The sequence below is a fragment of the uncultured Gordonia sp. genome (assembly GCF_937858515.1).
Classification (GTDB): Bacteria; Actinomycetota; Actinomycetes; order Mycobacteriales; family Mycobacteriaceae; genus Gordonia.
The window spans coordinates 1-56,727 of the sequence record NZ_CALLZT010000216.1 but is presented as its reverse complement, the minus strand read 5'-3'; the positions used below and the strand labels follow the sequence as shown (position 1 = coordinate 56,727).

Genomic DNA, 56,727 nt, shown 5'->3' with positions numbered 1-56,727 from the left:
CGGAGCCGGTAGGTTGTCCTGCCGCCCCAGAGCTGATTGCCCCGCGCCTTCGACTCGAAGGCCAGGAAGTTGGCGCCGACCTCGATATCGACTGTGCCACAGTCATTCTCGCGGCCGCCGAGCAATTCGATGTTGCTGATCAGGCGCCGCAGGTCCGACGGAGGTGCCTGTGCGTAGCGGCGACCCGTCCTGACCTGCTTGAGGCGGGTGCGGATGCGGTTGCGGTTGTCATAGATCACCGAGACCGTGCGCATCGGGTCGATGTCGGCTCCGCCGGCCGGTACCCAGTACAGCGCGTCGTCGGTCCAGAGCTCTTCCCAGTTGTCGTAGTCGTTCTCGTCCGCGAACCGGGCCTCCTTGTACAGGAACTGGCAGACCTCGTCGTAGGTCCACCCCGATGGCACCGGGCCGAGTTGATCGGCCGCGTTCGGGGTCGATGTCGATGCCGTCATCTCAGGCCTCCATCAAAGTGCGGTAATGCTTCCAGAAGCCGCGCATACCGGTCTCGTCGGTGGCGCCGCCGATACGGAAACCGTTGTCGTCGATGTCTTCCCGGATCAGGCCGCGTCGTACGTCGAGCCACTCGGGGTCGAGCATGCTCACCCCGACCTGGTTGCGCTCGTACATTTCGGTGTCGTCGGCCAGCAACATGCCGGCCGGTCCGACAGAACCGATCGACTGCTGGATGAACCGGCGATTGAGTTCTTCGGCGCCGTCGAGCTGGACCGCGGTCGCGTACGACACGCATTCACCGACCGCCACCGGCTGGATGTTGAACACCTGGATCTCGGCGATGAAGAGATTAGGGAAGATCATCACGTGCGGTGCACCTTCGATCATGCGCCGCCGGGCATCGTCGCCGTAGGCCGCCTGCATCGCCGCGGCGTACTTGGGGACCCGTTCGGGGGTGGTGGCGAACCAGCGCATCGGTTCGTCGAACTTGCGGAATTCGGGCCGCAGATCGTTCTCGCTGTGGCCGCCACCGAGCTCCCGGGTCACCGCCGTGGAGGAATCGCCGTACAGCGGGCCGATGGTGCTCCCGGTGACAGTGAAGATCGAACCGTGCACGAACTGCGGGTGGTAGCCGTCGGTCTCGTTCTCGGCCAGGAATTTCCAGTTCGACCGGGTGCGGTGGCCGAGCCACCCGACGTCGAGGGTGATGCTCTCGGTGGGCGAGAGCCCGGCGAGCCGGTCGATCTCGCCGGCCGCCGCGCCGAGGTGCTCCTCCAGCGAGGGTCCGTCATGAGCCATCGACCCGAAGACGAATCCCCGGTACGAGGCGACCCGCGGAACGCGGCCCATGCTCAGGTCCAGTTCCTTGGACCCGCCGTACCCCTTGGCGAAGGGATACCCGATCAGCTTGCCGTCGTTGCGGAACGTCCAGCCGTGATAGGGGCACCGGAACGCGCGTGAGTTGCCCTTGTCCGCATCGCACACCTGCAGCCCGCGGTGCGCGCACCGGTTGATCAGCAGGTGCACCTCGCCGCTCTTGTCCCGGGTCATCACCACGTCCTGGGTGGCCAGCTTCTTGCGGACGTAGTCGAACGGCTGCGGCACCTCGCTCTCGTGCCCGACGAATACCCAGGTTGTGAACCAGATCTTGCGCAGTTCCTCAGCGAAGATCTGCGGGTCGGTGTACAGCGAACCATGGACCTGGTCCGGCCTGATCAGATTGCTCACGATGCTCTTCGCTTCGCGCTGCGGATGCTCAAGTCCGGCGCCGGGGCCGACGACAGAGGTCATGACCACTCCCTTCTAATGATCGATCCGTACCGATGCTTACCGTACCGATGCTTAATCTGTATTAAACACTATTTCTAACGCATATTCGAGACTATCGCGGGGTGAGCTCGCGCAGGTGAGCCGAGCTGATCTGATCGCGCACCGCGAACTTGCGGACCTTGCCGGTCGGCGTGGCGGGGAAGGCGTCGGCCACGAACCATCGGGCGGGGCACCGGTGCCAGTGGTCAGCTCGGCTGTTGCCCGAACCGGGGTTGACGGCGTTCGGCGAATGCGGCGACACCTTCGGCGAAATCATCACTGGCGAACAGCTGAATCTGTTGAGCCAGCTCGCGATCCAGGATTTCCGGAACCGTACCGACAGGCTCGGCGAGCATCGCCTTGATCGCCCCGTAGGCGCGCAGAGGTCCGCCGGCGAGGATTGCCGCGTCATCGAGCGCCTTGGCCAGGACTTCTCCGTCGGGCACCACCTCGTCGGCCATACCCAGCTGCAGTGCTTCGGCGGCCGCGACGACCCGGGGAAGCAGCAGGAGCTGTTTGGCGCGGGCCGGACCGACGCGGGCGGGCAGGCTGGCGAAGATGCCCATGTCACCGGCCAGCCCCACCCCGGTGAAGGCCATCGACATCCGCACCGTGTCGCCGATGATGACCCGGTCACAGGCCAGGGCCAGCGACACCCCGGCACCGTAGGCGGCGCCCTCCACCGCCGCGATCACCGGTTTCGGTGTCCCCCAGATGGCGCGAATCACCCGCTGGGCGGCCTCGGTGCGTGGGCGGGCTTCCTCTGGTGTCACCCGCTTCATCGTCGAGATGTCTCCACCCGAGCAGAACATCTTGCCCGCACCGGTGATGACGATCGACCGGATCGCATCGTCGGCCGCGGCCGCTTCGAGGATCTCGGCGAGCTCGACACGCAGTCGCAGGTCGATGGCGTTTCGCCGTTCGGGCCGGTTGAGCGTCACCAGTTCGACCGCGCCGCGGCGTTCGGTGTGCACCGTCGCGGCGGTCATGATCCTACGAACTTCGGTGCGCGCTTTTCGATGACTGCGGCCAGCCCTTCGAGCGAATCGGCCGTGCCCGACAGCGCGGACACGACGCGCGCCTCCTCACCCAGCCGCGCTTCCACCGACGACCCGATACCGTCCCAGACGAGCCGTTTGGTCGCGGCGACCGCGAGCGGTGCCATGGCAGCCAGTTGCCGCGCCAGTTCGGACACCCGATCGGTCAGCGCGTCGTCGTCGACGACCTCGGTGACCAGGCCGATGTCCTTGGCGTCCTGGGCCGTCAGCGTCGGATTGGTCAGCAGGATCTCCAGCGCCTTACGCAATCCGACCAGCTGGGTCAGCGTGACGGTGGTGCCGCCATCCGGTGCCATACCGACGCGCACCGCACCCGAGAAGAGCTTGGTCGAGCGAGCGGCCACCACGATGTCGGAGGCGCACACCAGCCCCAGGCCGCCGCCGCCGGCGGCGAAGCCATGGATGCCGGTGACCACCGGCGCCTTGAGCCGCAGCAGCGAGGCCGTGGCGATCTGCAGCCACGCGGTGGCCTCCCGCAGATAGTCCGGGAGCTGCTCGCCTTTCGAGGCGAAGGTCTTCACGTCGCCGCCGGCGCAGAAGATCTTGCCCTCGCCGGTCAGCACGACGACCCGCACCGACGGATCTCCGTGACAGGTGAGTACGGCGTCGTTGAGCGCGCGCAGCAACTCGACGTCGAGACCGTTGGCCGCGGCCGGGCGATTCAGACGTATCCAGCCGATACCGTCGGCGATATCGAGCAAAACGGGAGGTGCGCCGTCCGCACCTGCTTCCGAGGCCTCACTCATGGGCTGCTCCTGATTCTTCAAGTGATTGTGGGGTTGGATCACCGGTTGCCGGCAGTCGCGCGCGACCCGAACGCACTCACGCCATCGGCCCCGGCGTCGCCGCCGATATGGGCCACCACGGCGTCGAGTTCGGCGGCCAGTCCGGTGTCGAGATCTGTGGTCATCGCGTGTTGGACAAGTCGTTTGATGCCGATGACGGCATCCCGCTTGCGGCCGGCCAGTGTCCGGATGAAGGCGGTGGTCTCGTCCTCGAAGGTCTCGGCCGGCCAGGATGCGTAGGCGAGGCCCTGTTCGACTGCTTCGGCGCCGGAGAGCCGGACCCCCGACAGCAGCAGTCCCAGCGCACGCTGGCGGCCGACGATCCGGGGCAGCCGCTGGGTGCTTCCGCCACCGGGGAGCTGCCCGAAGCGGATGTGATTGTCGGCGATCCTCGCGTCGTCACGAACGAGAACGATGTCGGCGGCCTGCATGAATTCGAACCCGCCCGCCATCGCGACGCCCTCGACCACCGCGACCACCGGCACCGGACTGTCGGCGACCGCCGCGCAAGCACGTGAGAAGTTGACGAACAGCTCCCGCAGCCCGTCCGCACCGACGGCACGCAAGCGTTCAACTTCCGCGAAATCACCTCCGGCACAGAAGTTTCCACCCGATCCGCGAACCACGACGACGTTGACGTCCGAACGTGCCGACGAGTCGGCGATGGCGGCCCGCAATTGTTCGCCGAGTTCTACGGTGATCGCGTTCATCTGTTCCGGGCGATTGAGCGTGACGGTGGCGATCGCGTCGGCGACCACCACCTCGACAACCCGGTTCCGGTCTCCGGTGACGTCGGTACTCACATTCCCCGCCCGCCGCTGACCTCGGTCACGGTTCCGGTGACATAACTGGCCAGATCCGATGCCAGGAAGGTGACCACGCCGGCGACCTCACGCGGCTCGCCGGCGCGGCGCATCGGGATGGTGGCCTCGGTCGCGGCGAATGCCTCCGCGCTCATGGCCGCGGTCATCGGGGTCTTGATGAGGCCCGGCGCGACGGCGTTCACCCGCACGCCGTGGTGGGCCAGTTCCTTGGCGGCCGCCTTGGTCAGGCCCACGATCCCGGCTTTGGCCGCGCTGTAGTTGGTCTGCCCCGGATTGCCGATCTTTCCCGACATCGACGACAGATTGATGATGCTGCCGCCCTTGCCGCGCATGATCGCCGCGGCCTCCCGGACACCGAGCCAGCTGCCCCGCAGGTGCACGTCGATGACGAGTTGGAAGTCGGCAAGTGTCATATTGCGCAGCGACGCGTCCCGGGTGACCCCGGCGTTGTTGACCCAGATATCGAGTCCGCCCCACGCCTGCACGACGGCGCTCGCGGCGGCGCGCATATCGTCTTCGGAGGTCACGTCGGCGCCGATGCCGATCGCGTCCGGTCCGAGCTGTGCGGCCGCTTCGGCGGCGCGCCGCGCGTCGAGGTCGATGAGGGCGACCTTGGCTCCGTGCGCGGCCAGCTCGGTGGCGATGGCCAACCCGATACCCTGGGCCGCACCGGTCACCACCGCCCTCTTGTCCGCCAGTAGTTCACCCATCAAATCACCTTCCGCACAATATATTCAGCGCAGCCACACGCGGTGGCCGATCGTTCGTGGCGGCGATCGCCGCTCCCGAGCCGACCGCCGCCGGGCCGTGCGCCTATCACCACCGGTACTGGACGCATTACAAAATTGAAGCTAGATTAAGTCACTGATCAAGTCAATGAAGGCGAATTGGTGGAATATGGATCTGGGATTGGACAACGCGAGGGTTGTCATCACCGGCGGCGCTTCCAACATCGGTCGCGGCATCGTCCACGGCTACGCCGCCGAGCACTCGCGCATCCTGCTCTGCGACATCGATGAGCAGCAGGCCCGCCGCGTCGAACGCGAGGCGCTCGAGAAGGGCGCGGCCCAGGTTCTGGTCGTCGTCGCCGATCTGACCGAACCCGGTGCGGGCGAGCACGTCATCGCCGAGGCCGTCCGGGCCTGGGGCGGCGTGGACGTCCTGGTCAACAACGCGGGCTGGAGTATCGGCGAGTTCGTCGCACGCGATCACGATCGGGACCGCTGGCACAAGCTGGTCGACATCAACCTGTTCGCGACGATCGAGGCCACCCAGGCGGCGATCGCCGCGATGCGCGCCGACGATACGGCCGGCGGCTCGATCGTGACCGTGGCCAGCGAGGCCGCTTTCGGCCAGATCCGCCAAGGCGTCTACGGTGCGACCAAAGCCGCCCAGGTCGCACTGGCGCGCACCGTCGCCCGCGAACACGGCCGGCACGGCATCCGCTCCAATGTCGTCTGCCCCGGTCTGGTGATCCCCGACGGACCGGAGGCCGTCGGGGAGAAGAGCCTGTGGGCGGGCGGCACCGACGCCGTCTTCAACGACAACCAGATCGGCTACCTTCTCAAAGACACTCCGTTGCAACGGCTGACACTCGCCGACGACATCGCCAACGCGACCCTGTGGCTCAGTTCGGATATCGCTGCCCGGCAGGTGACTGGACAGCTGATCTCGGTCAGCGGAGGCTATACGATGCCATGACCGCCGATTCGCATCGCGCCGGCAACATGGGTAGCGGCCTCGACACCAGGGACCGGCTCCTTCGCTGCACGGCGACGATTCTCGCCTCGAAGGGGTACGGGCAGACCCGTCTGCGAGACATCGCAGCCCTGGCCGGCGTCCGCAGTCCGGCCATCTACTACCACTTCGCCTCACGCGACGAGCTCGTGGCCGCGACGCTCTGCGTGGGCCAGCAGCGGCTCCGGCAGCGGGTGCAGGCGGCCATCCACGCAACCGGCGGACCGTGGCACAAGCAACTGGCCGCCGCGGTGACCGCACACCTGGACGTCCAATTGGAGATGGCCGATTTCGCCCGGGCGGTGAGCCGCAACGCCGGCCACGGACCCGCCGTCGCACAGGAACGGATCCAGGCAGAGAACGACGCGTACCACGACGTGTGGCGCGCGCTTCTGCAACGTGGTCGCGAGTCGGGCGACATCCGTGACGATCTCGATCTGTCCGTCGCCCGGATGCTCGTGATCGGCGCACTGAACTGGGCCGTCGAATGGTGGACACCCGACAGACCGTTCGACGAACTCGCGGCCACCTCGATCGCTGTCATCACCGCTGCCCTGAGCGCCTGACCCACGCCGGGCCCCACAGCGAAACCCATACCACTAGTTTTGAGTCTATGTTAAATTCAACTGGACATCATCCATAAGGAGGATCAATGCCTGAGGCATATATCGTCGACGCGGCACGTACGGCCGTCGGCAGGCGCGGAGGTGGCTTCGCCGATTCGCATCCGGCCGACATGGCCGCGCACGTCATCAAGACCGTCACCGGCAGGCACGACTTCGACCCTGCCGACATCGACGACGTCATCCTCGGCTGCCTGGACAACATCGGTTCACAGGCCGGAGACATCGCCCGCACGTCCGCTCTGGCGGCGGGACTGCCCGAAAGCGTGCCGGGCGTGACCATCGACCGGCAGTGCGGATCGGCACAGCAGGCGGTGTCGTTCGCCGCGCAGGCCGTGATGAGCGGCACCTCCGACATCATCGTGGCCGGTGGCGTGCAGAAGATGAGTCAGTATCCGATCCTGTCGGCGTTCGGCGCCGGTGAGCCGTTCGGTTCGGCCGACCCCTGGACCGGCTGCAAAGGCTGGTTCGAACGCTACGGCGACCAGGAGATCTCGCAGTTCCGCGGTGCCGAGATGATCGCCGACCAGTGGGGCCTCTCGCGCGAGGACAACGAGCGCTTCGCCCTCGAAAGCCACCGGCGCGCACTGCATGCGATCGACAACGGATACTTCGAAAAGGAGATCACCGAGTTCGAGGGCATCACCACCGACGAAGGGCCGCGCCGCGACACCTCAGCCGAAAGGCTCGCCGGCCTGAAGACGCTGATCCCCGACGGTGTGCTGACCGCTGGTGTGGCCAGCCAGATCTCCGACGGCGCGGCCGCGCTGCTGGTCGTCTCCGAGGCCGCCGTCGAGCGCTACGGATTCACTCCCCGTGCGCGCGTGCACCACATCTCCGCCCGCGGTGCCGATCCCGTCATGATGCTGTCGGCACCGATTCCCGCGACCCAGCACGCGCTCAAGCGCGCCGGACTGTCGATCGAGGATATCGACACCGTCGAGATCAACGAGGCATTCGCACCGGTTGCACTCGCCTGGATCGCCGAGATCGGCGCGGACCCGGCGAAGGTCAATCCGAACGGCGGCGCTATCGCCCTGGGCCATCCCATCGGCTGCACCGGCGCCCGGCTGATGACCTCGATGCTGCACGAACTCGAGCGCACCGGCGGCCGGTACGGACTGCAGACCATGTGCGAGGGCGGCGGTCAGGCGAACGTCACCATCATCGAAAGGCTGTGACCCCATGGAGCGTTCACTGTACGAGGCCGACCATGAGGCCTACCGGGAGACAGTTCGCGAGTTCCTGGCGCGGGAGGTCGAACCCCACAAGGACAAGTGGGACGACGAGAAGTGGATCGACCGCGAGGTATTCGCCCGGGCCGCCAAGACCGGTATCTACGCGCTACAGGTTCCCGAGCAGTACGGCGGTTCGGGCGAATCCGACTACCGGTACCGAATGGTGGTGTGCGAGGAGATCGCACGGATCAACGCGTTGTCGTTCGGGCTGACGATCAGTCTGCAGGACGACCTGGTCCTGCACTATCTCCTCGATCTCCCGAACGACGATCAGAAGCAGCGCTGGCTGCCGGGATTCGCCGCGGGCGAGACCATCGGCGCACTGGCGATGACCGAACCGGGCACCGGCAGCGACCTGCGTGGTATCCGCACCAGTGCGCGCCGCGACGGCGACCACTGGATTCTGAACGGGCAGAAGACATTCATCTCCAGCGGCATCATGGCCGATCTGGTGGTGGTCGCGGCCTGTACCGACCCCGATGCCGGTTCGCGTGGCCTGAGCCTGTTCGTGGTGGAACGTGACACCCCCGGGTTCGTGCGCGGCCGTCAGCTCGACAAGATCGGACTACCCGCGCAGGACACCGCGGAACTGTTCTTCGATGACGCCCGGATTCCCGCGGCGAATCTGCTCGGCGAGGAAGGCCGCGGACTGCAGTATCTGATGGGTCATCTGCCACGCGAACGGCTCGGGGTGTCCGCCAAGGCGATGGCGACCACGCGCGCCATCTACGAACTGACCGTGGAGTACTGCAAGGACCGCAAGGCCTACGGCAAACCGATCATCGATCTGCAGCACACCCGGTTCGAACTGGCCGAGATGTCCACCGAAATCGACATCGCGACAGCATATGTCGACGCAAGTGTGCTCGCCTACAACGCGGGCAATCTCTCCCCCGTCGACGCCGCCAAGGGCAAGTGGTACATCAGCGAGCTACAGAAACGGGTCATCGACCGTTGTCTGCAACTGCACGGTGGTTACGGATATATGCGTGAATACGCCGTCGGCAAGGCGTATATCGACACCCGTATCCAGACCATTTACGGCGGAACCACCGAGGTGATGAAGGAGATCATCGGGCGCGATATCGCCCGTTGACGAATACCGGACAATGTGGCGACGCCGGTCGCAAAAGGGGCCGGGACGGCATTGCCGTCCCGGCCCCTTTTGGCGCTTGCTTCAGCCGACCGGATTGACGCCGGCCACCGCGCCGGTCATGTCGGTGATCTCGGCCCAGCGTTCGGCCACCACCTCCGGGGCGGGCGGTTCGGCGAATGTGACTCCGGCATTGGCGAATTGCTGCACCCGCTGCACCTGACCACCGCCGACGACGAACACCGAACCGGTGTCGGTCAGCTCCTCGGTCAGCAATTGCGTCACGACGGGGGCGACGAACGCAGGCGGCAACTTGGCCAGCAATTCCTCGGGTGCCACATCCTCGGTCATGCGGGTGGCCGCGATCGGCGCGACCGCATTGGCCCTGATGTCGTGTTTCGCGCCCTCGATGGCCAGGGTGTTGATGAGCCCGACCAGGCCGAGTTTGGCAGCGCCGTAGTTGGCCTGCCCGAAGTTGCCGTACAGGCCGGTCGTCGACGTCGCCACGACGATCCGCCCGAACTGCTGCTCACGAAAGTGCGGCCACAGTGCCCGGGTGATGTGATAGCCGCCGTACAGGTGCACCTGGAGCACCGCGTCCCACTGCTCGTCGGTCATCTTCGCGAAGGTGGTGTCGCGCAGGATGCCGGCGTTGCTCACCACACCGTGGACCGCTCCGAAGGCGTCCAGCGCGGTGCTCACGATCGATGCCGCGCCCTCTGCGGTGGCGACGGAGTCGTAGTTGGCCACGGCCTGCCCGCCCGCCTCGATGATCTCGGCAACCACACCGTCGGCGGCGGCCGAACCCGATCCCGAACCGTCCCTGGCCCCACCGAGGTCGTTGACCACCACGCGCGCGCCCCGCGATGCCAGCAACTTCGCGTATTCGCGTCCCAGACCGCCACCGGCCCCGGTCACGATGACCACCCGCTGATCCACACCAGCCACGATTGCACTCCTCACTCCGGCCACGTCGTCATGGCCCGTCGATGAAACTGTATAGATTCGAATGTAGATTAAGTTAAACTCTGACACAACGACCAGCCCGGCCGGCCGGCGATCGTCGCAACCGACGGCCGCGTTCCACAGTCAGGAGACCGCGCCCGTGCCAACGAGTTCCGAACAGATCGCCGCCGCCTACGCCGCCACCGGCGACCAGGCGCGCCCCGACGCGCTCGCCGCCCAGCACAGCCGGGGCAAACTGACCGCGCGGGAACGGATCGCCCTGCTGTGCGGCGACGACTTCGCCGAGTTCGGCGCGCTGGCCACACCCGACCTCATCGCCGGACATCAGGTTGCCCCGAACTCACATCTCTACGGCGACGGCGTCGTGACCGGGACCGGATTCATCGACGGCAGACCGGTGACGATCGCAGCCTTCGACTTCACCGTTCTGGGCGGCAGCAACGGCGATGTCGGCATGCGCAAGATCGGTCGCTGCATCCAGGCATCGCTCGACGACCGGATACCGCTGGTGCTGCTCTGCGACGGCGGCGGCCACCGCATCCAGGAGGGACTCGATTCCCGGCTCGCGGCAATCGGATCGACGATGCTCACCCGCCTGGTCGATCTGTCCGGGCTGGTGCCGACCGTCACGGTGATGATGGGCCCGGGGTTCGGCCTGGCGACCAATCTCGCCGCCCTCTGCGACTTCGTGGTGATGGTCCGTGGTACCTCGACGATGGGGATGTCGGCGGCACCGTTCGTCAAGGCCGGCACCGGCGAAGACCTCACCAACGAGCAGATCGGCGGAGCCGATGTCCAGGCCTGCAACGGCATCGCCGACCTCGCCGCCGACGACGAACACGAGGCACTCGACGCGGTACGCGCCTACCTCAGCTACCTGCCGTCATCGGCCGACGAGGATATCCCCATCGGCAGCGGCCTCGAGTCGGGGTTCGACGCCGACGCACTGATCCCGGACTCCCCGCGGCGCGCCTACGACGTGCGCGACGTCATCGAAGCGATCTCGGATGCGGACTCCCTGTTCGAGGTCCGGGGTGCCGCGGCACCCAATATCGTCACCTGTTTCGCCCGGCTCGGCGGCAGGGCGGTCGGCGTGGTGGCCAATCAGCCGGCTCACCTGGGTGGCTCCCTCGACAGCGGCGCCTGCGAGAAGGCTGCGCATTTCATCGCCGTGTGCGACGCGTTCGGCCTGCCGCTGGTGATCATGATCGACCTGCCCGGTTTCCTGATCGGCACGGCCGCCGAGTCCGCCCAACTCGGTCGCCGCAGCGGACGCCTCATGTACGAACTCGCCCTGGCCACCGTGCCGCGCTATGTGATCGTGATGCGCAAGGCCTACGGCGCGGCTTATGTCGCGATGGGCGGCGGCCGCAGCATCGACGCCGATCTCGTCGTCGCCTGGCCGACCGCCGAGATCTGCGCGATGCCCATCGACAGCGCCGTCGACATCGCCTATCGGCGCCAGATCCAGGCGGCCGAGGATCCCGCCACCCACCGCGAGGCCGTGATCGACAGACTGCGCGCGGACGTGAACCCACTACGTGCGGCATCGGGCTTCGGCATCGACGACATCATCACCCCCGGCCAGACCAGAGCGGCTCTGATCCAGGCCCTCCGGCGCGCCCGGCGGCGGCGTGCCGATCGGGTTCCCGGAAAGCGTCGCTCGATCTCGCCGATCTGATCCTCACGCCCGTCTGATCCTCACGGCCGGTCGCCGCCACGGCGACCGGCACCATGCGCGCACGACAAAGCCGCCGCACCAAGGGGATTCGTCACGTCGGGGACGATCCTCCCAGGTGCGGCGGCCTTTGAGCCTGCCGTAGCGGGCAAGACTACTTCGCGCCGGCCTTGACTGCGGCAAGCTGGTCGACCTTGGCGGTCAGTTCGCTGAGGGCCTGCTTCAGGGTGGCGACCTCGTCAGCACTGGGCGAATCGGCGTCATCGTCGCCCAGCGCCGAAGTCGCGGCGTCGCGAGCCTTCTCCTCGAACTCCTGAGCCCGGTCGATCAGGTCGTCGACGAGCGCCTTGCTGTCGTCGATGACGTCGCTCAGGAAGGTGGTGAAGGTGTTCTTGCGTCGAGCTCCCATGGGAGGTCTCCTATCTTTGAGGCTTCCCTCTTGCGAGGTGTTCCGGTCGGGTTCCGAGCTAATCTATGCTCTGCGTAATACGCTACACGGTGCGTAAACTTTCGTCAACACTTTTCTAGTTTCTGATAAATATGCTGGTCACCTGGCCGAACACGCCGTACCGAGACCTCGGTCAGTGCGTCAAGTGCTCCACCAGGACGACCTGAAGCTCACCGACCATGAACCCGAGAAGCGCCCCCACGGCGATCAAGGTCTTCTCATCGGCGCGGAAGGCCGGCCGCAGTACTCCTTCGAACTCCTCCGGAGTCATCGCGGCCATCTTCTCCGACATCGTGCCTTCGATGTCCAGCGTGTCGGTCAGGTATCGCTCCGCCGATCCGAGCATCAGATCGGGCAAGACTCTCACGGCCTCCTCGGCGAATGCGGTGCACATCGGTTCCACCTGAGTCAGATCGAGGCCGACGCTGGCAATTCCCTTGGTCGGTCCGCTCAGCACATCCAGAAATCCGCCGAGCACCTTGCCCGGCGACACACCGGCGATCTGCAATTTGCCGAAGTCCAACTCGCGGAACAGCGGCAGGTCACGCAGGTCCACGTCGACGTAGCGATTCAGATCGCCGATCTCCTCCCGCAATTCGGCCTCGAGCACCTCGGCCACCACCTTCACCACGCCGGAGGTGTCCTCGCCGCCGCAGATGCCACGCAGGAGCCTGTCGGGTGTGAGAACCCTTGTCGCGATGAGTGAGCCGTACTCCCTGGCCACCGGAACACGATGCTGCTGGAACAAGCCCTGCCACTTGATGAATCCGAGGTACTTCTTCGGTTCCCGGGGGTAGAAGATCAGGCGAAGTGCGGCCCAGTCGGTGAACCAGCCGGTGAATAGGCCGAACAACGGCATGACCCAGGGATTGTGGGTGAGCGCCCACACCGCGACCTGTACCAATCCGATGAAGAATCCGAAGACCAACCCGCTGCGCCGGATGAATGCGAACTCTCGCCGCCCGACGTCCCGGAACATCGATTCCAGGGTGGTCGGATCGTCCAGAAACTCCTTGGTCGCCATCGTCTGCAGATCGAAGATGTCATCGATTCGGTCGACGACCCCGTCGACCAGCGCTACGACGGCATCAGGTGCCGACCGCTGCACCCGTTCGATCAGGAAGTCCTGCGCGACCGACGGGAGTAGGCCCCAGAGCGTCGGCTGGTACTCCGCCAGGACCTTACGCGTAATCCGTGCGACCTCGGCACGCAGCGGGCGATCGATCAGCGCGGCAAGCTCCGCGGCGTCGATTCGCTCGGCGATCTCCTTGGCGTTAACCAGGCGCGGCGTGAGGGTTTCACACAGAATCGTCACCATCTGCGGCGCACGCTTGGGGATGATGCCCTGCCAGCCCAGCGGCCCGATGCCCTTGAACGTATACGGCCGGAACATCATCTTGATCGCCACGATCTTGGTGACCCAGCCGATCAGCGCCGCCACGAACGGCATCGCCACATAGATCGGCCAGTTCCGGTGGAAATCTTCGGTGATCTGCGCCCAAGTCTGCACTGCTCTTCAATCTCCTACATCACGACGTCGAGCTCATGTCCTGCCGATGCGGGAGCCGTTGACGCACTTTCCATGCCAGGATGGCGAACCTGCAAAATGTATTCTACATTAAACTCAAACTGTGATGCAACTCTCAGGCCTTCGGTTGCTACCGTCACTCTGTGCGCAATTTTCCGACAAGCGAAGGCGATACCGCTCGCCCCGATCCGCGAACGCTTCCCGGCACACTGCTGGCAAAATTCACCACGGACCCGGCCGCGAACACGATCGGCGTCCGGCTCACCGAAGCGGCCGAACCCGGCGAGGTCGCCTTCGTCCAGTCGGTGCAGGGATGGCAGCGCGATCGCCGCGGCCGTGCGGGACTCGCATCGCTCGGTATCCTCCTCGACGTGGCCGCCGGCTCGGGCATCTACCTGCTTCGCCCCGAGAATGAATACGTCGTTTCGCACATATCGGTGTCGATGGTCCCGTGGGCGGTCATCGGGGACGAGGTGACCGCATCATCGTCGCCGCTCGCGGTGGACGACCACACCGGCACCGGTCTGGCCACCGCACGCATGGAGTCCGGCGGGGCACTCATCGCGAGCGCACGCTGCCGCTCGGCGCAGACGGTGCGCCCCAATCTCCCCGAGGACATGCTCACCGGTTTCCGGACCGACCCCGCGGCATTCGATGCCGGGCAGCCGCTGACCACCCACCTCGGACTCGCCAGGGTCGATGACGGCTCTGCGCCCGACCGGTTCCGAATCCGCTGGCAGGTGCCCGAATGGGCACTCAACTCACTCGGCACCGCACAGGGCGGGAGCATTCTCAGCGCCGCCGCCGCGGTCACGGACATCATCGGGGACACCCTGCTCGGGGACGGCTCCGACGACTACGCGCTGACCGACCTCGGCATCGAGCTGATGAGATCACCGGGTGCGTCGGCCGACGGGTACGAGTTCTCCGCCGAGATCATCCGGCGCGGCAGGCGATTGGTGGTGATGACCACCGATCTGCGCGACGGTTCGGGAAAACTGTTCACCCGCAGCACCGCCACGCTCGCCATAAAGTCACATTCCTGAATACCTGCGGCACAGCGTCGTTCACGACGACCCTGTATCTGCCGTTCACGGCGACCCTGTATCTGCCGTTCACGACCACCCGGTGTGTGTTCCGAGGACCGGAGCTGGTCCGGTGCGATAGTGCTCGCCGTCGAATGCGGCGGGCAATCCGGCGGCGAGATACTCGCCGATGCCGGGCTGATCGAGCGGAGCGAACAGCGGATTGCCCGTCAGATCGGTACCGGCGACCTCGGTGAAGTCGCGGTAGCGCTGCGAAAGCACCGACGACTGTGCGAGCGCCTGGTCGACCTCGGCGGTCGTGTGGCGGGCGAACCACGCCGCGAACAGAGGGTTGAGAACCCCGCGATGATTGAATCGGTCTGTGTCGGTAGAGAAGTCAGCGCCCAGCGACTTCTCGACCGCATCGACGGCTTCGGTGGTTTCGGTGAGCCGCACCAGATCCCGGAAATGCCGTGGGGTGAGGGCGACGATCATGAAACGTCCACCGTCGCAGGTCTGGAAATCGGAGCCGTAGGTTCCGTAAACGTCGTTGCCGGTGGCCGGCCGCGAGTCACCGTTCACCTGGGGTTCGGTCAGATACCCCAGGGTGCCCGCGATGGCCAGTGCGGTGTCCTCCAGCGGCAGGGTGATACGCGCACCAGCCCCCGTCTGGTCGCGGCGACGCACCGCCGCCGTGATCGCCAGCGCCGCATAGATTCCGCAGACGACATCCCATGCGGGCAGAACATGATTCACCACACCGGCCGGTTCGCCGTTCTCATCGAGCGGGCCGGTGATCGAGGGAAAGCCGAGGCCCGCGTTGACGGTGTAGTCGACGCCGGGTGTGCCGTCGGTGCGGCCGAGCAGTTCCAGGGTGATCACATCGGGCCGTAACGCGGCCAGGGTGTCGTGACTCATCCATTGCCGCCCACCGGCATTGGTGACCAGGATGCCGCCACCGGGACCTGACTCGGTGACCAGGTCCTGCACCAGTTTCTGGCCTTCGGGCGAACGCAGATCGGCGGTGACCGACTTCTTGCCCCTGTTCAGTCCGGTCCAGTAGATGGAATGACCGTCGGCAGTCAGCGGCCAGCGATTGACGTCGGCCGCACCACCTGCCGGATCCACACGGATCACCTCGGCCCCGAGCTGAGCCAAAGTCAGGCCGCACAGCGGCGAGGCGACGAAACTCGACACCTCCACCACCCGGACACCGTCGAGCGGTCGGGCACTCATGCCATCACCGCCCGGAAGCGCCAGTCCAGCACATCCCTTGTGCTGCCGTCAGATTCGTCGGCGAACACGCGTGAACGCAGCGTGAGGACGCCCCCGGATGCGGCTTCCGTGGCCGCTTCCACCTGAAGTTCACTGGACAAGGTGTCCCCTTCGTGGACGGGGCCGGTGTGGTCGCAGGAATCCCACGAGACCACGGTGACCAGATTGGGCAGTGCGCGCGTGGCCTGGGCAAGGGCCAGGCCGATGGTGTGACCACCGTAGACCAGTCGTTGTCCGGCCACCCGCTCGTCGTGGTGGGTGGCCGCGATATTGAGCGAGAGCCGGGCCAGCTCGGGTGCGCTGGACACGACATCACCGCTCGACACATAGGTGTTTCCGACGAGGTCGCCGCTGAAGTGCTGTCCCGGGACCAGCTCCCGATAGCGCGCCAGATCCCACTGCGGAAGGACCGGTTCGGGTGCTTCGGACGGGCCGATCGCCGACAGATCATCGGCGTGCACCACCCGGCCCGGATCGGCGTCCGGCGAGAGCGCGATCATGGCGCAGCGGTAGAAGTCGAGCACCGCATCGCCGCGCTGGTCGACCGTCACCATGTGCAATGCCGCCAATCCTGTTGCGGCACGGCCGGGTTTGGCCTTGTTTTCCTTGAGGCCCACCACCTCGGTGGTGGTGGTGAGGGTGTCGCCGATGACCGGGTACCGCAGGAACCGCAACCCCCGGTAGAACAGATTCGCCTTCACATGGTGGGTGACCAGCGTCGACTGCCCGATCGCGAGATCGGACACGAGACCCGGATGCGCGGGAGTTCCGCCGCCGGTAACCTGACGTGCCAGCTCCGAGTCGAGCGGCAGCCGGAACCGGTCGCCGAGGATCGCCTGATGGCTCGCGGCCAGTCCGTCGGTCAGCGTGATCGACGGTGCGCCGTCGAACACCTGCCCGTGCGAGAGGTCGTCGAAGTACGGTCCGCCGACGTGTATTCGCTTGTCGCTCATCGTCTTCCGTTCAGTCGAGGCCACCCGCCCGATGGAGGTGGTCTGATTGCCGGACACAGTCGCACCCGAGCAAATGTACGGCCAATAGTTCCGTACATGTCTAGCAGATCGAGCCGGGTCCGGGAAGACTCGCCTTGACAGGTGGCCGAAGTTGCCAACAAAATGGCCGTACAAATGTTGGCAGTGTGATGCGAGGTGTCAGATGACCGTAACCGAAGACCTGAATGCCGAAGAGACGATGCTGGTCGAGACGGTGCGCGCGTTCATCGACCGCGACGTCAAGCCGACGGTGCAGGAGATCGAACACGCCAACACCTACCCCGAGGCGTGGATCGAGCAGATGAAACAGCTCGGGATCTACGGTCTCGCCGTACCCGAGGAGTACGGCGGTGCACCGGTATCGATGCCGTGCTATGCGCAAGTGACCCAGGAACTTTCGCGCGGCTGGATGAGTCTTGCCGGGGCGATGGGCGGGCACACAGTGGTCGCCAAGCTCATCACCACATTCGGCACCGAGGAGCAGAAGCAGAAGTACCTGCCGCGCATGGCGACCGGTGAGCTGCGCGCGACGATGGCACTCACCGAGCCTGGTGGCGGCTCGGATCTGCAGAACATGGCGACGGTCGCCCGCACGGACGGCGACGATCTGGTGATCAACGGCTCCAAGACGTGGATCTCCAACGCCCGCCGCTCCGGTCTGATCGCGTTGCTCTGCAAGACCGATCCGAAGGCGCAGCCGCGGCATCGCGGTATCTCAATCGTGCTGGCCGAGCACGGTCCGGGCCTGACCGTGTCCCGCGATCTTCCCAAGCTGGGGTACAAGGGGGTCGAGTCGTGCGAGTTGTCGTTCGACGACTACCGCGTTCCCGCGTCGGCGATCCTGGGCGAGGTGCCGGGAAAGGGCTTCGCGCAGATGATGAAGGGCCTGGAGACGGGCCGTATCCAGGTCGCTTCCCGCGCGCTCGGTGTCGCGACCGCGGCCCTCGAAGACGCACTGCGCTACTCACAGGAACGCGAATCTTTCGGGCAACCGATCTGGAAGCACCAGTCCGTGGGCAACTATCTGGCCGACATGGCCACCAAACTGACCGCCGCCCGGCAGCTCACCTGGCATGCGGCGCGCCGCTTCGACAGCGGCGACCGTTGCGATATGGAAGCCGGTATGGCCAAACTGTTCGCCTCGGAGGTGGCGATGGAGATCGCGCTCAATGCGGTCCGGATTCACGGCGGCTACGGATATTCCACGGAGTTCGACGTCGAGCGCTATTTCCGGGACGCGCCGCTGATGATCGTCGGCGAGGGCACCAACGAGATTCAGCGGACGGTGATCGCCGGGCAGTTGGTCGCCCGCGGCGGCATCTGACGCCACCATCGTGACGGCGACCGGTCACCGGTGGCAGGATTGGCGTCGATGAACGCGCCCGAACAGTCCGAACCGGCCTACCGCACCCTGGCGGCCGAACTGCGCGCACGAATCGCCGCCGGCCTGTACCCGGACGGCGTGCGCCTACCCACCGAGGCCGAACTCGCCACCGAATTCGGGTTGAGCCGGCAAACGGTGCGCCGGGCATTCTTGGAACTCGTCGGTGAGGGTGCCGTTTACCGGATTCCCGGCCGCGGTACCTTCGCCAGCGAGAACGCCGGCCGGTACCTGCGACAACTCGGGTCTATCGAGGACCTGATGAATCTGTCGGCCGACACCGAGATGCGGGTGGTCGAAGCGCCGACACGGCAGGTGGACCTCGCCGCCGCCGGCCGCCTGCGCCTGGACACCGACGTCGTCTACCGGATTGTCTTCACCCGATCCCACGACGCGGTCCCCTTCGTCCTGACGACGGTGTGGTGGCCCGCGCCGGTGGCCGAACTGATCGCCGACAGACCGGAGGTGGCGGCGGGCGCGGTCAGCGAACACACCATGATCGGCCTGCTCGAACCCCACCTCACCGAACCGATCACCGAATGCGTGCAGTCGATCACCGCGAGCACAGCCGACGCACGCGTCTCGGAAGTACTCGGCTGCCCAGTGGGGCATCCGGTCCTGCGGGTGGACCGGCTGTACAACAACTCCCGCGGCGCGAGCGTCGAACTGGCGATCAGCTACTTCCTGCCCGAGCACTACACCTACCGAGTCACTCTGCGCCGCTCCTCGGGCCGCCCCGCCCCCTAAGCCGCGAGCTGTCCGCCGCGCACGCCCGGTTCGCAGATGAAGGCGACGCCTTTTCGGCCGATGCGGGTCAGGACCAGCGACAGCGGTCGGGTTCCCTTGGGTTTGAGTCGCTTTCGCAGGGCATCGGGGTCGACGTCGAGGCCGCGGACGAGGATTTCCAGTGTGCCGCAGTCAAGTGCATGCAGGGCTTTGCGTAAAGCCTTGTCCGACACTGTGGTCTGCTCGATGATCTTGAATCCTCGTCCGGCCTCGGGTACGGAATCGCCGGTGAGGTAGGCGATCTGCGGGTCGAGCTGCCATAGGCTGTGGCGGTGTGCGTAGTTCCGTACGAGGCCGGCACGGACGATTGCGCCGTCGGGGTCGACGATCCACTCCCCCGGTTCCGCGGCCGGGACGTCGTCGTCGGTGTCGTCGGTGATCTCGTAGCTCGACACCTTGCGTTCGTGGGTCCGCAGGACGGTGGCCCGGCGCAGTGGGCGGGCGTGCGGTCCCGACCACAGGCAGGTTTCGCGGACGCCGCCGTCAAGCGAGGTGACCTGTACCTCGCCGTCGAAACCGAACTTGTCGCGTAGGTTTTGATGATCAAGTCCCGGAGCACATTTGACGATCAGCGGACGCCCCGCGTACACGGTGATCAGTTCGAACAGCGGTGGGGTGAGCTGGTCGGGCCGGAACACCCGGCCGGACCCGGTGCGCCGGGCCGGGTCGGCGAGTATCACATCGGCCGTCGACGTCGGGGTGAGCGCATCGGCACGCAACAGTACCGTCGGCGCAGACAACTCGACCGTCGTCGCGTTGTGCGCTGCCATCGCCACCCGCACCGGATCGATGTCGCTGCCGATCACCCCGGTCACGCCGAGGCGCAGCGACAACTCCATCAGTTCGGCACCCACCGAGCAGGTGACATCGTGCACCACCGAATCCGGGTAGCGCCGGATGATCTCCCACGCGCGTGCCTGCGCCACCGGCCACGCCGTCGCCTGCTGCACCGCATCATCGGTCAGCAGCAGGTCCTCGGCATGACGGAACTTGGTGCGGGCCTTACGTCGGCAGGTCACCGTCTCGATGATCGCCGCATCGAAAGGTGCATACGTACCCCGTAGTTCACCGATGTCGGCAATCATCGACGCCGGACTCAATGCCAGCGTCGAGGCCACCTCCAGTGCCGCACGTCCCGCCACCGAACGCAGAAAAGCGACATCGCCAGCCGCAAAAGAGTAACCCATTGCTCACCTATCCCATGTCGAGCGACACGGCTCGACCACATCAAGAGGTTCAGCGGGATGGCTCCGCTCAACACCAAGCACGTTTGATACATGTTCGTACTTCAGAATCATGCGACCGCCTGCTTCGAACTCGCGCCCAACCTAACAACCACGCCTATCGTGTCTAGCCAGCTGCAAGAATCAATCGTATCGACCTGAATGAAAATAGGTCTCTTCGTCGACTATCTCAATACCGAAACGTTTCTTCAGAATCGGCACGGCCCGTTCAGCGAACGCTAGCGCGTCGGCGCCCTCGAACACGAGTCTCGTGGGATAGGCAACGGAGTGAACAGTGTGGAAGCACCATGCCCACGCGTCTCCCAGCGGTCGGATCTCTGACACCGCTTCCTCCACCTGCTCGGCGGTCGGACCGGACGCAACTGCATACACGTACTCATTGCTACCCACGTGACCACCCGACCGAGACAATCTGTTGATGTGATCCGTTTACGATGAACACCAGCTCGTCAAGATTGACACCGTGCTCCACCACGGCGTCCACCATCGCACGTTCAGCCCTCACAATCGACGCATCAGTTCCACGCAGGTCAACGATGCCGCGCCGACATTTGAGGGCGATCAGTTCGACGTTCTCGACGCACTGCAGGTGGCTGAACGATCCGGACTTCGGCTGCATGATCTTGAATTCGGCCGGCGGAAGATCGTCGACCTTGACGATGGCATCTGGCGTAGGGCGCCCTGGACTCTTGAACGTGTCTACAGACAGAACAGACACACCTCGTGATTCCAACCAACGCGCCACGCCCAGCTCCTTCGGAAGAAAATGCTTCCACCGCTCTTCATCATTGTCTGGAGCAATCTTGCCAAAATACTCGAGCGTCGGTGTTGGGAGGACCTTCATTCCCAAAACCCGATCAGCAAACGGATCTGGGGTTACAGGTACCGGCACGTCAATCGGCAGGGTATGCCCGGCCGGAATACCCAAACGCTGCTTACCCTTGATTGGCTCACCATAGAAGGCAACCCGCCCCCAACGGTCGGTCCAATACTGAACATTTCGCACGGTTCCGGCAGCGGCAGTGAGCGCCCTACGTCGTTCCCGTTCCACCGCGAGAGCAACATAGAGACCAAATCCTCCGACATCTAGTGCGAGAGTCACCAAGTCGCTCAGACCGGAATCGTCAAGTTCACCCAGGTGCGGACCTATACGGCATGCACAGAGGGCAGTCATGTCAAACCTCCCGTGCATGCAGAAGGCATCCTATGCACGATCACACCCGTCGACTGGATATGCGTCACGTCACCCTCCTCCGGAACCTTGATGCGACAAGGTCACCTCGATGTGATTATCGCACCACCGTAGCACAGCACTGCCAAACTGCACTAGAATGTGATTTATGCACCAGGAAGGCAAGTCAAACGCGGACCGCTCAGTCGACCCCGATCTTGCGGCGACTGCTGCAAGGTCCACCTCAGCAACCGACTACTTCAGAAGTTGCATGAAGGCACGGCGCGAGTCCCTCGAATGGAGTCAACGCCGCCTGGCGAAGGAGATTCACGAACGTTTTGGGATCACGCTGGATCCGTCCGCCATCACGCGGATTGAGAATGGCCAACGAGAGCCCAAATACGCTGAATCAGTAGCAATTTCAGAGCTACTGGGTGTGCCCCTCAGGCCCGTGTCCGAGACGAGCGACGACGTCTTGAAGCAACTGCTGGACTGGTACAACCATCTCTCGCGCGAGGTTCGTCGCGGCGTGGAACTTCGCGACCGACTTCACGAAGTCGGCGGGGCCGCAAACGGACTCGACCACGTAATCGCGAATTTATGGGCTGCGCTTGGGGCAATGCAGTCGAAAACGCGTAACGGACGGTTGGTCATAGACTTCGATCCACTGCAGGTGTGGAGCGACTCGCAGCAGTAGCAACCCGATCCTCGTGCGAACACCGACAACTGACGAAGGCCGGCAGACTCTGACGAGCCCTGCCGGCCCTTCTGTCACTCGGGCTTCACACCCGTAACTACGACGTTGTAGAAGAATTTCTGGGGAACGACCTTGCGCAGGACATTCTCGTCGAGCCAGGTCATCTTCTTCCAGCCGCCGAAGGCGAATCCCGCCCAGCCCCAGCCGAGCTTGTCGGCGGGAACAGCGGCCTCGAAGGTGCGTACCGGCCAGCCGAGCATGGCTGCGGCCAGCTCCTCGGTGGCCGTCTTGACCTCGGTGGCGCCAGCGCTGCGGGCGATACCGGCGAGTTCGTCGGGATCGAAGGTGTGGATGTCGACCACGGCCTCCAACGCCGCCGCACGTGAGGACTCGTCGAGCTCTTCCTGCGGACGGCGCCACGACTGCAGCGGGCCGAACTTGGTGATGTTGGTGGTGGCCCACCAGGTGGCCCGGCTCATCCAGCGGGCGTAGAAGTCGCCGATGGTGGACGGTTCACCGGCGAACACGAACCGGCCGCCCGGCTTGAGTACCCGCAGGACTTCGCGCAACGACAGCTCGACATCCGGGATGTGGTGCAGCACAGCGTGTCCGACGACCAGGTCGAAGGTGTTGTCCTCGTAGGGGATCTTCTCGGCGTCGGCGACGCGGCCGTCGACGTCCAGACCCAGGTTCTCGGCGTTACGCAGCGCGACCTTCACCATGCCCGGCGACAGGTCGGTCACCGATCCCTTCTCTGCCACGCCCGACTGCATCAGGTTGAGCAGGAAGAACCCCGTGCCACAACCCAATTCCATCGCCCGGCCGTACGGCAGCGGAGCGTCGGTGATCGCCGCGTCGAAACGTCCACGCGCGTAGTCGATGCACCGCTCGTCGAAGCTGATCGACCACTTCTCGTCGTAGGTTTCGGCCTCCCAGTCGTGGTAGAGCACCTGGGCGAGTTTGGTGTCCTTGAGCGCCGCCTGCACCTGCTCCTCGGTGGCGTGCGGATTGGGTTCGGGATCGATGGTGGGTTCGGTCGACATCGTCTCAGCTTTCTTGATGGGGTACTACAAGTCTCTAGCGGCCGACGAATTCGGCCTTGCCGGGGCCGTTCTCGACGAACGAGGCCATCCCGATGGTGCGGTCCTCGGTGGTGAACAGGGCAGTGAACTGCTGTTCTTCGATCTTGAGGCCGGTCGCGAGATCGGTTTCGATGCCCTGATCGATTGCCGCCTTCGCCGCGGCGATCGCCACCGATGCCGACCGCGTGAACTGGCCCGCCCACTTCAGCGCCGCGCTGTACACGTCGTCGGGGGCCACCACTTCGTCGACCAGGCCGATGGCGAGCGCCTCCTCGGCGTCGACGAAGCGGCCGGTGAAGATCAGGTCCTTGGCCTTGGCCGGGCCGATGAGCCGGGCCAGCCGCTGGGTGCCGCCGCCGCCGGGAATAACGCCGAGCAGGATCTCCGGCAGCCCGAGCTTGACGTTGTCGCCGGCGATCCGCCGGTCGGCGCTCAGCGCCACCTCGAGCCCGCCGCCGAGGGCGTACCCGGTGATCGCTGCGACCGTCGGCTTGGGGATGTTCGCGACGGCTCCGAGATTCGCCTGCAGAGCGCCGGCGACCTTCTTCATCTCCGTGTAGCTCAAGTCATTCATCTCTTTGATGTCGGCGCCCGCGGCCAGCACCTTGGGTCCGCCGTAGACGACGACGGCCTTGATGTCGTCGCGCACCGTCGCCTCACGCGCCGCGGCCGCCAGTTCGGCCTGCACCTGCCGGTTCAGCGCGTTCATCGGCGGTCGGCTCAGCAGGATCGTGCCCACACCGGGGTGATCCGCAGAGGTTTCGAGGGTGACAAACTCGGCCATGATCTCCGAGGCTACCGGTCCGGCGGCGTGAAGCAACCTTCGGGTTAGCCTGCACTTGCCTTATCGAATGGCTTACGGGATCGATTCAGGCAGCTGGTGCCACTCACGCGCCTCCACCCCCACCGGCCACTACAGTTGAGCAGGTGGGAGCGCAGGCAGGCGATGCCGTCGAGCTCGTCGTCGGCGAACGGACCGTCCGGCTGTCGAGCCCTGACCGCACGTACTTCTCCGAACGCGGCGAAACCAAACTCGACCTGGCCAACTACTACCTGTCCGTCGGCGACGGCATCGTCCGCGCCCTGCGCGACCGACCCTGCATGCTGCACCGCTTCCCCAAGGGCGTCGGCGGCCCGGACGGTTTCGGCGGCCCGAAGGTCCACCAGAAACGCATCCCCGCCGGAGCCCCGGACTGGCTGGACACCGTGCAACTGTGGTTCCCGCGGTACGGGCGCACCGCCGACGAACTGTGCGTCACCGAACTCGCCTCCGTGATCTGGGCCGTCCAGATGTCGACGGTCGAGTTCCATCCGTGGAACTCGCGCCGCGCCGACACCGAAGCGCCCGACGAATGGCGCATCGACCTCGACCCCATGCCCGGCTGCGACTGGGCCCGTATCCGGCGGGTCGCGCATGTCGTGGGTGAGGTGCTCGACGACCTCGGCATGCGCGGCTTCCCCAAGACGTCCGGCGGGCGCGGCATGCACATCTACGTCCGCATCGAACCGGCATGGGGATTCGCCGACGTCCGGCGCGCGGCCCACGCGTTCGCGCTCGAAGTCCAGCGCCGCGCCCCCGCCGACGTGACGACGGCGTGGTGGCGCAAGGACCGCGACCAGTCGGCGGTGTTCGTCGACTACAACCAGAACACCCGCGACCACACGATGGCCGCCGCATACTCGGTGCGCGGCAATCCCCGCGGAACCGTGTCGGCACCGATCACCTGGGACGAGATCTACTCCTGCGAACCCGACGATTTCACCATCGCGACCATGCCCGAACGCTTCGCCCGCCTCGGCGACCTGCACGCCGGGATCGACGACGCCGCCCACCGCATCGACCAACTCCTCGACTGGGCCGAAGGGTCCGGTGACGTCGGGCTCCCAATGTGAGTCCGAGGTGGTGACCTCAGGCGGTCGTCTCGCCTGACCCTTCGTGACCCTCGCTCCTGCGTCGCATCGGCCTCAGGGATCAAGAAGGTTTGGTCGCTTTGGGTCAGCCCTCAGGGATCAAGATGCGTCCCACGGTTGTCCGGCGACCAGTATGACGCCGGTGCCCAAGCGCGCGACAGCCCTCAGTGGATCAAGATGTGTCCCACCGACCCGGCTCAACTCGGCGAGGTAGTCGTCGGACCCTTCGAGACGCGGCCGGCTCGCGAGCTCGCCTGACAGCCTTCAGGGATCAAGATGCATTCTGCTGAACGCGGCGAAGTAGTCGTCGGCGCCGTCGAACTTCATGCCGTACGGGTCATCGGCCTCGTCCTCGCCCACCACCTCGATGACGCGGTCGGTGGCGAGGGCATCGGCGACCGTGGGGTACCGGCTCAGTTCCCGCAGTCGTGCCCACGTGGGTGGCAACAGCGAATGGACGCCGCGCGACCAGGCGTCAAGGGCGTCGGCGGGACGGGCCCACGCCGACGTCGACGCCTCGGAGGTGGAGCCGTCGGCCTCCTGACCGTCGGGTAGCGCGGCGAGGAAGAAGTGGGTGCTGTAGCGTCGCTCGGAGATCGGCGGAGTAATCCAATGTGCCAGCGGCGCAAGCCAATCCGAACGTAACGCAAGACCTCGCCGATGCATGAAAGTGCCGAACGACTGTTCCTTGGCGACGAGCGCGGCCCGGTCGTCGGCGACCAGTTCACGCGCGGGGGTCCGGCCGTCGGCCGCAGTCGCGAGCAGTACCCCGCATTCTTCGAACGTTTCCCGGACGGCCGCGACCACCAGCATCCGGGCGGCCACCGGGCTGGTGGCGTACTTCTCGGCCCACCAATCGGCACCCGGTCCCACCCACCGCAGGTCGGTGTCGTCGGCGCCGTCCACGCCCCCGCCGGGAAACACGGTCATTCCCGCGGCGAACGCCATCTCGGGAACCCTGCGCAGCAGGAACACCTCGAGTCCCGACGCCCCGTCGCGCACGAGCGCCACGGTCGCCGCATCGCGGGGCGTGGCGATCACCTCCGGCAGCGGGATCGTCTGCTTTCCCGCCTCGACGAGCCACCTGTCGAGGGATTGGTCGTCATCCATCGTCGAGACCCGCGGTCAGCGTTTGGCGTCGGACGGCAGGCGACCGTCGAGCTCGACGAAGTACTCGTCCGAATTCGGAAATCGCAGACCCGACATCATCGGGGTGGTGGCCTCCGGCATGACGGTGGTGATCTCGCGGGGCTCACCCAGTAGGTCGGCGACGGTGTCGTAGCGGGCGATCTCCCGGAGCTGCGACCACGTGGGCGGCAGTAGAAAATGCTGCCGGTCGACCCAGCGGGCCAGCGCCTGCCGCGCCGACAACCAGCCGGCCACCGACACCTCGGAGGTCTCGCCGTCGGCATGCTGCCCCTCGGGGAGTGCGGCGACAAAGAAGCGGGTGTCATAGCGCCGCTTCTCGATCACCGGCGCGATCCAATGTGCCAGTGGCGCAATGAGATCAGCCCTCAGCGTCAGTCCGCGGTCGGCCAGGAACCCGGCCAGGGACAGCGACTTGTCCACCAGCTGTGCCCGTTCGTCAGCCAGCGTCCCGGGTTCGGGAAACCGCCCGTCGGCGTCGGTCGCGAACAGCACGCCGCATTCCTCGAACGTCTCGCGCACCGCCGCGCACACCAGGGACTGCGCGATCGGTTCGGTGGCCCCGAGCGTCCGCGCCCACCAGGCGGCACCGGGTCCGGTCCACGAGAAGTGTGCCTCGGCGTCACGGGCATCGACACCGCCACCGGGGAACACCGTCATACCGCCGGCGAACGCCATGGTGTTCACCCGCCGCTGCAGGAACACCTCCACACCGTCGGCGCCGTCACGGATCAGTACGACGGTGGAGGCGTCGCGCGGCAGCGCGGGCTGCGCGGGAATCGACGCACCTGTGTCGGGGTCGACTTGCGGCGACGACTGCTCTGCCCCAGATTGATCTGCCACGACCGAACCTCCTGCACTCGCCGCCACACCTGTCCCCGACGGCGGGGACGTTGCCTCGACACTATCGGGCCGACCGAACGCACGATCGGTGGAGGTCGGCAAACGCCGGCGGTGTCAGGCCCGGCGGTGCCCGCCCGCCCGCCTGCTGCGCCGGGCGAAGAACCGGGCACCGGACTTGGTCAGGGTGATCTGCTGCCGGAAGGCCATCGACAGGTTCCTGCTCGTCACCACCTCCGGCAGCAGACCCATCGCGACCACACCACCCTCCGACAACAGCAGCGCGTGGGTGAAGCCCTCGGGGATCTCCTCGACGTGGTGGGTGATCAGCACGATCGCGGGAGCATCGGCGTCCTTGGCCAGATCGGACAACCGGGCGACCAACTCTTCCCGGCCGCCCAGGTCCAGACCCGCGGCAGGCTCATCCAGCAATAGCATCTCGGGGTCGGTCATCAGTGCCCGCGCGATGACCACGCGCTTGCGCTCCCCCTCCGACAGGGTGCCGAATACCCGGTCGGCGAGATGCTCGGCGCCCATCGACTCCAACGACTCCAGCGCGCGCTCACGGTCGACGTCGTCGTACTGTTCCCGCCACCGGCCGAGCACCGAGTACCCCGCGGACACCACCACGTCGCGGACCAACTCGTCGTCGGGAATCCGGTCGAGGAGACCGGGACCGGCCATACCGATCCGGGTGGTCAACTCACGCAATTCGACCCGGCCGAGCTTCTCGTTGAGCACGAAGGCCTCGCCCGTCGTCGGATACAGCTCTCCCGCGGCCAGCCGCATCAGGGTGGTCTTGCCCGCCCCGTTGGGTCCGATGATCACCCAGCGCTCGTCGAGTTCGACCTGCCAGGACACCGGGCCGACAAGCGTTTTCCCAGAACGGACCACCGCCACGTCACGAAAGTCGATGAGCAGATCGGGATCCGACTCCGGAATCGGGTCGGGTTCGGGGGCGGCGGGGCGGAAGGGAAATGTCACGGTGTCCATCGTGCACTACCGCGCGGTCCTGTGGGCCCCGGCACGCGGAATGCCTTTCGACCGGTCGCCGCATATGCCCGGCGACATCCAGTCCCGACGGAATACCGGGGCACCGGTTCCCCTTTGACCTGTGTATGCCCGTTGATCTTTCGATTCTCGATCTTGCACAAGTAGGACGATCCGAAACCGTCGCGTCCAGTTTCGCCGCAAGCGTCGACCTCGCCCAGCGTGCCGAGCAGTGGGGCTACTCCCGCATCTGGTACGCCGAGCACCACAATATGGCGACCATCGCGTCGTCGGCGCCGGCGGTGCTCGTCGCGCACGTGGCGGCGCACACCAGCACCATCCGCCTCGGCGCCGGCGGCGTGATGCTGCCCAACCACGCTCCGCTCACCATCGCCGAACAATTCGGGACGCTCGCCGAACTACACCCCGGCCGCATCGACCTCGGGTTGGGCCGGGCGCCCGGCAGCGACCAGAAGACGTTCGCCGCGCTGCGCCGGACCATCGCCGATGCCGAACGCTTTCCCCAGGACGTCCTGGAACTGCAGGGCTACCTGACCGGGCAGTCCCGCGTCGACGGGGTCGCCGCCACTCCAGGCACCGGCACCGATGTTCCGCTCTATATCCTGGGCTCGTCGTTGTTCGGTGCCCAAGTGGCCGCGGCGCTCGGACTTCCGTACGCGTTCGCCTCGCATTTCGCGCCGCAGGCTCTCACCGATGCGGTGGCCCTGTACCGACGTGAGTTCAGGCCGTCGGCCGCGCTTGCCGAGCCGTACGTCATCGCCGGTGTCGGGGTGATCGCCGACGACGACGCCGAGCGCGCGGCCGCACAGCTGCACGCCGCCAAACGGGCCCGGGTGAACGCCCTCTTCAAACGCGAGCGGACCTTCACCGACGAGGAATGCGACGCCGTCCTGACGATGCCGCCGGGACAGCAGATCGAACAGATGATGACCTACTGCGGTGTGGGCACACCTGGGCAGGTGCGCGACTACCTCGACTGGTTCGCCGGTCACGCCGACGCCGACGAGCTGATACTCGCCTCCTTCGCCCCGGATCGCGAGGTTTGGCGCAACACGTTTGCGCACCTCGCTCCGCAGGCGGCGCCGGTCGGCTGAATCCCTGGGGCGTATCGGCCCTAATCCAGTGGAACGCGCCGCAGCACACCGTCGGCGGCGTCGGCGGCCTCGATCTCGTCGCGGGTGATACCGAGGATGAAGAGCACCGCATCGAGGAACGGGTGACTCAGCGCGGCGTCGGCCACCTCCCGCAATGCGGGTTTGGCGTTGAAAGCGATACCTTGCCCGGCGACGCTGAGCATGTCGATGTCGTTGGCGCCGTCGCCGACGGCCACGGTCTGCGCCATCGGGATACCGACCTGCTCGGCGAATGCCCGCAATGCCCGCGCCTTGCCCTGCCTGTCCACAACCTCACCGACGACCCGGCCGGTGAGTTTGCCGTCGGGGCCGATCTCCAGGGTGTTGGCGCGGACGAAGTCGAGTTCGAGCTCATGAGCCAGGCCGTCGATGACCTGACGGAACCCGCCCGAGACCACCCCGCAGTGATAGCCGAGGCGGTGCAGCGTCCGGATGGTGGTCCGGGCGCCGGGCGTCAGTTCCAACGACTCCGCGACCTCGTCGATGACGGAGGCGTCCAGCCCGGCCAGCGCCGCCACGCGCTGGTTGAGGGATTCGGTGAAGTCGAGTTCGCCGCGCATCGCGGCCTCGGTGACCGCCGCGACCTCGGCCTCGCGGCCCGCCTTGGCGGCCAGCATCTCGATAACCTCACCCTGGATCAGGGTGGAGTCGACGTCGAACACGATGAGCCGCTTGGCCCGCCTGGCGAGGCCGCCGCGTTCGACCGCGATATCGATCTCGTGACCGGAGGCCACCCCGGCGAGTGCCTTGCGCAGCGCGGCGTCGGCGGCGACGTCATCGCGACCAGCCACGCTGACCATCAGTTCCAGGCCCGTGAGCGGGTAGTCGGCGATCCCGCGGATCGAATCGATGTTGCCGCCCTGGGATGCCAGCGCCGACGCGACTGCCTGGAAGGCACGCGCGGTCACCGGACTGCCCAGGAGCACCACCGCGTGCGTCGACGGCCGACGGCCGCCCGAGTTGGCACCCACCTCGACATGCACGTCGATTCCGACCGAGTCCATGGCCTGTTCGACCACTTCCTGTACGTCCTGCGGGTCGCCCGTGCACGAAACCAGTACCCCGAGGGTCAGTCGACCGCGGATGACGACCTGTTCCACATCGAGAAGGCTCACCCGTTGGCCTGCCAGCGCCCCCATGAGGGTCGAGGTCACACCGGGCTTGTCGGGCCCGGTGACCGTGATCAGAACCGTTGTCTCATCGGAGGAATTGGCCACGAGTGGCAATCGTAGAGGGCGCAGGGCCGGAAACGCCAAGCGGCCCTCGCTGAGAGCGAGGGCCGCTTGGGCTTTGCTGTTCGGTGCTGTGTCGGCGACCGGAGAGGTCAGTGACCGCCGCCGGGGCCGACGTGGGCCTCTGCCTTCATCCGCTCGATCATGTGCGGATAGTGCAGTTCGAACGCCGGGCGCTCGGAACGGATCCGGGGCAGCTCGGTGAAGTTGTGCCGCGGCGGCGGGCAGCTGGTGGCCCATTCGAGCGAGTTGCCGAAGCCCCACGGATCGTCGACGGTCACGACCTCGCCGTAGCGGTAGCTGCGGAAGACGTTCCACAGGAACGGCAGGGTCGACAGGCCGAGGATGAACGCACCGACGGTCGAGACGATGTTCAGTTCGGTGAATCCGTCCGACGGCAGGTAGTCGGCGTAGCGGCGCGGCATGCCCTCGTTGCCCAGCCAGTGCTGGACCAGGAACGTGGTGTGGAAGCCGATGAAGGTGAGCCAGAAGTGCCAGCGGCCCAGGCCCTCGTCGAGCATGCGTCCGGTCATCTTGGGGAACCAGAAGTACACGCCGGCGTAGGTGGCGAACACGATGGTGCCGAAGAGCACGTAGTGGAAGTGTGCGACCACGAAGTACGAGTCCGACAGGTGGAAGTCCAGCGGCGGGCTGGCGAGCAGAACACCGGTGAGACCACCGAAGAGGAAGGTGACGATGAAGCCGACCGAGAAGAGCATCGGCGATTCGAACGTCATGTTGCCCTTCCACATGGTGCCGATCCAGTTGAAGAACTTCACACCGGTCGGGACCGCGATCAGGAAGGTCATGAACGAGAAGAACGGCAGCAGGACCGCGCCGGTGACGTACATGTGGTGCGCCCACACGGCCACCGACAGGGCGGCGATCGACAGGGTGGCGTACACCAGGCCGGAATAGCCGAACAGCGGCTTGCGGGCGAACACCGGGAACACCTCGGACACGATGCCGAAGAACGGCAGGGCGATGACGTACACCTCGGGGTGCCCGAAGAACCAGAACAGGTGCTGCCACAGGATGACGCCGCCGTTGGCGGGATCGTAGAGGTGGGCACCGAACTGGCGGTCGACCTCAAGGCCGAGCAGGGCGGCGGTGAGCAGCGGGAACACCAGCAGGATCAGCACACTGGTGACCAGGATGTTCCAGGTGAAGATCGGCATCCGGAACATGGTCATGCCGGGGGCGCGCAGGCACACGACGGTGGTGATCATGTTGACCGCACCGAGGATGGTGCCCAGACCACCGACGCCCAGACCCATGATCCACAGGTCGGCGCCGACGCCGGGCGAGTGCAGCGCGTCGGTGAGCGGCGTGTATGCGGTCCAGCCGAAGTCGGCGGCGCCACCCGGGGTGAGGAAGCCGGCCAGGGCCACGAGCGCACCGAACAGGAACAGCCAGAAACCCATGGCGTTCAGGCGCGGGAACGCGACGTCGGGTGAGCCGATCTGCAGCGGCAGCACGAAGTTGGCGAAGCCGATGACGATCGGGGTGGCGTACAGCAGCAGCATGACGGTGCCGTGCATCGTGAACAGCTGGTTGAACTGCTCCGTCGACAGGAACTGCATGCCGGGATGCGCGAGCTCGCCGCGCATGAGCAGAGCCATCAGACCACCCACGAGGAAGAACGCGAAGCAGGTGGTGATGTACATCATTCCGATCAGCTTGTGATCGGTGGTGGTGATGAGCTTGTAGAAGAACGAGCCCTTGGGCTGATAGCGCTCCGGGAACGGACGCACTGGTGCCACTTGCGTGGCGGGCTGGTCTACCGCAGTCACAGATCCTCCTCTAGCGCGACCTTTTGTCGTGGGCGACGGACTATCGGCACCCTGGGTCGGCACATGACGTTACCGAGCGCTTGTAGTGATCCTAAACCCTTCCGGGCGCCTCGACAGAGCGGGTCCTACGAACTGTCGTAATTGATAGTCACATGTACCTATACCAGCAGGTCAGAATGCCCGAGGGACCTTCGCCCCGAGTATCCGGCGCGGCGTGTTCGACGCCCATGCGGCGGGCCGGTCCCCGATCGCGGCGGCCGGCACCGCCGGCGACGATCAGACCATCCGGTGCCGGGTCCGGCCGGTTGCCGGTCCCGGAGTCGGGCAACTAGGTTGATCGGGTGCGATTCGGCTCCGGAACCAGCAATCCCCGCCCGCGACTGCGGCGGACGTCGATCGGCGCGGTACTGGCCGCGACGATGATGCTCCTCGGCGCGTGTGCGGGTGATGAGCAAGACCTGACCACGCCGGACGGCTCCCCCATCTCCATTCCGACCACGCGACTGGCCGAGGTCAACATCGTGGGCGCCGAACGCGACTACACCAAGACCTGTTTTGCACCCACCGCGCCGGACGCCGGTAAACTGGATGTCGGCCGGATCGTCGTCACCGATCCACTGCTTCTCGATGACCTCTGCGCGCTCGGGATCGGGTCCAAGGTCACCGCGGTCACCGTGCCCGAGGATGCCGTCCCCCGCTACCTCGGCCCGCAGCTCACCTCCGTTCCCGCGATCGGCGAATCCCCCGGATCATCCGCGGTCGCCACCGCCGACGCCGATATCGTGCTGACCACCCCGGCCACCGCCGTGCGCGCCGCGGCGTTCTCCGGCACCAAGGTCGTGACGATCGACCCCACCGACGATCCCGCGGCCAACTGGACCGAGCGGTACCGGTCGGTCGCCGCCGCTCTTAACCGGACCGCCGCCGCGACGGACCTGCTGGCCCGGTTCACCAGAGAGGCGGCCCGAACGGGCAGGCGTAAGGACGCCGCGCATACCGAGGTGTCCCTCGTCCGGTTCAGCGCCGACGGCCAGACCGCCGAGGGCACCGATTCGTTCGCCGCTCAGGTCCTCGCCGCTATCGGCGTCCAGCGGCCGGCAAGCCAGCGCGAGGCCGGCAGTACGAAACTGACCGACGACAATCTCACCGTCGCCGACGGCGACCTCATCTATGTCAGCTATCGCGACTCCGGAGACGTGACCGGCCCCTCCGTCGAGGACAGCGCGTCGTTCAGGCATGCCCGGACCGTCCTGGAGAGCGACCGCTGGCTCGATATGGGTGCACCCACCTGGAAGCGCGTGCTGGCAGTCGACGACACCGTCTGGTACTCGACATCGGGCCTGGCCGCGGCCTGGCTGGTGCTCAACGACGTGAAGGGATCGCTGGACTCCAACTCCTGAACCCCGTTACGGGAATGCCTACCGAAAGGTTTTCAATATCGGACTCGGATGGCTACGATCGACCCCATGATCCATACACTGCCCGACGAGTACCGGGACCTGCTTGAGCGTCCGCTCATCGGGATACTCGCCACCGTCGCCCCCGACGGGCGACCGGCGCAGCAGCCGATGCGATTCACCTGGGACGGCGCCCACCTACGGATGAGCCAGACCATTCCGCGCCGCAAATTCGTGCCACTGCAGGCCAACCCCAACTATTCGTTCATCATCACCGACCCCGACGACCCCGCGCGGGTATTGGAGATCACCGGCTGGCTGGTCACCGTCGGCGGCGACCCGGACGGCGACTTCTACCGGCAACTCGGCCGCCGCTACGGCAACCCCGACGAACCGGTCCCCGCCGACGTCGACGACCGGGTGGTGCTGATCCTCGACGCCCAGCACTTCATCCCGAAGACGGCACCACAGCCCACAGCGACAACCCCCGCGGGCTGAGGCCCGGCGGTGAGCAGTATTCGGTTGTCACAGGCGACCGATAAAGTGTTCGACCATCGCCACCGCACCTGACCCGCCCCGCATGCTCGGCCTCCACGCCCTCTGGCGTCCGGGGGCCGGTCTGTCGTTGTGGCACGACACACTCGCTCCCGAACCGGAACTGCCCGGACCGGTCGCCGCACTGCTGGCCGGCCGCCGGTTCAGTACGCGTGTGGCCGTCATCGATTCCGACGGCCGCCGGGACTTCGCGGCCACCGCCACCCTCGGCGTCACGGCCGCGGTCGTCCTTCTCGACGCCACCCGGTCGCTGCCGGCGCACCCCGAGATCGCCTGGTATCGCCATCTGCTCGACGGCGTGCGACGTCTGGTCGCCGCCGGCGCCGTCACGCCCACGGTCACGTCGGCGGGCGGCGCGTCGCTGGTGCGCTGGCAGCCCGTCGCCACCCCGGTGTGGCGTAGTTGGTCGGCGGTGATGTGGGGTGCCGCGCCCGAGATAGTCACCATGAACAATCCCGACCCCCGTGCCGCCGTGGACGATCTGGTCGCCGAACTCACCGACCATCTGTGCCGCGCTCGCCTGGCCGGTGTCCGCGCCGACGCACACCGGTTCGGCTTCATCGGGGACCTGCTCCCCGGATCGTCCGGCGACACCGTGTCGCCGAGTAGGGCGGGGGCCGCGTCGGCGGCGTGGCTGACCTGGCAGGCGAGCGCCGGCGGCGACGAGACGACCGTCGTGTTCCGGCTGCACGAACCCGATGAGACCGACGAGTTCCCCGGTACGCATGCACTGTGGCGATTCCAGGTGTGTCTGCGCAACGTCGAGGGTCATCTGGAACCGGTGGCGCCGCATCGACTCGATCCTGCACAACTCGACCGGGTGACCACCGACCTGGCCAACGCGGTCAGCGCGTTCGGGCCGCTGCGGCAGGCCGAACCCGACCGCACGAGCCTGGACTATCTGCTCACCACCGACACGGTCGCCGAACTCCTCTCCGACGGCGTCTCCGCGCTCGGCCGCGCCGGATTCGCGGTCCTGTTGCCACGCACCATCGCCGACGTCCGGCCCGCACTCTCGCTCACCGGGCGCCCGGTGGTGGGCAGCCCCCGGCGCAACGCGATGGTCGGGCTCGGTGCGGTACGGGATTTCCAGTGGCGGCTCGCGCTCGGCACCGGCGGCGACGCAGTTGCGCTCACCGACGCCGACATCGACGAATTGGCGCGGCAGAAGGGTGATCTGGTCCGGGTTCGCGGTATCTGGATGCGCGCCGAGGGTGCCGCACTGACCCGTGCGGCAGGGTTCATCGCCGCGCAGCGTGTCGCCGCCGCAGCCGGCACCCCACCCGACATGGGCGAGTTGCTCGACCTGGTGACCGGCGACACCGAACGCACCGGAATCCCGGTCACCGCGGTGTCGGGCATGTCCTGGCTCGACGACATCGCCGACGCGGGTTCGCTTCGCCCACCGGTACTTCCGGGTGCGGTCCTGGCCGATGCGACGTTGCGCCCGTACCAGCAGCGCGGATTTGAGTGGCTGACCCATCTCGGCGGGCTCGGGGTGGGTGCGGTACTCGCCGACGACATGGGCTTGGGCAAGACCGTCCAGGTGATCGCGGTCCTCGCCCACGAGCGTCGCAACGCCCACGAGTCCGCGGAGGACCGGCTGCCCACGCTCGTGATCTGCCCGATGTCGGTGATCGGTAACTGGCAACGCGAGATCGCCCGATTCGCACCGGAACTCACCGTCACCATGCATCACGGCCACCAACGCGCAACGGGCAAGGCGTTCGCCGCCCGGCGCCGCGATACCGACGTGGTCATCACGACCTTCGCGACGGCCACCCGCGACCGTGAGCTCCTCTCCTCGCATTCTTGGCGGCGCATAGTCGTCGACGAGGCCCAGCATGTCAAGAACGTGAATACTGCTGCGGCCAAGGCGATCCGCACGATTCCCACCGAGCACCGAGTCGCCCTGACCGGCACCCCGGTGGAGAATCGTCTGGAAGACCTACGTGCGGTCATCGACTTCGTGAACCCGGGACTGCTCGGTTCGGCGTCGGTGTTCCGCGCCAGATTCGCCGAGCCGATCGAACGCGAACGTGATCCGGCGGCGCTGCGGCACCTGACCAGATTGACCCGGCCATTCATCCTGCGCCGCGAAAAGACCGATCCGTCAATCATTTCCGACCTTCCCGCCAAAGATGAGCTGACGGTCCGGGCAAATCTGACCGTCGAGCAGGCGGCCCTGTACCGGGCCGTCGTCGACGAGTTGATGGAAGCGCTCAAGGACAAGGAGCAGCGGGTGCTGCGCAGGCGGACGGTGCTCGCCGCACTGACCAGGCTCAAGCAGATCTGCAATCATCCCGCGCACTACCTCGGCGACGGTTCACCTATCACCCGGCGCAGCGGCCACCGGTCGGGCAAGGTCGAGTTGCTGGCCGACATCGCGACAACCCTTGTCGACGAAGGAGACCGGGCATTGGTGTTCACCCAGTTCGCGGCGTTCGGGGAGATGCTCACCGGCTGGCTCGGCGAGTTGCTCGACGCCGATGTCCCCCTATTGCACGGTGGACTGTCCCGCACCGATCGCGATGCGATGGTGGCGCGCTTCCAGACCGGCGACGACGCGCCGCCCGTACTGGTGGCCACACTCAAGGCAGGCGGCACCGGACTCAACCTGACAGCCGCCAATCATGTTATCCACGTAGACCGTTGGTGGAATCCGGCCGTCGAGGACCAGGCCACCGACCGCGCCTACCGAATCGGTCAGCGGCGCGACGTGCACGTGCGCCGCTTCGTGTGCGTGGGCACTCTGGAGGAACGGATCGACGACATGATCGGAAGCAAACGCGAACTGTCGGCGCTCACCGTCGCGACAGGCGAGAGCTGGCTCGGCGACTTCGGCAACGACGAGTTGTACGAACTGTTCGCATTGCGCGATGAGGCGGTCAGCGAATGAGCCCGCGAGGTGCGGACCGGAAGGCGACCCGCGGCTACGGCGTGACTCCGTGGTCGCGGGCCGTCTGCGATGTCGTGGAGGGCCGCGATACCGGTCCGGTCGACTCCCGACGGATCACCAAGGCCCGCAGCTACTTCCGCGACCGCAACGTGCGGCAGCTGTCGATCGGCAGCGGGCGGGTCACCGCTCTCGTCGACGGTAGTCAGCTCGACCCGTTCGAGGTGACGGTCACTATGCGCCCGGTCCACACGCCGACGGTCGCGTCGTTATTGCGGTCCCGGAACGCCGTCGACGACCTGCTTGCGCTGACCCGCGGCACGCAGCCGAATGTACTGGGCGAGCTACTACTGCCCACCGAATCCGCCGACATCGCCTCAGAATGCAGCTGTCCCGACGAGACGGTCCGCTGCATCCACGTTCTCGCCGTCATCTACGAGGTGGCCGCCGACATCGACAGGCACGCAACCACTCTGCTCACGCTGATGGGCACCGACCTGACCCAACTCCTGTCGGCAGTCGAATCACTCAGCGGCGCAACATCTACCGACCCTGACGAGGTACCGACCCCACTGGTGCCGACCGCCGCGCCGGCACTCCCCCCGCTACCCGATCCGCCGCGGATGACCCCGATCATGGATCTCGACATCAAATCCCTGCACGCGGCGCTGCGCGCCTCCGGAATCCCGGCCGGCGACGTCGGCGAGGCCGTCGACCAACTCGCCGAACTCTACGACGCCCTTCTTGACCCCAAACAAAAGTAGCCCCCTCTTGATCCCTGAGGCCAGGCAATCATCGTTACCTCGGTCATGATGATGATCCCCGAACAAAAGTAGCCCCCTCTTGATCCCTGAGGCTGAAGCGACGAAGGAGCGAAGGTCACGAAGGGTCCGGTGAGACGCGAATCCTGACGGAACCACCGGCTCAGTGGCCACCAGTACGCCGATCAGATACGACAATGTCCGCAACCACCGGTGAAAGTGGTTGCGGACATTGCTATCTCACCAGATTTCGAGGCTCATCGCCTAGCGGCTCTTCTTCCCTCAACCATCGAGTTGGACCGCATCGGCGTCGCCAGAGGCGACAACCCCACCCGACTTCGCGGCACCCCGCCCGTTGACCAGGCCGGTGACGTCGATTCCTGAGTCTTCGAGAGTCGAGATGACCCCGGCGATCGTCTGCGGCGAGATTCCGAGCAGTCCGGTGAGCGACGACTTTGCCTCCGACGATCCTCCGATGATCGAGATCTTGTCGATGTTGCCGAGTTGCTCGGCCGACTTGCCGGTCGCCTCGACGAGCGCCTTCAGCACGGCCGGCAGGATCTCCATCCGCACCGCCTGGTCGCTGAACGCGTTGAGCGAGTCGGCGATCTGGCGTTTACCGGTGGCCTCGGCCTCCAGTTTCGCCTTCAGACCATCGGCCTCGGCCTGCTGCTCGGCGCGCAGCGCTTCGGCGGCCAGCTTTCGGGCGTCGGCCTCAGCCGTGCGGTTGGCCAGCAGACCGTCGGCTTCTGCCTGGGCCTCCGCACGCCGGGCGTCGGCGGCGAGCTTGCGTGCGTCGGCGGTCGCCGCACCGGTCTGCCGGGCGGTTTCAGCCTGTGCCTGGGCGTGCAGAATGGCTGCCTGCCGTTCACCTTCGGCTCGGGCCACCGATGCCTGCCGTTCGGCCTCCGCGGGCGCGATCACATCCGCTTCGAGCGAGGCCTGCGATTGCAGAGTGCGCTTGCGTTCCACCTCGGTCCGCGCCTCAACGCGGGCGGCCTCCGCCTCTTCCCTGGCGATACCGACGGCCTTCTCCGCGCGCGCCCGGGCGAGCGGACCGGCCTGGTCGGCCTCGGCGTTCTCGGCTTCGGTCTGCGCACGCAGCCGAGCCAGTTCGACGTCGCGACGCTGGTTGGCGGTCGCGATGGCGGTGTCGGCCTGCGCCTGGGCCGTCGAACCTTCCTGCCGCGCCTTGGCGGAGAAGATCTGCGAATCGCGTTCGGCCTCGGCGGTACCGACGGCGGCGTCGCGCTTGACCTCGGCGATGCGCCGCTGACCGAGCGATTCGAGGTAGCCGTTACGGTCGGAGATACCGGCGATCTTGAGGACGTCGACCTCCATACCGATGCGGGCGAGGTCACTGCCCGCTTCCTCGACGACGCTGCGGGCGAGGGTGTCACGGTTGGAGTTGAGGTCCTCGACCGTCATCGTGGCGGTGATGCCACGCAGGCTGCCGGCGAGGATCTCGTTGATCTGTCGCTGCAGTTCGTTGCTGTCGGAGGTGAGGAATCGCTGCACGGCGGTCTGCACCGCCTCGTCGGCCGATCCGATCCGCACCAGGCCGACTGCTTCGACGTTGACGGGAACACCGTTGTTGGACAACGCATTCTGCAGGTTGATGTTCACGTTGAACGGTTCGAGCGACATGACGTCGACGCGTTCGATGCCCGGAATCCGGAAGCGGGCTCCGCCCCGGACCACCTTGGGCGCGCCGCGGCCGGTGAAAACGGCGACCTCGTTGGGTGGGACTTTGATGTAGTTCCGGACGTAGATCACCGGAATGAGAATGAACACCACGAATGCTACGACGGCGACCACTGCGATGATCGTAATCATATGCACCCCGTTTCCCTTGTTGTGTTGTCAGGTCTTTTGTGGCACTGAGACTTCCGTCAGTCCAGTGCCGGAATCGCCACCACCCGTACGTATTCGGCGTCGACATCGCAGATGTACACCTGCGCACCGGCTTTGATCGTTGCAGATTCCTCGGTTCTGGCCTTGAGCCGCACGCGCGCACCGTCAGGATCGGCGATGGTGATCTCGCCCCACCCGTCGGGCTCGATCGGAAGCTCCACCCGGCCGGTCATACCCAGGTACGACGCCCGCCCGAAGTGTGAATTAGATTGTTGCCGAAGCATATACGGAAGCAGGAGGCCCCGGAAGACGCCGACCAGGGCGACACCCACGCCCGCACCGACACCGATTGAGACCCCGGACGGCAGACCGGCGAAGTCGGCACCGAGGCCGCCGGCACCGAACCCGAACAGGGCGATCGCCAGGCTCGTCAGGCTCAGGAACGGCAAACCTCCGTCTCCGACGTCGCCGATATCCCCGATCTCACCTGCGAAGAGCGCGGCCAGCAGCGCGAGCAGACCGATCGCGAAAATGACTCCGAATACAACCGTCACCCACTGCCCCTTCCGTGTGTCCCCTGCGCGATCCCCCGCACCATAGACGGCGGTCATCTCGTCGCGCACGCCTCGCGTAGCCTGAACGGCCGACGCGGCACCCTCGCGACCAGGGAAGTATTATTTGATAATACACCATCCCGAAGGAGATTGCAGTGGCCCGGAACACATCCATCACCCTGGGTGACCACTTCCACACTTTCGTCCACGACCTCGTCGACTCCGGCCGCTACGGCTCGACCAGCGACGTCATCCGCGCCGGCCTGCGCCTGCTGGAGGAACACGAACAACGGATTGCCGCACTCGGCAAGACAACCGAAGAAGTCGACGGCAACCCCGAGCCATAAACGGGCGTACGCTCGTATCCATGCCCGACATGAAGGCCACTACGTCAAGATCATCAAGGCCGATCCCGCGGTCCGAGTGCGCCTGAAAGGCAACTGGCACAACGACATCGCACACCTACTACCCGACGACGACCCCCACGCCCGCCTCAAGCAACTCCCCGGCGGAAACAGCGCCGTCGTCCGTCTCGTCGGCACCGACCTCCGCAGCATCCGCATCGACCTGACCTGACCTGACCTCCACGCGCAACAAAACCGCGTCCCACGAATTTGGTGTCGCAGAATCGGATTCGCGCGACGCAGGTTCGGGTTGTGGTCACCGCTCAGGATGCACGAGCCCACTTGTCGAGGGCCTCACGGATAGCCTCGGAACGAGTCAGATGTTCCCTGTCGGCCCGTGCCATCACAGCGGCGAGTTCGGACTCACTCAGCCGGACCGTGACAGCGTGCGTCGGCTCGTTGGTTCGCGAAGGCCGGCCCGGCTCCCGGAAAGTTGATCCAGGAAATCCCTTCTCGGCGTTCTCGATCAGTCGCGCGAGCACCTCTTCGGTGATCTCCACACCGTTGACAGTGCCGTAGGAGCCATTCACCGGCCTTGCCACCTGCTCACTCATCGAATCCTCCTCTGCATCCTCTCCACCACGGACTTACGTGCCGGCATCGCGTGGATCACCAGATACCTGGTACCACCCCCAAAGCGCAACGCCGCGACTTCCCATGGACGGCCCGCATCGTCGAATGCGAGCCTCATGTATCGCGGCGGCTCGTCATCATCGATCACAACCTCCTCAATACCCTCGATCCACATCCGAACCACTTCATCGGCGCTCAATCCATGTTTGAGTGCCGATTCGTGGACCTGCACCAGCACGTCCATCTCACCACCCCCGCTGTATTTATGTACACGATACTATCCGGAGTTTCGTACACACAACCCCTCACGCCACGGCAATAGGCGGAGGCCTAGAGCAAGCACTCGTGTAAGTGCACGGCGGACTCATCGCTGACGCGCATTTCGGGAACGAGATCGTGCAGTGCCGTCGCGGTGTTGATGATCATGTCGACGTCATGGACCTGACTTGTCCATTCGGTGGGGATCCCCGTGAAACCGAAGTAGGCACCGGCAAGCTGCCCGTAGACGGCTCCCACTGTGTCTGCGTCGTTGCCGAGATTGACCGCCAGCAAGGCGCCGGTGGCGAAGTCGTCAGCATGAGCGAATGCCCACAACGCCGCTTCGAGAGTGTCGACGACATAACCGGACGACGAGATCTCGTCGCGGGACTTACGAAGGTACTTGCCCGCCAGCACAGCCCGGATGCCTGGCGATGACATCGTCCCGACGCAGTTTCAGACGCGGGAACGACGCGGGTCAGAAGTCCCAGTCTTCGTCTTCGGTGTTGACGGCTTTGCCGATGACGTAGGAGCTGCCGGAGCCGGAGAAGAAGTCGTGGTTTTCGTCGGCATTCGGGGACAGGGCGGCCAGGATGGCGGGGTTCACGTCGGTCTCGTCCTTGGGGAACATCGCCTCGTAGCCGAGGTTCATCAGGGCCTTGTTGGCGTTGTAACGGAGGAACTTCTTGACGTCCTCGGTGAGGCCGACCTCGTCGTACAGCGCTTCGGTGTAGTCGGATTCGTTGTCGTACAACTCGAACAGCAGCTCGAAGGTGTAGTCCTTGAGTTCCTGACGACGCTCGGCGGTCTGCGTTTCCAGGCCGCGCTGGTACTTGTAGCCGATGTAGTAGCCGTGCACGGCCTCGTCGCGGATGATGAGGCGGATGACGTCGGCGGTGTTGGTGAGCTTGGCGCGGCTCGACCAGTACATCGGCAGGTAGAAGCCCGAGTAGAACAGGAACGACTCGAGCAGCGTCGAGGCCACCTTGCGTTTGAGCGGGTCGTCGCCACGGTAGTAGTCCATGACGATGCGTGCCTTGCGCTGCAGGTGCTCGCTCTCCTCCGACCAGCGGAAGGCCTCGTCGATCTCCCTGGTGGAGCACAACGTGGAGAAGATGGAGCTGTAGCTCTTGGCGTGCACCGACTCCATGAACGCGATGTTGGTGAGCACCGCCTCCTCGTGCGGGGTGACCGCGTCGGGGATGAGCGAGACCGCGCCGACGGTGCCCTGGATGGTGTCGAGCAGCGTCAGGCCGGTGAACACCCGCATCGTGAGCTGCTTCTCGTACTCGGTGAGCGTGCTCCACGACGGGATGTCGTTGGACACCGGCACCTTCTCCGGCAGCCAGAAGTTGCCGACCAGCCGGTCCCAGACCTCGGCGTCCTTCTCGTCGGGAACGCGGTTCCAGTTGATCGCGGACACCCGGCTGACGAGCTTGATCGCGGCGCCGTCGGCTGGACTGTGGGCGGGTTCGAACATGTTCCCTCGATCTCGATCGTGATCTCAATGGCATCGGAAGACTGATCGCAAGGATACCGTTCTGGAGCCGAGCCGCTTCACTACGGACTGCGTGCAGCGTTTCCGCTGGTTCGACTGATCAGGTCGGGAGCAACATATGCCGACCCTGCTCCGACGACGAACGGAGTCGGTGCGCCCGGCCTCCCCCCGGGCTCACCGGCCGTCCGCCGGGGCGCGTTCGCCGACCTCACGCTCGACAATGCCGCGAACAGTGCGGACGCAGCGGTCGAGGTTGCCCTGCAGATCGGTGCGCCGGTCCCGCACACCGAGCGCCAGCACCTCGAAGAGGCGCGCCACCAGCGGCAGGTCGACGCGCATCACGAACTCCTCGGTGAGCAGGGCGCCCTCGGCGTGCGGTTCGACGAGGTAGGCCCAGCCGGTGAAGTCCTTGCCCATCATCTCGACGACGAACCTGAACTCGCGGTCCGGCTCGTTCGCCACCACCGTCGCCGTGGTCTTCCACCTGCCCCGGCGGCGACGGTTGTGCCCGACGAAATGCGTGTCGTCGACCCATTCGACGCGGTGACACTCCGGGCTCCACTCGGGGTAGCGGGTCGGGTCGGACACCACCCGGAAGACCTCGGCGGGCGCGGCACGCACGACCGTCGACGCGCGGATCGTGTCGTCCTTACGGAGTTTTCCGGTCATCGGTCTCCTCGGCTGAGCGGGACTCTCGTGGTCAAAGGTGATCCCCCTCAGGTCACAGCATGCAGCTGACGCAGCCGTCCACCGACGTACCCTCCAGCGCCATCTGACGCAGGCGGATGTAGTAGAGCGTCTTGATTCCCTTGCGCCAGGCGTAGATCTGCGCCTTGTTGACATCACGGGTACTGGCGGTGTCCTTGAAGAACAGGGTCAGGCTCAGGCCCTGGTCGACGTGCTGCGTGGCGGCGGCGTAGGTGTCGATGATCTTCTCGTAGCCGATCTCGTACGCGTCCTGGTAGTACTCCAGGTTGTCGTTGGTCATGTATGGCGCCGGATAGTAGACGCGGCCGATCTTGCCCTCTTTGCGGATCTCGATCTTGGCCGCGACGGGATGGATCGAGCTGGTCGAATGGTTGATGTAGCTGATCGATCCGGTTGGCGGCACCGCCTGCAGGTTCTGGTTGTAGATGCCGTCACGCTGCACGGCGGCCTTCAGCGCACGCCAGTCGTCCTGGTTGGGGATGTGAATCCCGGCCTGCCCGAAAAGATCCCGCACCTTCTGGGTCTGCGGCTCCCACGCCTTGTCGACGTACTTGTCGAAGAACTCACCCGAGGCGTAGGCCGACTTCTCGAATCCACCGAACGGCTTACCGCGCTCGCGGGCAATCTTGTTGGAGGCCCGGATCGCGTGGTACAGCACGGTATAGAAGTAGATGTTGGTGAAGTCGACGCCCTCGTCGCTGCCGTAGAACACCCGCTCCCGCGCCAGGTATCCGTGCAGGTTCATCTGCCCGAGTCCGATGGCGTGGGACTCGTTGTTGCCCTTCTCGATCGAGGGCACCGAGGTGATGGCGGTCTGGTCGCTCACCGCGGTCAGACCACGGATCGCGGTCTCCACGGTCTGCCCGAGATCGGGCGAATCCATCGCCTTGGCGATGTTGAGCGAACCCAGGTTGCACGAGATGTCCTTGCCCACTTCGGCATAGGAGAGATCGTCGTTATACGTCGACGGCGTGGACACCTGCAGGATCTCCGAGCACAGATTGGAGTGGGTGATCTTGCCGTCGATCGGGTTGGCCCGGTTCACCGTGTCCTCGAACATGATGTACGGGTAACCCGACTCGAACTGCAGCTCGGCGAGAGTCTGGAAGAACTCGCGGGCCTTGATCTTGGTCTTTCGAATCCGCTTGTCGTTCACCATCTCGTGGTACTTGTCGGTCACGTTCACGTCCGCGAACGGCACTCCGTAAACGCGCTCGACGTCGTACGGGCTGAACAGGTACATGTCGTCGTTGGCCTTGGCCAACTGGAACGTGATATCGGGGATCACCACCCCCAGCGACAGTGTCTTGATGCGGATCTTCTCGTCCGCGTTCTCCCGCTTGGTGTCCAGGAAGCGGTAGATGTCCGGATGGTGGGCGTGCAGGTACACCGCACCCGCACCCTGCCGGGCACCGAGCTGATTGGCGTAGGAGAACGAATCCTCCAGCAGTTTCATGATCGGGATGACACCCGACGACTGGTTCTCGATCTTCTTGATCGGCGCGCCGTGCTCGCGCACATTGCTCAGCAGCAATGCCACCCCGCCGCCCCGCTTGGACAATTGGAGAGCCGAATTGATCGACCGCCCAATGGATTCCATATTGTCTTCGATGCGAAGCAGGAAACAATTGTGAACGACTGTCCCTCGGATTGAGTACGTATGCGTACCCTTGACGTGCAGATTATAGACTTTATCCGGAGTCTCGTCGATCTGAACGAGCTCGCGAATACCGTACACCTGCCGTCCGTGGACGGTTTGGTAGGTTGTCCGCAGCGTTCCCTTTCGGCCGACGTAGTTCTGCAAATTCTTGCCGATGTCGAAAATGAACTCTTCATTGACACCGGGAAGTCCCGGAACCACGACATGGCCCGTCAGATTCCCCGCCTGATTCGTGTACCTGCGCACAATCGACATCACACCGAGACGTCGAAGCATCAACTGAACTTGGTCGACGAGGACGGGATTGACCAGGTCCAGAACCATCCCGCCGACAGTTGAGCACCCATCGCCACGGAACAAGCCCATCAAGACCCCACGCTGGAACTGTTCATCCGCGGTGAGAACGCTGTGAGCCAGTCGCTTTGTGCTGTACCCGGTACCCGCCAGCGACAACAGCAGTTCGGCGACGACCTTGCTGTTCGAGACCATACGCACCGAGTGGTCGCTGCTGTTGCTATGAACTGACAGTTCAGTGGCAAATACTCGCTTGAATGCCGATGACAACTCCTCATGATATGAGGTCTCGTGAGCTCCGAGGGTGAAGTGCACTCCGTTCGCCACTGTGCGCTCGGTGGATCGCTTGGAGACATGCCCCTCCGCGATGTACCACCCCAGGATCAGCCCCAAGTCATACGATTCTTCTACATGCCGGTTGACCGAGATGAATCGCTGGCTGTGCCGTTGCTTGTTGCGGTGCTTCTTATCCTGATTGACCTTGCAGATGAGCCCGTCAACCTCTTCGTAGACTCCCGCTCCGACATACTCCATCAGGTCGTAGGAACGCCGTGCCCGCGCTTCGGATGGCGCGGTAGTGACAATAAAGTCCGAGTGGTGAATATCTTTCGCCGCCAGCCACACAAATCCGTTGAACGGATCGGCACCGTCGCCTTCGATCAGGGTGTCCACGTCTCTGGTTGTCCACACAAGAATCGGATGCTCGGGGGTACACCGAATGGGCTCTTTATGCCCGAAGTGGGAGATTGAGATCAACTGCTGATCATTGTCGTTCTCGATCAGCTGTTCTACTTCGGCGTACGTACCATCGTGCGAGAGAACCAGATCCCCCGGCTTCAGCGACTCGATCGCCCGCTGTCCATCGGCAGTATCTATTGGTGTACCCGCCGGGAAACAGCTCACTGGCTCACCGCGTTGTTTCTTGCCCGAATTGAGGAAGGTGGGGGTAGCCGGCTGGAACCGGCCCTCGATGATCTCGTCGACGAGGTTGCGCGCCAGTGCGGTGTCTCCGGCGGCGAGGGTCATCGCCACCATGCAGACCCGGTCCTCGAAACGCTCCAGGTAGCGCTTGCCGTCGAAGGTCTTGAGGGTGTAGCTGGTGTAGTACTTGAACGCGCCGAGGAATGTGGGGAAGCGAAACTTCTTGGCGTAGGCCTGCTTGAACAGGTCCTTGACGAACTCCCTGTCGTACTGCTCGAGTACCTCGGGTTCGTAGTAGTTCTCCTCCACCAGGTATTCGAGCTTCTCATCGAGATCGTGGAAGAACACCGTGTTCTGGTTGACGTGCTGCAGGAAATACTGCCGCGCCGCCTCGCGATCGCGGTCGAACTGGATCTTGCCGTCCCTGTCGTACAGGTTGAGCATCGCGTTGAGGGCATGGTAGTCGAGTTCACCCGGCTCATGCCCGGACGGTCCGGCGTGCACACCGGACTGGCTTGCCGACGCGATGGTCTCAGTGGATGCGGTTGGCGACACGAAATACTCCTGGTAGCACGACGGAAACTCTGGGGGAAACTCTGGGGGATGGAATCAGGCTGGGAGACAAGGAAAACAGGTTACGCCCGCGCATGCCGGGCATCGAGGCGGGCAGCAAACTCGGCGAGTCCCGCGCGCACGCGCACGACGTCGTCGGCGGTGCCCATCAGTTCGAATCGATACAGGTACGGTACACCGCATTTGCGCGAGATCACGTCACCGGCGAAACAGAACTCCTCACCGAAGTTGGTGTTGCCGGCGGCGATCACTCCCCTGATCAGCGAGCGGTTGTGCTCGTCGTTGAGGAAGCGGATCACCTGTTTGGGTACGTAGCCGCCGCCGGTCGTCGAGGACACCTTGCCGCCACCGTAGGTGGGACAGATCAGCACGTACGGCTCATCGACGGAGATCGTCGTCTGCCGGTCGTTGACCGGAATCCGGACGGCACGCACGCCGAGCTTGGTGACGAAACGATGAGTGTTCTCCGACACCGACGAGAAGTACACGACGAGCGGCACCTCATGGCTGGGCATCGCTGCACCTTCCATCTGACGAGCAGTATTCCCGGACTGGAATAGCTGCCGGGCCGACGGACCCGCCGGCCGGCACCCGACCACCGTGACCTCACCGAGGTCATGGCAGGCCGGGGACGACCGACAGGTCCCGACAATCCTGACCGATACGTCCTGACGAGCAGAGGCGCGAGAATTCGACTTCCCCATCGCATTCCCACCGGCCACTGCCGGCACCGGCCGTATCAGGCGGCGTTGGCGGCGAGTGCCTTGATGCGATCGGGACGGAATCCCGACCAGTGCTCGTCACCGGATACGACGACGGGTGCCTGCAGGTAGCCGAGCGCCATGACGTAGTCGCGGGCGGCGTCATCCTTGCTGATGTCGACGATCTCGTACGACAGGCCCGCCTTGTCGAGGGCCTTGTAGGTCGCGTTGCACTGAACGCAGGCCGGCTTGGTGTAGACGGTGATTGCCATCGAATCTCCCTCGTGATCTGACTGCTCTGCTGTCTCGGAGGGTGCTGCGAGGCAGCCCCCGCAAAGTACCCTCCCCAGCGTGATGCTCACGGTCCGCACGACTCGAAAGTCTGGTGCGACGTCGAAACCTCTTGCGTGTGATTCGCGATCCCGGACCGCTTGTCATTCCGCCCCGCCGGTTTCACAAACACTACACCTAGTGGGTGGCGTTTGCCCAGACCACTAGACCTTGGGAATCACACCGGTGAAAGTCGCAGGTAGAAGCGGTAGGAAAGCCCAAACTCCCAGGTCATCGGGAGTGTCGCCGAGCGCCTGCCGCGACCGCACGGACGGCGATGACCGCCTCCCACCGTCGATCACGACGGCCGGAAGCGGCCATGGCAGAGGAAGCCCCCGCAGGCGTGCCCGAGGCGGCCTTAGGCGACGGCGGCCACCTCGCCGGCGAGCCGGCTCACGGCGCCGACGACCTGTTCGACGACCTCGGGCGCCGACACGCCCTGCTCTCCGAGCTTGGACGAATTGATGCCGACCTCGACCTCTTCAATGACCTGACCGCCGGCGATACCGACAGACTTGCGGGTCTCGGTGCGCGACCAGGTGCCGGCGTACTGACCGAGTGCCGCACCGATCACGCCGACCGGCTTGCCCTTGATGGCGCCGGTTCCGTACGGCCGCGACAACCAGTCGATCGCGTTCTTCAGCGCGGCCGGGATGCTGCCGTTGTGCTCGGGGGTCACGATCAGGACTGCATCGGCGTCGGCGACGGCGGTCCGCAGCCCGGCGACCTTGGCGTCGACCTCGCCCGCGGCCGGGTTGACCGACGGATCGGTGTCCTCGTTGTAGAACGGGAGCGCACCGAGGTCCTCGATGACGCTCACCTCGACCCCTTCGGGCGCGTTGTCGGCGGCGACGTGCGCGAGTTGCCGGTTGACCGATGCCTCGCGGAGGCTGCCCACGAGTGCGACGACCCGGGCCCCCTGTGCCGGGGCTGCCTGTACCGAATCGGTTCCGTTCGTATCCTGCGACATGATGGTTCCTTCCCGAACTACGTCATCTACTCGACATCGACCAACCGGACCGAGGTCCGTTATATTCCCGGATGGCGGACGGGTTAGGCTCAGGGGCGTGTCACACGAGGCGGAAGCGGACAATCCGGTACCGGACGGTCCCGGACCGAAGCACGCCGACCACAGTGGCCCCGACACAGCCCGCGTCCTCCCGGTCCACACGTCCACACTCGCGCTGTCCCGGCGGCCGGCCGACCTACTCGCCGCGGACCTGCTCGCCGCCGAACCCGAGCGTTCCGACGCCGCCCGTAACAGAAGACTCCTACTGGCCGCGGCGCAGCGGCTGATAAAGACCCGGCCCGTGTCCTCACTCACGATGGAGGCCGTCGCCCACGAGGCCGGCGTCGGCAAAGGCACCGTGTTCCGGCGATTCGGCAGCCGTACCGGCCTGATGATCGCCCTGCTCAACCACTCGGAAACCGAACTGCAGCAGGGCTTTCTGGCCGGACCACCGCCGTTGGGGCCCGGAGCGCCGCCGCTCGAGCGGCTCACCGCCTACGGCCGCGCCCGGCTCGACATGACGGTCACCCACCTCGACATCCTCCTGGAGGCCGACAGCGCGGGCGGACGGTTCCTGAGCCATCCGGCGTGGGCCGCGTCGACGACGCACGTCGGCTTTCTGCTCGGACTACTCGGTCTCGGGCCACGCGTCGACGTGCTGTCGGTCGCCATTCAGACGCCACTCAACGCGGCGGCGGTGGCCCATCTACGCAATGTCGCCGGCCTCGACACGGACACCATCTACGGGCAGTGGGAGACGATGGTCCGGTTCCTCGTCGAGGGTTCGCACATCACGACCCCACCTTCAGACCCACTCACCTGATGCCTTCGGTCAGGGCACGCTCAGCCCTGACCGACACCGTCGTGTGCCACCAGTGCGGCGGTCCTGCTGAGGGTGGGGCCGGGCGGCAACAGTGAGACGATCGGCCACGGCACCGGCGCAGGTTCGGCCGACAACCCGAGCACTGCGGCGGACTGCGGCTCCGCGATGCCGTACCGGACTCCTGAGTCGCTGACGTAGAAGCGCGATTGTGCTCGGGTGCTGCGTGATTCGGCACCGGTGACGATCACGGGTTCACCGCTGCCGGGCCGGACGTAGACACTGTCGACGGACGGTCCGCCGCCGTCGGCGCCCGCCACCGGGACCGGCGACGCGCCGTCGGGAATCGGTACGGACGTACCGATTAGTAATGTCATCCGGGCCGGCGTCCGGTCGTTTGCGGGCAACCACGACTGGCAGGCGACGGGATGGGTGTCCACCGGGGCCACATCCGGAACCTCCGACGGAAAGTCGCCGACGGCGAGTTCGGATGTGGTGGGCAGCGCGGCGATCCGGGCGGGCGGCACCGTCGCGACCGCCCCCGATCCGCGCGCGTCCGCGGTCCGCAGGATCTCCGCGGCCACACGTCCCACCTTCTGCACCGCATCGGCGAGGACGACGTAATAGGTGCTGGTGTCATCGACGGCGACCGAGCGCACGACCGACCCCACGGCGATGCCCGGCCCGGTGAGCACACCTTTGCGGCCTTTGCCCGCAATCTGTGGCAGGGCGATGGGCGGTACCTCCGGAATGAGCGCGAGCAGACCGGCGCTGACCGGCCGCGGCGCGACCCCGTCCAATCGCAGTACCGACCGGACCTCGACGGATTCGAGGTCCACCTCGGCGCGGACCGCCGTCTCGTCGCCGTCGGGCCGGTAGACGAGAAAAGTCTTGTCCGCGTGCGAGATCAGCAGCGCCGAACGCCGCGACGCGGGTGCGGCCGGCCCCTCCCGAACCGGCGGTGCCGCGATCACGCTCAGCCGCACACCGCCGGTACCGCCGCTCGACGGCCCCGCCTCGTCGCATACCGTCCATGCGCGTGCGCCACTCGCCGGACCGGGTAGGGCCGACGGTGCCCCGGGGATCCCGAGCAGCGGTCCCCGCGGATAGCCGCTCAGCTTCTTGTCGGCCACCGACCGGGGCGTATCGGCCTTTCCGGTGATGAGCCGCGCCGACGCCAGGTTCAGCACCGGGTGCAATCGATCGGATACGACCACATACATTGCGCCGCTGCCTTTTCCGACGACGATCACCGAATCTCCGACGGCCCCCTGGGGGCGGATCATCCCCCAGATGGCGCAACCGGCCAGGATCACCACGGCCAGGACCGCGCCGACCGCCAGCGCGTTGATCTGCGATCGCATCGGGTCGTCGATCATCCGCACGTCGCGTCGAACCAGTGCGTGCTCGAGCCTGCGGATCATGAACCGGTACCCGTTGACCTGCGCACGCGTGGTCAGTTGCCTCGCCAATACGTCCTCCCCCCACAGTCGGAACCCCCGCGCCCCGCCGGATACCGGTCCGGCATCCACAGATACCGGCCGGGGCCCCTTTGCCGCCGGCGGGCGCCGTAGTAGCGTATCGGAGCGATGGCGGCCGGGCGAGACCATCATGCACAGCACGAACCTCGTCACCTGCCGCCTCCGCGCCGAAGGGGGGTTGCGTGAGAACGTACCGAGCACTGCCACAACAAGATTCACACACCGCGATCGGATACATGATCGTGGTTCAGATCGCCGCCGGGGTGGTATTGGCCGTCTGGGGTCTCTCGTCCGCCGCACCGGCGGCGGTGACCGGCGTCGTCGCGGCGATCGTCATCGCCGGCTGGTGGTGTTGCACACAGATCCGCGAAGCCCGATCGTTCTGGACGCGAATCCTGTTCCACATCAACGGTTCTCGCGTATCCGTCGGCATTCCCGTCGAGTTCGCCGATATCCCGGCCACGGGAGGGCCCCTGACGGACACGCTGGTCGCCGGCGACGCACAGGCCCGTACAGTGGAGGGCATCGGTGTATCCGTATCGCCGGACGTTCTGGTGACCGTGATCCGAGTACGGCCCGCATCCCCCGCTGTGCGTTACCTCGACCGGACAGGACGCGACTGCGGGCCCGGCACCGAACCGCCGCTGGCACTCGCGCCACTGGCCGACTGCCTGGCCCAGTTCGACATCGCCCTGCACTCGATCGACGTCGTCGTCCACACCGCGTCCGCCGGTGCATCCGGCCCTGTGTCACATTCGTACGCAAGAACTTTGGGACCCATCAGGTCGACACCACGCACCAGTACCTTCGTGATCGTCCGGCTCGATCCGCGGAACTGCCCCGAAGCGATCACGCGCCGCGGCGGCAACACCGAGGGCACCGCACGCACCGTGGCCGTGGCCACCAGGCGGGTCGCGGCCCGCGTCACCGAACGAGGCCTTGCCGCCGATATCCTCTCCGCCGCGGAGATCCCCGCGGTATTGCGCGAACTCACCGGCGGCCTGGCCTCCGCCGAAGTGAGCCAGTCCTGGGGTCACGCGTATTCGGGCCCACTGTGGTGCCGGACGGTGCCACTGGACCAGGGCGGCGCGGCACAGCGCTACTCCTCCATCGACGCCGCCGTCCATCCCGCCGCTGCCAATCCCGCCCCTACCCATCACCGTGCAGCCGATCACACTGTGCTGCAGTCGGATACGTGGGCACGGCCGACCGCCGCCACGACGACCGTCATCGGCCTGACCGGCACGGCGTCGGCACCCTGCGTACGGGTGATCACCCGGATCATCGACACCGATCGCGGCACCGACGACCGCGACGACGGGCCGGCCGACACACATGCGTTGTGCGGCCATCAGGCCGAAGCGCTGCTGACCGGCCTGCCCCACCCGCGTTCGCACACCGCGTGGCGTCACGTCGCACCGGTGCTCGGTGCGGCCGCCCGACAATTGATCCAGCGAATAGCCTTGCCGTGCAGCGGATCAGGTCAGCTCCTCGGTGCCGACCCGCAAGGCAGGCCGGTTGCGCTCACGCTCGCCGGTCCCGGCGTGTCCCGGGTGGTCATCGACGCACGCCGGCCGCTGGCCGCGCAGATCGTGTTGCGCGCCATCGCCACCGGCGCGCAGGTCGTCGTTCACACCGACGATCCCCACCGCTGGCGGCCCATGCAGACTGCCGTCGATCGTCCCGACCGGCTCAGTCTGGCACCGGCAAACAACCTCCCCGTACTGCCGGCGCGGGTGGAGGTCTACGACGGACCCGTTCCACCTCCGGACTCACCCGGGGTCACGATCTTCCAGCTGTGCGAGTTGGCCGACGAATCGGCCAGACCCGGCAACGCACCGGCCACGACGGTGTTCATCAGGCAGGATCGGCGCAACCCACACACCTTCAGCGTCGACACCCACACCGGCAGAACCGTGGTCTCCATTGTGGCCGTCGACGATGAATGGGCGATCATCAACGGCCGCCGTGGCTCGGCGGAACCGCCCCGGACAGCGCAGGGTGCACATCTTGCACCGGTCCACGCGGCACCTCTGGCTAACGCGTACCCTACGCCGGTGCCGCCGGCACCTGTCCCTCCACCGCCCCGGCGCGCTGACTGACCGGTACGAGCACCCGGCAGAACGTCGCCCTCGATGACGCGGCGCGAACGACGACATCGGGATCGCCTGCGGCCAGCCATAGCGCCGAACCCGCCGGAACCGTCGCCGAATCGCCTGCGGCCGTGCGCACCTCGATGGTGCCGCCGAGTACCGCAAGCATCTGCGGCCCGGGCATGTCGAACGAAATCGATTGCGAGCGCCGCAGTCCCGTCCCGTCCAGTTCGACCTGCGACAGGCGGAACTCGGCTGCCGGTGTGAGATAGATGCGTTCGGCGCCCAGGGTGCGCACGGTGGGACGCAGTTCGGCCACCGGCACCGGAGTGAAGTCGAGTACGCGCAACAACTCGGGCACGTCGATGTGCTTGGGGGTCAGCCCACCCCGCAACACGTTGTCGGAATTGGCCATGATCTCGACACCGGTACCGTGCAGATACGCGTGCAGATTTCCGGCGGGCAGGTACAGCCCTTCGCCCGGACGCAGCCGCACCCGGTTGAGCAGCAACGACGCCAGCACCCCCGGATCTCCAGGATACATCTCACCGAGTTCGAGCAGGGTCCGCAGCTCACCGGTGAACTCCGTGTTACGCGACTCCAGCACCGCGACAGCGCCTTCGAGGACCTGCGGCACCAGCGCCATGATCGCGTTCTCGGGAAGTGTGAGCCAGGTGGTGAAGACCGCGCGCAGCCCGTCGCAGTCGGCCTGACCGGCGAGCAGCCCCAGATAGGGGTCGAGCGCGGGCACCTGCAGTTCACGTAACAACTCGACTGTCCGGGCCGGTGGCCGGAAACCGGCGAGCGCGTCGAACTCCGTCACTGCGACGACGAGCTCGGGTTTGTGCCAGGGATCGCGGTAGTTGCGCTCGGGTGCGTCGATCGCGAGCCCGCGGGCATTCTCCCGAGCGAAACCCTCCTGTGCCTGGACAAGGCTCGGGTGGGCCTGCAGCGACAACGGCTCCTCCGCCGCGAGGATCTTGAGCAGAAACGGTAGCCGTTCGCCGAACCGGCCCATCGATCCGGCGCCGAGCTCGTGCACCGGATCGGACCGGATCACCGAGAGCAGGTCCGTACCCGGCATGCCCTGGTCGCCGGACCGCACGCACCGTGCGGGCGCCGCCGGATGGGCACCGAACCACAGCTCGGCCTCCGGATGGGCAGACGGAACCTGCTGTCCGCGCAGCGATGCGAGGGCCGTCCGCGACCCCCACGCATAAGGGCGGACCACCCCTTCGAGTCGTTCCATTCAGCTCCCCCTGATCAGCCGCAGGTACACAGCGGCCATATCCACGCGCAACAACGCCGACAGCAGCGGTTCGAGATCGGCGGGCAGATCACCACGGGTATCCATAGGCGAACCCGGTGCAGCCGCCTGCTCCGATTCTCCGTTCACGGATCCGACGACCAGCACCGCCTCGCCCAGGGCGCCCGTCCGGTGACGCAGTTGCCACTCACGGCGCGGCACCCCCAGCACGAGAACGGTCAAGGCAGCCGGTGCCGGACCGTCAATGAACGGATCGTGGAACAGCGAGTCCGCCGGGCCGGAACCCGCGCGATCACGCACCGCGACCGAGGCTCCGGCGACGTCGGTGGCCGCGCACGCGACGCCGGCGATCGCCAGCATCGTCGTCGCCGCCTGTGCGGCGGTCGCGACGCTACCGGGAGTGTCGCCACACACCACCATCGAGGTGTCCGCCATCCGCGACGCCAGCAGCTTGGCCTGGTTGCGAAACGACTCCCGCGACACGTGGTTGGCCGCGGCCTCGGCGTCGAGCGCATTGGCCACGGCATCGAGACCGGGAACCTCGCCGGTGAATCTGACCGAGGACAGACCCGTCACCACGGCCACAATGACCGCGACGAATCCCGTGAACCCGAACCGCCGATCAACATGCACCCGCGGCGACAGATCGATGCCGGCTCCGCCCAGCGCGTCACGCAGTGGACCTTCCAGCGGCGCCCCGACGACGACCTCGGCACGCCGTCGGGTGGCGCGGGCTGCCGCATCGGCAAGGGCCGGATCGCCCGCGTCGTCACCGAGGACGACCACCACGTCGAGTGGGCCCACCCACCCGGGCAACGACGGCACGCACACGAGCGGCACGTCGGTGTGTGCGGCGAGCATCGCGACCGTGAACTCGGACGCAGCGGCCGCGACGAGGCTGCCCCCCGAAACGATCACCACGCCGCGTGGCCGTAAGGGGGACAACGGATCGAGCGCACCCTCGCGCACAGCCTCGGCGACGGCACGCACCTGCGCACCTGCCCTGGCCACCGACTGCAGCAGCCCATCGACGTCGAGAGCCACCAGCCCTTCGACATCATCGAGATCCGGCATACCGGTGCGCATGACCACCACACTAGTGTCCCGGTGCGGAGAAGTCCGGCATCGACTCAGGTCGTCGCCTGAGTGTTCAGTCGACGGGGTCGGGCAACACGCGAAGGTGGCCCCTGCGGCCCGGCCGTGGTTTGACCGGAGGCAACGGCTGCACAACACCGGCATCACCGCGGGCGGGACGGTCGTAGATGCTCTCCCCCGGCAGTCTCGGCGAGAAGCCCGCGCGCCGATGCCTGTTCGTCCTCGCCTCGTCGAGGCCGTCGAAACCGGCCATCCGTTCTGCGGCGACACCCGATCTACCGCCCACTTCGCGTACTGCTTCGGCCAGGGCCGTCAGTTCGTAGTCCTCGGCGACGGGCGCGGAGAAGCCCCGTTCGCTGCGCAACATCTCCCACCCGCGGGGCACGGTGATCCGCAGTGCGTGGTCTTCACACAGGTCCCACGAATGCGGTTCGTCCGTGGTCGCCAACGGGCCCACCACCGCGGTCGACTCGGCGTACACGAACGTCAATGTCGCCACGGCAGGCCGCGAGCAACCGGGCCTGCAGCACTGTCGTGGAAGTTTCACCCCACGAGATTATCGTGCCG

53 protein-coding genes and 4 pseudogenes (1 of these 57 only partly in view) are annotated in these 56,727 nt (G+C 65.9%); 19 read left to right on the top strand and 38 right to left on the bottom strand.

Annotated elements, in window-relative coordinates:
- The 6 genes from Q0627_RS21710 to fabG all read right to left on the bottom strand — a co-directional run.
- Window positions 1-452, bottom strand: the 5' portion of a protein-coding gene (locus tag Q0627_RS21710) for an aromatic-ring-hydroxylating dioxygenase subunit beta (RefSeq protein WP_291018953.1). The gene continues 91 nt to the left of window position 1, outside the view; 452 of the gene's 543 nt are visible here — the first part of the coding sequence; it begins with the start codon at window positions 450-452; its stop codon lies beyond the left edge, outside the window.
- 1 nt (window position 453) lies between these two features.
- A complete protein-coding gene (locus Q0627_RS21705; RefSeq protein ID WP_291019024.1) occupies window positions 454-1,671 on the bottom strand; it encodes an aromatic ring-hydroxylating dioxygenase subunit alpha in 1,218 nt (405 codons plus the stop codon).
- Window positions 1,672-1,967: 296 nt separating this feature from the next.
- On the bottom strand, window positions 1,968-2,750 hold the full coding sequence (locus tag Q0627_RS21700; RefSeq protein WP_291018955.1) for an enoyl-CoA hydratase/isomerase family protein: 783 nt from the start codon (window positions 2,748-2,750) through the stop codon (window positions 1,968-1,970).
- The gene (locus tag Q0627_RS21695) at window positions 2,747-3,565 is read right to left on the bottom strand and encodes an enoyl-CoA hydratase/isomerase family protein (protein WP_291018957.1); all 819 of its coding nucleotides are present in this window, start codon (window positions 3,563-3,565) and stop codon (window positions 2,747-2,749) included. The genes Q0627_RS21700 and Q0627_RS21695 overlap by 4 nt, the downstream gene beginning before the upstream one ends.
- A 38-nt stretch (window positions 3,566-3,603) precedes the next feature.
- Window positions 3,604-4,407 carry an enoyl-CoA hydratase/isomerase family protein gene (locus Q0627_RS21690; protein WP_291018959.1) on the bottom strand — a complete coding sequence of 268 codons (804 nt, stop codon included), beginning with the start codon at window positions 4,405-4,407 and terminating at the stop codon, window positions 3,604-3,606.
- Complete coding sequence (fabG, locus tag Q0627_RS21685; RefSeq protein WP_291018961.1) at window positions 4,404-5,141, bottom strand: 3-oxoacyl-ACP reductase FabG; 738 nt, start codon at window positions 5,139-5,141, stop codon at window positions 4,404-4,406. Before fabG ends, Q0627_RS21690 begins: the two co-directional genes overlap by 4 nt.
- Before the next feature lie 184 nt (window positions 5,142-5,325).
- On the opposite strand from fabG, the gene Q0627_RS21680 reads away from it, so the two are divergent.
- The 4 genes from Q0627_RS21680 to Q0627_RS21665 all read left to right on the top strand — a co-directional run bounded on the left by Q0627_RS21680 (window position 5,326) and on the right by Q0627_RS21665 (window position 9,122).
- Entirely contained in the window at window positions 5,326-6,129 is an 804-nt protein-coding gene (locus Q0627_RS21680) for an SDR family NAD(P)-dependent oxidoreductase (protein WP_291018964.1), read from the top strand.
- On the top strand, window positions 6,126-6,731 hold the full coding sequence (locus Q0627_RS21675; protein ID WP_291018967.1) for a TetR/AcrR family transcriptional regulator: 606 nt from the start codon (window positions 6,126-6,128) through the stop codon (window positions 6,729-6,731). The genes Q0627_RS21680 and Q0627_RS21675 overlap by 4 nt, the downstream gene beginning before the upstream one ends.
- 86 nt (window positions 6,732-6,817) lie before the next feature.
- Window positions 6,818-7,969: an acetyl-CoA C-acetyltransferase gene (locus Q0627_RS21670; RefSeq protein WP_291018969.1), complete on the top strand. Its 1,152-nt coding sequence runs from the start codon at window positions 6,818-6,820 to the stop codon at window positions 7,967-7,969.
- Window positions 7,970-7,973: 4 nt separating this feature from the next.
- Window positions 7,974-9,122 carry an acyl-CoA dehydrogenase family protein gene (locus tag Q0627_RS21665; RefSeq protein WP_291018971.1) on the top strand — a complete coding sequence of 383 codons (1,149 nt, stop codon included), beginning with the start codon at window positions 7,974-7,976 and terminating at the stop codon, window positions 9,120-9,122.
- 81 nt (window positions 9,123-9,203) lie between these two features.
- Here Q0627_RS21665 and Q0627_RS21660 read toward each other — a convergent pair whose 3' ends face one another.
- Window positions 9,204-10,067 carry an SDR family oxidoreductase gene (locus Q0627_RS21660; RefSeq protein ID WP_291018973.1) on the bottom strand — a complete coding sequence of 288 codons (864 nt, stop codon included), beginning with the start codon at window positions 10,065-10,067 and terminating at the stop codon, window positions 9,204-9,206.
- Window positions 10,068-10,224: 157 nt separating this feature from the next.
- On the opposite strand from Q0627_RS21660, the gene Q0627_RS21655 reads away from it, so the two are divergent.
- Window positions 10,225-11,766, top strand: coding sequence for an acyl-CoA carboxylase subunit beta (locus tag Q0627_RS21655; RefSeq protein ID WP_291018975.1), 1,542 nt, complete (start codon window positions 10,225-10,227; stop codon window positions 11,764-11,766).
- 151 nt (window positions 11,767-11,917) lie between these two features.
- Here the strand turns inward: Q0627_RS21655 and Q0627_RS21650 are convergent, their stop codons facing one another.
- Both Q0627_RS21650 and Q0627_RS21645 read right to left on the bottom strand, forming a co-directional pair.
- Window positions 11,918-12,172 (bottom strand): hypothetical protein, encoded by a 255-nt coding sequence (locus tag Q0627_RS21650; protein ID WP_291018977.1) that lies wholly within the window; start codon window positions 12,170-12,172, stop codon window positions 11,918-11,920.
- 172 nt (window positions 12,173-12,344) lie between these two features.
- Window positions 12,345-13,721 (bottom strand): DUF445 domain-containing protein, encoded by a 1,377-nt coding sequence (locus tag Q0627_RS21645; RefSeq protein ID WP_291018980.1) that lies wholly within the window; start codon window positions 13,719-13,721, stop codon window positions 12,345-12,347.
- Window positions 13,722-13,882: 161 nt separating this feature from the next.
- Between Q0627_RS21645 and Q0627_RS21640 the strand changes: the two genes are divergently transcribed.
- Window positions 13,883-14,785 carry a PaaI family thioesterase gene (locus Q0627_RS21640; protein WP_291018983.1) on the top strand — a complete coding sequence of 301 codons (903 nt, stop codon included), beginning with the start codon at window positions 13,883-13,885 and terminating at the stop codon, window positions 14,783-14,785.
- Between the two features lie 69 nt (window positions 14,786-14,854).
- Here the strand turns inward: Q0627_RS21640 and Q0627_RS21635 are convergent, their stop codons facing one another.
- The gene (locus Q0627_RS21635; RefSeq protein ID WP_291018985.1) at window positions 14,855-16,000 is read right to left on the bottom strand and encodes a CoA transferase; all 1,146 of its coding nucleotides are present in this window, start codon (window positions 15,998-16,000) and stop codon (window positions 14,855-14,857) included.
- A complete protein-coding gene (locus tag Q0627_RS21630; RefSeq protein ID WP_291019026.1) occupies window positions 15,997-16,992 on the bottom strand; it encodes a MaoC family dehydratase in 996 nt (331 codons plus the stop codon). The genes Q0627_RS21635 and Q0627_RS21630 overlap by 4 nt, the downstream gene beginning before the upstream one ends.
- A gap of 202 nt (window positions 16,993-17,194) precedes the next feature.
- Here Q0627_RS21630 and Q0627_RS21625 point away from each other — a divergent pair, with 202 nt between their 5' ends.
- A complete protein-coding gene (locus tag Q0627_RS21625) occupies window positions 17,195-18,355 on the top strand; it encodes an acyl-CoA dehydrogenase family protein (protein WP_291018987.1) in 1,161 nt (386 codons plus the stop codon).
- Window positions 18,356-18,403: 48 nt separating this feature from the next.
- Window positions 18,404-19,159 (top strand): GntR family transcriptional regulator, encoded by a 756-nt coding sequence (locus tag Q0627_RS21620; RefSeq protein ID WP_291018989.1) that lies wholly within the window; start codon window positions 18,404-18,406, stop codon window positions 19,157-19,159.
- On the opposite strand, the gene Q0627_RS21615 is transcribed toward Q0627_RS21620, so the two are convergent.
- From Q0627_RS21615 to Q0627_RS21605, 3 genes are all read right to left on the bottom strand, one after another.
- Window positions 19,156-20,385 carry a THUMP-like domain-containing protein gene (locus tag Q0627_RS21615; protein WP_291018991.1) on the bottom strand — a complete coding sequence of 410 codons (1,230 nt, stop codon included), beginning with the start codon at window positions 20,383-20,385 and terminating at the stop codon, window positions 19,156-19,158. The two genes, Q0627_RS21620 and Q0627_RS21615, sit on opposite strands and share 4 nt — an antisense overlap.
- Window positions 20,386-20,565: 180 nt before the next feature.
- Window positions 20,566-20,832: a hypothetical protein gene (locus tag Q0627_RS21610; RefSeq protein WP_291018993.1), complete on the bottom strand. Its 267-nt coding sequence runs from the start codon at window positions 20,830-20,832 to the stop codon at window positions 20,566-20,568.
- Complete coding sequence (locus Q0627_RS21605) at window positions 20,825-21,544, bottom strand: hypothetical protein (RefSeq protein ID WP_291018995.1); 720 nt, start codon at window positions 21,542-21,544, stop codon at window positions 20,825-20,827. Before Q0627_RS21605 ends, Q0627_RS21610 begins: the two co-directional genes overlap by 8 nt.
- 238 nt (window positions 21,545-21,782) lie before the next feature.
- On the opposite strand from Q0627_RS21605, the gene Q0627_RS21600 reads away from it, so the two are divergent.
- Complete coding sequence (locus Q0627_RS21600; RefSeq protein WP_291018997.1) at window positions 21,783-22,310, top strand: helix-turn-helix transcriptional regulator; 528 nt, start codon at window positions 21,783-21,785, stop codon at window positions 22,308-22,310.
- 74 nt (window positions 22,311-22,384) lie between these two features.
- On the opposite strand, the gene Q0627_RS21595 is transcribed toward Q0627_RS21600, so the two are convergent.
- Entirely contained in the window at window positions 22,385-23,353 is a 969-nt protein-coding gene (locus Q0627_RS21595; RefSeq protein WP_291018999.1) for a class I SAM-dependent methyltransferase, read from the bottom strand.
- A 34-nt stretch (window positions 23,354-23,387) separates the two neighbouring features.
- Window positions 23,388-24,176, bottom strand: a complete 789-nt coding sequence (locus tag Q0627_RS21590) for an enoyl-CoA hydratase-related protein (protein WP_291019001.1) — start codon at window positions 24,174-24,176, stop codon at window positions 23,388-23,390.
- A gap of 143 nt (window positions 24,177-24,319) precedes the next feature.
- Between Q0627_RS21590 and ligD the strand changes: the two genes are divergently transcribed.
- The gene (gene ligD / locus Q0627_RS21585) at window positions 24,320-25,285 is read left to right on the top strand and encodes a non-homologous end-joining DNA ligase (protein ID WP_291019003.1); all 966 of its coding nucleotides are present in this window, start codon (window positions 24,320-24,322) and stop codon (window positions 25,283-25,285) included.
- Window positions 25,286-25,567: 282 nt separating this feature from the next.
- On the opposite strand, the gene Q0627_RS21580 is transcribed toward ligD, so the two are convergent.
- The 3 genes from Q0627_RS21580 to Q0627_RS21570 form a co-directional block, all read right to left on the bottom strand.
- On the bottom strand, window positions 25,568-26,413 hold the full coding sequence (locus Q0627_RS21580) for an NUDIX hydrolase (protein ID WP_291019006.1): 846 nt from the start codon (window positions 26,411-26,413) through the stop codon (window positions 25,568-25,570).
- Between the two features lie 15 nt (window positions 26,414-26,428).
- A complete protein-coding gene (locus tag Q0627_RS21575; protein ID WP_291019028.1) occupies window positions 26,429-27,229 on the bottom strand; it encodes an NUDIX domain-containing protein in 801 nt (266 codons plus the stop codon).
- Between the two features lie 177 nt (window positions 27,230-27,406).
- Window positions 27,407-28,282, bottom strand: a complete 876-nt coding sequence (locus Q0627_RS21570; RefSeq protein WP_291019008.1) for an ABC transporter ATP-binding protein — start codon at window positions 28,280-28,282, stop codon at window positions 27,407-27,409.
- Between the two features lie 125 nt (window positions 28,283-28,407).
- On the opposite strand from Q0627_RS21570, the gene Q0627_RS21565 reads away from it, so the two are divergent.
- Window positions 28,408-29,394 (top strand): LLM class flavin-dependent oxidoreductase, encoded by a 987-nt coding sequence (locus Q0627_RS21565; protein WP_291019010.1) that lies wholly within the window; start codon window positions 28,408-28,410, stop codon window positions 29,392-29,394.
- 20 nt (window positions 29,395-29,414) lie between these two features.
- On the opposite strand, the gene serB is transcribed toward Q0627_RS21565, so the two are convergent.
- Both serB and ctaD read right to left on the bottom strand, forming a co-directional pair.
- Window positions 29,415-30,650 (bottom strand): phosphoserine phosphatase SerB, encoded by a 1,236-nt coding sequence (gene serB, locus Q0627_RS21560; protein ID WP_291019012.1) that lies wholly within the window; start codon window positions 30,648-30,650, stop codon window positions 29,415-29,417.
- Window positions 30,651-30,757: 107 nt separating this feature from the next.
- Complete coding sequence (gene ctaD / locus Q0627_RS21555) at window positions 30,758-32,458, bottom strand: cytochrome c oxidase subunit I (protein ID WP_291019014.1); 1,701 nt, start codon at window positions 32,456-32,458, stop codon at window positions 30,758-30,760.
- A gap of 419 nt (window positions 32,459-32,877) precedes the next feature.
- Between ctaD and Q0627_RS21550 the strand changes: the two genes are divergently transcribed.
- From Q0627_RS21550 to Q0627_RS21535, 4 genes are all read left to right on the top strand, one after another.
- On the top strand, window positions 32,878-33,858 hold the full coding sequence (locus Q0627_RS21550; RefSeq protein ID WP_291019030.1) for an ABC transporter substrate-binding protein: 981 nt from the start codon (window positions 32,878-32,880) through the stop codon (window positions 33,856-33,858).
- A 66-nt stretch (window positions 33,859-33,924) separates the two neighbouring features.
- The gene (locus Q0627_RS21545; RefSeq protein ID WP_291019016.1) at window positions 33,925-34,353 is read left to right on the top strand and encodes a pyridoxamine 5'-phosphate oxidase family protein; all 429 of its coding nucleotides are present in this window, start codon (window positions 33,925-33,927) and stop codon (window positions 34,351-34,353) included.
- Window positions 34,354-34,435: 82 nt separating this feature from the next.
- Window positions 34,436-37,309 (top strand): DEAD/DEAH box helicase, encoded by a 2,874-nt coding sequence (locus Q0627_RS21540; protein WP_291019018.1) that lies wholly within the window; start codon window positions 34,436-34,438, stop codon window positions 37,307-37,309.
- On the top strand, window positions 37,306-38,070 hold the full coding sequence (locus Q0627_RS21535; protein WP_291019020.1) for a hypothetical protein: 765 nt from the start codon (window positions 37,306-37,308) through the stop codon (window positions 38,068-38,070). The genes Q0627_RS21540 and Q0627_RS21535 overlap by 4 nt, the downstream gene beginning before the upstream one ends.
- A gap of 279 nt (window positions 38,071-38,349) precedes the next feature.
- On the opposite strand, the gene Q0627_RS21530 is transcribed toward Q0627_RS21535, so the two are convergent.
- A complete protein-coding gene (locus Q0627_RS21530; protein ID WP_291019022.1) occupies window positions 38,350-39,909 on the bottom strand; it encodes a flotillin family protein in 1,560 nt (519 codons plus the stop codon).
- Window positions 39,910-39,959: 50 nt separating this feature from the next.
- The gene (locus Q0627_RS21525; protein ID WP_291016227.1) at window positions 39,960-40,475 is read right to left on the bottom strand and encodes an NfeD family protein; all 516 of its coding nucleotides are present in this window, start codon (window positions 40,473-40,475) and stop codon (window positions 39,960-39,962) included.
- A gap of 155 nt (window positions 40,476-40,630) precedes the next feature.
- Between Q0627_RS21525 and Q0627_RS21520 the strand changes: the two genes are divergently transcribed.
- Together Q0627_RS21520 and Q0627_RS21515 are read left to right on the top strand one after the other, a co-directional pair.
- Window positions 40,631-40,822, top strand: a complete 192-nt coding sequence (locus Q0627_RS21520; RefSeq protein WP_291016228.1) for a type II toxin-antitoxin system ParD family antitoxin — start codon at window positions 40,631-40,633, stop codon at window positions 40,820-40,822.
- Window positions 40,823-40,862: 40 nt separating this feature from the next.
- Window positions 40,863-41,051: pseudogene (locus Q0627_RS21515) on the top strand (nitroreductase/quinone reductase family protein); the annotation flags it as partial.
- 91 nt (window positions 41,052-41,142) lie between these two features.
- Here Q0627_RS21515 and Q0627_RS21510 read toward each other — a convergent pair.
- The 11 genes and pseudogenes from Q0627_RS21510 to Q0627_RS21470 form a co-directional block, all read right to left on the bottom strand.
- Window positions 41,143-41,433, bottom strand: coding sequence for a ribbon-helix-helix domain-containing protein (locus Q0627_RS21510; RefSeq protein ID WP_291016229.1), 291 nt, complete (start codon window positions 41,431-41,433; stop codon window positions 41,143-41,145).
- Window positions 41,430-41,696, bottom strand: coding sequence for a toxin (locus Q0627_RS21505; protein ID WP_298812762.1), 267 nt, complete (start codon window positions 41,694-41,696; stop codon window positions 41,430-41,432). Before Q0627_RS21505 ends, Q0627_RS21510 begins: the two co-directional genes overlap by 4 nt.
- Before the next feature lie 86 nt (window positions 41,697-41,782).
- A complete protein-coding gene (locus Q0627_RS21500; RefSeq protein ID WP_298812758.1) occupies window positions 41,783-42,151 on the bottom strand; it encodes an ADP-ribosylglycohydrolase family protein in 369 nt (122 codons plus the stop codon).
- Between the two features lie 37 nt (window positions 42,152-42,188).
- Window positions 42,189-43,190 carry a class 1b ribonucleoside-diphosphate reductase subunit beta gene (gene nrdF / locus Q0627_RS21495; RefSeq protein WP_291015790.1) on the bottom strand — a complete coding sequence of 334 codons (1,002 nt, stop codon included), beginning with the start codon at window positions 43,188-43,190 and terminating at the stop codon, window positions 42,189-42,191.
- 192 nt (window positions 43,191-43,382) lie between these two features.
- Window positions 43,383-43,877, bottom strand: coding sequence for an SRPBCC family protein (locus tag Q0627_RS21490; RefSeq protein WP_291015792.1), 495 nt, complete (start codon window positions 43,875-43,877; stop codon window positions 43,383-43,385).
- A 52-nt stretch (window positions 43,878-43,929) separates the two neighbouring features.
- Window positions 43,930-45,546 (bottom strand): annotated as a pseudogene (gene nrdE / locus Q0627_RS22580) (class 1b ribonucleoside-diphosphate reductase subunit alpha); the annotation flags it as partial.
- Between the two features lie 24 nt (window positions 45,547-45,570).
- Window positions 45,571-46,773 (bottom strand): annotated as a pseudogene (locus Q0627_RS22575) (LAGLIDADG family homing endonuclease); the annotation flags it as partial.
- Window positions 46,762-47,346 (bottom strand): annotated as a pseudogene (locus tag Q0627_RS22570) (ribonucleotide reductase N-terminal alpha domain-containing protein); the annotation flags it as partial. The pseudogenes Q0627_RS22570 and Q0627_RS22575, both read right to left, overlap by 12 nt.
- A gap of 80 nt (window positions 47,347-47,426) precedes the next feature.
- Entirely contained in the window at window positions 47,427-47,879 is a 453-nt protein-coding gene (gene nrdI / locus Q0627_RS21480) for a class Ib ribonucleoside-diphosphate reductase assembly flavoprotein NrdI (protein WP_291011232.1), read from the bottom strand.
- Between the two features lie 224 nt (window positions 47,880-48,103).
- The gene (gene nrdH / locus Q0627_RS21475) at window positions 48,104-48,337 is read right to left on the bottom strand and encodes a glutaredoxin-like protein NrdH (RefSeq protein WP_291011234.1); all 234 of its coding nucleotides are present in this window, start codon (window positions 48,335-48,337) and stop codon (window positions 48,104-48,106) included.
- Window positions 48,338-48,753: 416 nt separating this feature from the next.
- A complete protein-coding gene (locus Q0627_RS21470; protein ID WP_291011236.1) occupies window positions 48,754-49,365 on the bottom strand; it encodes an NAD(P)H-dependent oxidoreductase in 612 nt (203 codons plus the stop codon).
- A gap of 214 nt (window positions 49,366-49,579) precedes the next feature.
- On the opposite strand from Q0627_RS21470, the gene Q0627_RS21465 reads away from it, so the two are divergent.
- Window positions 49,580-50,227 (top strand): helix-turn-helix domain-containing protein, encoded by a 648-nt coding sequence (locus tag Q0627_RS21465; protein ID WP_291011266.1) that lies wholly within the window; start codon window positions 49,580-49,582, stop codon window positions 50,225-50,227.
- Between the two features lie 20 nt (window positions 50,228-50,247).
- Here the strand turns inward: Q0627_RS21465 and eccB are convergent, their stop codons facing one another.
- Entirely contained in the window at window positions 50,248-51,696 is a 1,449-nt protein-coding gene (gene eccB / locus Q0627_RS21460; RefSeq protein WP_291011238.1) for a type VII secretion protein EccB, read from the bottom strand.
- Between the two features lie 245 nt (window positions 51,697-51,941).
- Here eccB and eccE point away from each other — a divergent pair, with 245 nt between their 5' ends.
- A complete protein-coding gene (gene eccE, locus Q0627_RS21455) occupies window positions 51,942-53,807 on the top strand; it encodes a type VII secretion protein EccE (protein WP_298812749.1) in 1,866 nt (621 codons plus the stop codon).
- Here the strand turns inward: eccE and manA are convergent.
- The 3 genes from manA to Q0627_RS21440 all read right to left on the bottom strand — a co-directional run bounded on the left by manA (window position 53,755) and on the right by Q0627_RS21440 (window position 56,707).
- On the bottom strand, window positions 53,755-55,047 hold the full coding sequence (gene manA, locus Q0627_RS21450; protein ID WP_291011243.1) for a mannose-6-phosphate isomerase, class I: 1,293 nt from the start codon (window positions 55,045-55,047) through the stop codon (window positions 53,755-53,757). The two genes, eccE and manA, sit on opposite strands and share 53 nt — an antisense overlap.
- Complete coding sequence (locus tag Q0627_RS21445; RefSeq protein WP_298812746.1) at window positions 55,048-56,151, bottom strand: hypothetical protein; 1,104 nt, start codon at window positions 56,149-56,151, stop codon at window positions 55,048-55,050. It abuts the gene before it with no gap.
- A gap of 64 nt (window positions 56,152-56,215) precedes the next feature.
- Window positions 56,216-56,707 carry a DUF3499 domain-containing protein gene (locus Q0627_RS21440; protein WP_291011248.1) on the bottom strand — a complete coding sequence of 164 codons (492 nt, stop codon included), beginning with the start codon at window positions 56,705-56,707 and terminating at the stop codon, window positions 56,216-56,218.
- Window positions 56,708-56,727: the final 20 nt, after the last annotated feature.

Excerpts from the sequence above, each read along its gene's own strand:
- Q0627_RS21540 (WP_291019018.1), top strand. The coding sequence starts at position 34,436 with ATGCTCGGCCTCCACGCCCTCTGGCGTCCGGGGGCCGGTCTGTCGTTG.
- nrdF (WP_291015790.1), bottom strand. The coding sequence starts at position 43,190 with ATGTTCGAACCCGCCCACAGTCCAGCCGACGGCGCCGCGATCAAGCTC.
- Q0627_RS21445 (WP_298812746.1), bottom strand. The coding sequence starts at position 56,151 with ATGCGCACCGGTATGCCGGATCTCGATGATGTCGAAGGGCTGGTGGCT.
- Q0627_RS21635 (WP_291018985.1), bottom strand. The coding sequence starts at position 16,000 with ATGAGTGCCCGACCGCTCGACGGTGTCCGGGTGGTGGAGGTGTCGAGT.
- Q0627_RS21570 (WP_291019008.1), bottom strand. The coding sequence starts at position 28,282 with ATGGACACCGTGACATTTCCCTTCCGCCCCGCCGCCCCCGAACCCGAC.
- eccE (WP_298812749.1), top strand. The coding sequence starts at position 51,942 with ATGATCGTGGTTCAGATCGCCGCCGGGGTGGTATTGGCCGTCTGGGGT.
- Q0627_RS21510 (WP_291016229.1), bottom strand. The coding sequence starts at position 41,433 with ATGAGTGAGCAGGTGGCAAGGCCGGTGAATGGCTCCTACGGCACTGTC.
- Q0627_RS21675 (WP_291018967.1), top strand. The coding sequence starts at position 6,126 with ATGACCGCCGATTCGCATCGCGCCGGCAACATGGGTAGCGGCCTCGAC.
- Q0627_RS21550 (WP_291019030.1), top strand. The coding sequence starts at position 32,878 with ATGATGCTCCTCGGCGCGTGTGCGGGTGATGAGCAAGACCTGACCACG.
- Q0627_RS21625 (WP_291018987.1), top strand. The coding sequence starts at position 17,195 with ATGACCGTAACCGAAGACCTGAATGCCGAAGAGACGATGCTGGTCGAG.
- Q0627_RS21470 (WP_291011236.1), bottom strand. The coding sequence starts at position 49,365 with ATGTCGCAGGATACGAACGGAACCGATTCGGTACAGGCAGCCCCGGCA.
- Q0627_RS21620 (WP_291018989.1), top strand. The coding sequence starts at position 18,404 with ATGAACGCGCCCGAACAGTCCGAACCGGCCTACCGCACCCTGGCGGCC.
- Q0627_RS21500 (WP_298812758.1), bottom strand. The coding sequence starts at position 42,151 with ATGTCATCGCCAGGCATCCGGGCTGTGCTGGCGGGCAAGTACCTTCGT.
- Q0627_RS21600 (WP_291018997.1), top strand. The coding sequence starts at position 21,783 with ATGCACCAGGAAGGCAAGTCAAACGCGGACCGCTCAGTCGACCCCGAT.
- Q0627_RS21595 (WP_291018999.1), bottom strand. The coding sequence starts at position 23,353 with ATGTCGACCGAACCCACCATCGATCCCGAACCCAATCCGCACGCCACC.
- Q0627_RS21580 (WP_291019006.1), bottom strand. The coding sequence starts at position 26,413 with ATGGATGACGACCAATCCCTCGACAGGTGGCTCGTCGAGGCGGGAAAG.
- Q0627_RS21695 (WP_291018957.1), bottom strand. The coding sequence starts at position 3,565 with ATGAGTGAGGCCTCGGAAGCAGGTGCGGACGGCGCACCTCCCGTTTTG.
- manA (WP_291011243.1), bottom strand. The coding sequence starts at position 55,047 with ATGGAACGACTCGAAGGGGTGGTCCGCCCTTATGCGTGGGGGTCGCGG.
- Q0627_RS21665 (WP_291018971.1), top strand. The coding sequence starts at position 7,974 with ATGGAGCGTTCACTGTACGAGGCCGACCATGAGGCCTACCGGGAGACA.
- Q0627_RS21545 (WP_291019016.1), top strand. The coding sequence starts at position 33,925 with ATGATCCATACACTGCCCGACGAGTACCGGGACCTGCTTGAGCGTCCG.
- Q0627_RS21680 (WP_291018964.1), top strand. The coding sequence starts at position 5,326 with ATGGATCTGGGATTGGACAACGCGAGGGTTGTCATCACCGGCGGCGCT.
- Q0627_RS21700 (WP_291018955.1), bottom strand. The coding sequence starts at position 2,750 with ATGACCGCCGCGACGGTGCACACCGAACGCCGCGGCGCGGTCGAACTG.
- Q0627_RS21505 (WP_298812762.1), bottom strand. The coding sequence starts at position 41,696 with ATGGACGTGCTGGTGCAGGTCCACGAATCGGCACTCAAACATGGATTG.
- Q0627_RS21650 (WP_291018977.1), bottom strand. The coding sequence starts at position 12,172 with ATGGGAGCTCGACGCAAGAACACCTTCACCACCTTCCTGAGCGACGTC.
- nrdI (WP_291011232.1), bottom strand. The coding sequence starts at position 47,879 with ATGCCCAGCCATGAGGTGCCGCTCGTCGTGTACTTCTCGTCGGTGTCG.
- Q0627_RS21535 (WP_291019020.1), top strand. The coding sequence starts at position 37,306 with ATGAGCCCGCGAGGTGCGGACCGGAAGGCGACCCGCGGCTACGGCGTG.
- Q0627_RS21615 (WP_291018991.1), bottom strand. The coding sequence starts at position 20,385 with ATGGGTTACTCTTTTGCGGCTGGCGATGTCGCTTTTCTGCGTTCGGTG.
- Q0627_RS21590 (WP_291019001.1), bottom strand. The coding sequence starts at position 24,176 with ATGGCCGAGTTTGTCACCCTCGAAACCTCTGCGGATCACCCCGGTGTG.
- Q0627_RS21490 (WP_291015792.1), bottom strand. The coding sequence starts at position 43,877 with ATGACCGGAAAACTCCGTAAGGACGACACGATCCGCGCGTCGACGGTC.
- Q0627_RS21565 (WP_291019010.1), top strand. The coding sequence starts at position 28,408 with ATGCCCGTTGATCTTTCGATTCTCGATCTTGCACAAGTAGGACGATCC.
- Q0627_RS21630 (WP_291019026.1), bottom strand. The coding sequence starts at position 16,992 with ATGAGCGACAAGCGAATACACGTCGGCGGACCGTACTTCGACGACCTC.
- Q0627_RS21670 (WP_291018969.1), top strand. The coding sequence starts at position 6,818 with ATGCCTGAGGCATATATCGTCGACGCGGCACGTACGGCCGTCGGCAGG.
- nrdH (WP_291011234.1), bottom strand. The coding sequence starts at position 48,337 with ATGGCAATCACCGTCTACACCAAGCCGGCCTGCGTTCAGTGCAACGCG.